58 protein-coding genes, 1 tRNA gene and 1 pseudogene (2 of these 60 only partly in view) are annotated in these 56044 nt (G+C 67.7%); 31 read left to right on the top strand and 29 right to left on the bottom strand.

What is annotated here, in order from left to right; all coding sequences use genetic code 11:
• The 3 genes from NX02_RS06570 to NX02_RS06580 all read right to left on the bottom strand — a co-directional run.
• Positions 1-146 carry the 5' end (the start) of an N-acyl-D-amino-acid deacylase family protein gene (locus NX02_RS06570; protein ID WP_025291397.1) on the bottom strand. 1597 nt of this gene lie to the left of the window's left edge, so 146 of the gene's 1743 nt are visible here — the first part of the coding sequence; it begins with the start codon at positions 144-146; the stop codon falls past the left edge of the window.
• Positions 147-321: 175 nt separating this feature from the next.
• On the bottom strand, positions 322-789 hold the full coding sequence (locus NX02_RS06575; protein WP_025291398.1) for an Rrf2 family transcriptional regulator: 468 nt from the start codon (positions 787-789) through the stop codon (positions 322-324).
• Positions 790-886: 97 nt separating this feature from the next.
• The gene (locus NX02_RS06580) at positions 887-1567 is read right to left on the bottom strand and encodes an alternative oxidase (protein ID WP_025291399.1); all 681 of its coding nucleotides are present in this window, start codon (positions 1565-1567) and stop codon (positions 887-889) included.
• A gap of 165 nt (positions 1568-1732) precedes the next feature.
• Here NX02_RS06580 and NX02_RS06585 point away from each other — a divergent pair, with 165 nt between their 5' ends.
• The 3 genes and pseudogenes from NX02_RS06585 to NX02_RS34015 form a co-directional block, all read left to right on the top strand.
• Positions 1733-2116, top strand: a complete 384-nt coding sequence (locus tag NX02_RS06585; protein WP_025291400.1) for a group III truncated hemoglobin — start codon at positions 1733-1735, stop codon at positions 2114-2116.
• A gap of 24 nt (positions 2117-2140) precedes the next feature.
• Entirely contained in the window at positions 2141-3349 is a 1209-nt protein-coding gene (gene hmpA, locus NX02_RS06590) for an NO-inducible flavohemoprotein (protein WP_025291401.1), read from the top strand.
• Between the two features lie 122 nt (positions 3350-3471).
• Positions 3472-3546, top strand: a pseudogene (locus NX02_RS34015) (hypothetical protein); the annotation flags it as partial.
• Between the two features lie 186 nt (positions 3547-3732).
• Here NX02_RS34015 and NX02_RS06595 read toward each other — a convergent pair.
• A complete protein-coding gene (locus NX02_RS06595; protein WP_025291402.1) occupies positions 3733-5163 on the bottom strand; it encodes an agmatinase family protein in 1431 nt (476 codons plus the stop codon).
• A 157-nt stretch (positions 5164-5320) separates the two neighbouring features.
• On the opposite strand from NX02_RS06595, the gene NX02_RS06600 reads away from it, so the two are divergent.
• Positions 5321-5929, top strand: a complete 609-nt coding sequence (locus NX02_RS06600; RefSeq protein ID WP_025291403.1) for a thioredoxin domain-containing protein — start codon at positions 5321-5323, stop codon at positions 5927-5929.
• Positions 5930-5980: 51 nt separating this feature from the next.
• Here the strand turns inward: NX02_RS06600 and NX02_RS06605 are convergent, their stop codons facing one another.
• The gene (locus NX02_RS06605; protein WP_025291404.1) at positions 5981-6289 is read right to left on the bottom strand and encodes a UrcA family protein; all 309 of its coding nucleotides are present in this window, start codon (positions 6287-6289) and stop codon (positions 5981-5983) included.
• A 308-nt stretch (positions 6290-6597) separates the two neighbouring features.
• Between NX02_RS06605 and NX02_RS06610 the strand changes: the two genes are divergently transcribed.
• The 4 genes from NX02_RS06610 to mprF all read left to right on the top strand — a co-directional run bounded on the left by NX02_RS06610 (position 6598) and on the right by mprF (position 12939).
• Complete coding sequence (locus tag NX02_RS06610; protein ID WP_025291405.1) at positions 6598-9009, top strand: TonB-dependent receptor; 2412 nt, start codon at positions 6598-6600, stop codon at positions 9007-9009.
• 174 nt (positions 9010-9183) lie between these two features.
• Entirely contained in the window at positions 9184-9915 is a 732-nt protein-coding gene (locus NX02_RS06615) for an AcvB/VirJ family lysyl-phosphatidylglycerol hydrolase (protein WP_047099749.1), read from the top strand.
• A gap of 31 nt (positions 9916-9946) precedes the next feature.
• Positions 9947-10354: a DUF2147 domain-containing protein gene (locus NX02_RS06620; RefSeq protein ID WP_025291407.1), complete on the top strand. Its 408-nt coding sequence runs from the start codon at positions 9947-9949 to the stop codon at positions 10352-10354.
• Entirely contained in the window at positions 10351-12939 is a 2589-nt protein-coding gene (mprF, locus tag NX02_RS06625; protein ID WP_425424033.1) for a bifunctional lysylphosphatidylglycerol flippase/synthetase MprF, read from the top strand. Before NX02_RS06620 ends, mprF begins: the two co-directional genes overlap by 4 nt.
• Position 12940: 1 nt before the next feature.
• Here mprF and NX02_RS06630 read toward each other — a convergent pair whose 3' ends face one another.
• From NX02_RS06630 to NX02_RS06640, 3 genes are read right to left on the bottom strand one after another with little or no spacing between them, the layout of a single operon-like run.
• A complete protein-coding gene (locus NX02_RS06630) occupies positions 12941-14527 on the bottom strand; it encodes a tetratricopeptide repeat-containing sulfotransferase family protein (RefSeq protein WP_025291409.1) in 1587 nt (528 codons plus the stop codon).
• 2 nt (positions 14528-14529) lie between these two features.
• Entirely contained in the window at positions 14530-15555 is a 1026-nt protein-coding gene (locus NX02_RS06635) for a HupE/UreJ family protein (RefSeq protein WP_025291410.1), read from the bottom strand.
• Positions 15536-16393 (bottom strand): peptidyl-prolyl cis-trans isomerase, encoded by an 858-nt coding sequence (locus NX02_RS06640; RefSeq protein ID WP_025291411.1) that lies wholly within the window; start codon positions 16391-16393, stop codon positions 15536-15538. Before NX02_RS06640 ends, NX02_RS06635 begins: the two co-directional genes overlap by 20 nt.
• 189 nt (positions 16394-16582) lie before the next feature.
• On the opposite strand from NX02_RS06640, the gene urtA reads away from it, so the two are divergent.
• The 5 genes from urtA (at position 16583) to urtE (ending at position 21343) form a co-directional block, all read left to right on the top strand.
• The gene (gene urtA / locus NX02_RS06645) at positions 16583-17806 is read left to right on the top strand and encodes an urea ABC transporter substrate-binding protein (protein ID WP_025291412.1); all 1224 of its coding nucleotides are present in this window, start codon (positions 16583-16585) and stop codon (positions 17804-17806) included.
• Positions 17807-17960: 154 nt separating this feature from the next.
• Positions 17961-18854: an urea ABC transporter permease subunit UrtB gene (gene urtB / locus NX02_RS06650; RefSeq protein WP_025291413.1), complete on the top strand. Its 894-nt coding sequence runs from the start codon at positions 17961-17963 to the stop codon at positions 18852-18854.
• Entirely contained in the window at positions 18847-19875 is a 1029-nt protein-coding gene (gene urtC / locus NX02_RS06655; RefSeq protein ID WP_025291414.1) for an urea ABC transporter permease subunit UrtC, read from the top strand. Before urtB ends, urtC begins: the two co-directional genes overlap by 8 nt.
• Positions 19872-20630, top strand: coding sequence for an urea ABC transporter ATP-binding protein UrtD (gene urtD / locus NX02_RS06660; RefSeq protein ID WP_025291415.1), 759 nt, complete (start codon positions 19872-19874; stop codon positions 20628-20630). The genes urtC and urtD overlap by 4 nt, the downstream gene beginning before the upstream one ends.
• Positions 20627-21343, top strand: a complete 717-nt coding sequence (gene urtE, locus NX02_RS06665) for an urea ABC transporter ATP-binding subunit UrtE (protein WP_025291416.1) — start codon at positions 20627-20629, stop codon at positions 21341-21343. Before urtD ends, urtE begins: the two co-directional genes overlap by 4 nt.
• A 40-nt stretch (positions 21344-21383) precedes the next feature.
• Here the strand turns inward: urtE and NX02_RS06670 are convergent, their stop codons facing one another.
• From NX02_RS06670 to NX02_RS06685, 4 genes are read right to left on the bottom strand one after another with little or no spacing between them, the layout of a single operon-like run.
• The gene (locus tag NX02_RS06670) at positions 21384-22091 is read right to left on the bottom strand and encodes a FadR/GntR family transcriptional regulator (protein WP_039996450.1); all 708 of its coding nucleotides are present in this window, start codon (positions 22089-22091) and stop codon (positions 21384-21386) included.
• A 14-nt stretch (positions 22092-22105) separates the two neighbouring features.
• A complete protein-coding gene (locus NX02_RS06675) occupies positions 22106-23026 on the bottom strand; it encodes a Gfo/Idh/MocA family protein (RefSeq protein ID WP_025291418.1) in 921 nt (306 codons plus the stop codon).
• Entirely contained in the window at positions 23023-23997 is a 975-nt protein-coding gene (gene araD1 / locus NX02_RS06680; RefSeq protein ID WP_025291419.1) for an AraD1 family protein, read from the bottom strand. The genes NX02_RS06675 and araD1 overlap by 4 nt, the downstream gene beginning before the upstream one ends.
• The gene (locus tag NX02_RS06685) at positions 23994-25574 is read right to left on the bottom strand and encodes an aldehyde dehydrogenase (NADP(+)) (protein WP_025291420.1); all 1581 of its coding nucleotides are present in this window, start codon (positions 25572-25574) and stop codon (positions 23994-23996) included. The genes araD1 and NX02_RS06685 overlap by 4 nt, the downstream gene beginning before the upstream one ends.
• Positions 25575-25834: 260 nt before the next feature.
• Here NX02_RS06685 and NX02_RS06690 point away from each other — a divergent pair, with 260 nt between their 5' ends.
• From NX02_RS06690 to NX02_RS06700, 3 genes are read left to right on the top strand one after another with little or no spacing between them, the layout of a single operon-like run.
• The gene (locus NX02_RS06690; protein ID WP_025291421.1) at positions 25835-26134 is read left to right on the top strand and encodes a hypothetical protein; all 300 of its coding nucleotides are present in this window, start codon (positions 25835-25837) and stop codon (positions 26132-26134) included.
• A complete protein-coding gene (locus tag NX02_RS06695; protein WP_025291422.1) occupies positions 26131-27696 on the top strand; it encodes a PepSY-associated TM helix domain-containing protein in 1566 nt (521 codons plus the stop codon). Before NX02_RS06690 ends, NX02_RS06695 begins: the two co-directional genes overlap by 4 nt.
• Complete coding sequence (locus NX02_RS06700; RefSeq protein ID WP_025291423.1) at positions 27693-27977, top strand: DUF3325 domain-containing protein; 285 nt, start codon at positions 27693-27695, stop codon at positions 27975-27977. Before NX02_RS06695 ends, NX02_RS06700 begins: the two co-directional genes overlap by 4 nt.
• Before the next feature lie 61 nt (positions 27978-28038).
• Here the strand turns inward: NX02_RS06700 and xylA are convergent, their stop codons facing one another.
• The 11 genes from xylA to NX02_RS06755 form a co-directional block, all read right to left on the bottom strand.
• Positions 28039-29349 (bottom strand): xylose isomerase, encoded by a 1311-nt coding sequence (gene xylA / locus NX02_RS06705; RefSeq protein ID WP_084718210.1) that lies wholly within the window; start codon positions 29347-29349, stop codon positions 28039-28041.
• Complete coding sequence (xylB, locus tag NX02_RS06710; protein ID WP_025291425.1) at positions 29346-30794, bottom strand: xylulokinase; 1449 nt, start codon at positions 30792-30794, stop codon at positions 29346-29348. The genes xylA and xylB overlap by 4 nt, the downstream gene beginning before the upstream one ends.
• A gap of 10 nt (positions 30795-30804) precedes the next feature.
• Positions 30805-31848 (bottom strand): glycoside hydrolase family 43 protein, encoded by a 1044-nt coding sequence (locus tag NX02_RS06715; protein WP_425424041.1) that lies wholly within the window; start codon positions 31846-31848, stop codon positions 30805-30807.
• Positions 31849-32030: 182 nt separating this feature from the next.
• Entirely contained in the window at positions 32031-32741 is a 711-nt protein-coding gene (locus NX02_RS06720; protein ID WP_025291427.1) for a hemerythrin domain-containing protein, read from the bottom strand.
• An 82-nt stretch (positions 32742-32823) separates the two neighbouring features.
• On the bottom strand, positions 32824-33492 hold the full coding sequence (locus NX02_RS06725; RefSeq protein ID WP_025291428.1) for a glutathione S-transferase family protein: 669 nt from the start codon (positions 33490-33492) through the stop codon (positions 32824-32826).
• A gap of 48 nt (positions 33493-33540) precedes the next feature.
• Positions 33541-34206 carry a ribosome biogenesis GTP-binding protein YihA/YsxC gene (gene yihA, locus NX02_RS06730; RefSeq protein ID WP_025291429.1) on the bottom strand — a complete coding sequence of 222 codons (666 nt, stop codon included), beginning with the start codon at positions 34204-34206 and terminating at the stop codon, positions 33541-33543.
• Positions 34203-35915 carry a membrane protein insertase YidC gene (gene yidC, locus NX02_RS06735; protein ID WP_025291430.1) on the bottom strand — a complete coding sequence of 571 codons (1713 nt, stop codon included), beginning with the start codon at positions 35913-35915 and terminating at the stop codon, positions 34203-34205. The genes yihA and yidC overlap by 4 nt, the downstream gene beginning before the upstream one ends.
• A gap of 33 nt (positions 35916-35948) precedes the next feature.
• Positions 35949-36161, bottom strand: a complete 213-nt coding sequence (gene yidD / locus NX02_RS06740) for a membrane protein insertion efficiency factor YidD (RefSeq protein WP_025291431.1) — start codon at positions 36159-36161, stop codon at positions 35949-35951.
• Entirely contained in the window at positions 36158-36484 is a 327-nt protein-coding gene (rnpA, locus tag NX02_RS06745) for a ribonuclease P protein component (protein WP_245648861.1), read from the bottom strand. The genes yidD and rnpA overlap by 4 nt, the downstream gene beginning before the upstream one ends.
• Positions 36481-36615: a 50S ribosomal protein L34 gene (rpmH, locus tag NX02_RS06750; RefSeq protein WP_025295591.1), complete on the bottom strand. Its 135-nt coding sequence runs from the start codon at positions 36613-36615 to the stop codon at positions 36481-36483. The genes rnpA and rpmH overlap by 4 nt, the downstream gene beginning before the upstream one ends.
• 102 nt (positions 36616-36717) lie before the next feature.
• Positions 36718-37080: a hypothetical protein gene (locus tag NX02_RS06755; protein WP_245648786.1), complete on the bottom strand. Its 363-nt coding sequence runs from the start codon at positions 37078-37080 to the stop codon at positions 36718-36720.
• Positions 37081-37201: 121 nt separating this feature from the next.
• Between NX02_RS06755 and NX02_RS06760 the strand changes: the two genes are divergently transcribed.
• From NX02_RS06760 to NX02_RS06825, 14 genes are all read left to right on the top strand, one after another.
• A complete protein-coding gene (locus tag NX02_RS06760) occupies positions 37202-38710 on the top strand; it encodes a YifB family Mg chelatase-like AAA ATPase (protein WP_025291434.1) in 1509 nt (502 codons plus the stop codon).
• A 127-nt stretch (positions 38711-38837) separates the two neighbouring features.
• Positions 38838-39374: a DUF805 domain-containing protein gene (locus tag NX02_RS06765; RefSeq protein WP_025291435.1), complete on the top strand. Its 537-nt coding sequence runs from the start codon at positions 38838-38840 to the stop codon at positions 39372-39374.
• A gap of 39 nt (positions 39375-39413) precedes the next feature.
• Positions 39414-39842, top strand: a complete 429-nt coding sequence (locus NX02_RS06770) for a DUF805 domain-containing protein (RefSeq protein ID WP_245648787.1) — start codon at positions 39414-39416, stop codon at positions 39840-39842.
• Positions 39843-39929: 87 nt separating this feature from the next.
• Complete coding sequence (locus NX02_RS30605; RefSeq protein ID WP_025291437.1) at positions 39930-40487, top strand: helix-turn-helix domain-containing protein; 558 nt, start codon at positions 39930-39932, stop codon at positions 40485-40487.
• 66 nt (positions 40488-40553) lie between these two features.
• Positions 40554-40919, top strand: coding sequence for a hypothetical protein (locus NX02_RS06780; protein WP_158013943.1), 366 nt, complete (start codon positions 40554-40556; stop codon positions 40917-40919).
• A 50-nt stretch (positions 40920-40969) separates the two neighbouring features.
• On the top strand, positions 40970-41461 hold the full coding sequence (locus NX02_RS32265; RefSeq protein ID WP_158013944.1) for a hypothetical protein: 492 nt from the start codon (positions 40970-40972) through the stop codon (positions 41459-41461).
• Positions 41461-41985, top strand: coding sequence for a JAB domain-containing protein (locus NX02_RS06790; protein WP_025291440.1), 525 nt, complete (start codon positions 41461-41463; stop codon positions 41983-41985). Before NX02_RS32265 ends, NX02_RS06790 begins: the two co-directional genes overlap by 1 nt.
• Positions 41982-42356: a hypothetical protein gene (locus NX02_RS30610; protein ID WP_025291441.1), complete on the top strand. Its 375-nt coding sequence runs from the start codon at positions 41982-41984 to the stop codon at positions 42354-42356. Before NX02_RS06790 ends, NX02_RS30610 begins: the two co-directional genes overlap by 4 nt.
• A 102-nt stretch (positions 42357-42458) precedes the next feature.
• Positions 42459-42543 (top strand) — tRNA-Leu (locus tag NX02_RS06800).
• A gap of 738 nt (positions 42544-43281) precedes the next feature.
• Entirely contained in the window at positions 43282-44601 is a 1320-nt protein-coding gene (locus NX02_RS06805; protein ID WP_025291442.1) for a metal-dependent hydrolase family protein, read from the top strand.
• Positions 44602-44651: 50 nt separating this feature from the next.
• A complete protein-coding gene (locus tag NX02_RS06810) occupies positions 44652-45977 on the top strand; it encodes a metal-dependent hydrolase family protein (RefSeq protein ID WP_025291443.1) in 1326 nt (441 codons plus the stop codon).
• Between the two features lie 29 nt (positions 45978-46006).
• Entirely contained in the window at positions 46007-47599 is a 1593-nt protein-coding gene (locus NX02_RS06815; RefSeq protein ID WP_025291444.1) for a M20/M25/M40 family metallo-hydrolase, read from the top strand.
• Between the two features lie 56 nt (positions 47600-47655).
• Positions 47656-49002: a metal-dependent hydrolase family protein gene (locus NX02_RS06820; protein WP_025291445.1), complete on the top strand. Its 1347-nt coding sequence runs from the start codon at positions 47656-47658 to the stop codon at positions 49000-49002.
• A 58-nt stretch (positions 49003-49060) separates the two neighbouring features.
• Entirely contained in the window at positions 49061-50374 is a 1314-nt protein-coding gene (locus NX02_RS06825; RefSeq protein ID WP_025291446.1) for a metal-dependent hydrolase family protein, read from the top strand.
• Between the two features lie 106 nt (positions 50375-50480).
• Here the strand turns inward: NX02_RS06825 and NX02_RS06830 are convergent, their stop codons facing one another.
• The 3 genes from NX02_RS06830 to ald form a co-directional block, all read right to left on the bottom strand.
• Positions 50481-50972 carry an Lrp/AsnC family transcriptional regulator gene (locus tag NX02_RS06830; protein WP_245648788.1) on the bottom strand — a complete coding sequence of 164 codons (492 nt, stop codon included), beginning with the start codon at positions 50970-50972 and terminating at the stop codon, positions 50481-50483.
• Positions 50973-50977: 5 nt separating this feature from the next.
• Positions 50978-51460, bottom strand: coding sequence for a hypothetical protein (locus NX02_RS30615; protein ID WP_025291448.1), 483 nt, complete (start codon positions 51458-51460; stop codon positions 50978-50980).
• 190 nt (positions 51461-51650) lie between these two features.
• The gene (gene ald / locus NX02_RS06840; RefSeq protein WP_025291449.1) at positions 51651-52766 is read right to left on the bottom strand and encodes an alanine dehydrogenase; all 1116 of its coding nucleotides are present in this window, start codon (positions 52764-52766) and stop codon (positions 51651-51653) included.
• Between the two features lie 132 nt (positions 52767-52898).
• Between ald and NX02_RS06845 the strand changes: the two genes are divergently transcribed.
• The gene (locus NX02_RS06845; RefSeq protein ID WP_025291450.1) at positions 52899-53360 is read left to right on the top strand and encodes an Lrp/AsnC family transcriptional regulator; all 462 of its coding nucleotides are present in this window, start codon (positions 52899-52901) and stop codon (positions 53358-53360) included.
• A gap of 1 nt (position 53361) precedes the next feature.
• Here NX02_RS06845 and NX02_RS06850 read toward each other — a convergent pair whose 3' ends face one another.
• The 3 genes in view from NX02_RS06850 to NX02_RS06860 are tightly spaced (at most 19 nt apart) and all read right to left on the bottom strand, a layout consistent with a single transcriptional unit that may run on beyond the window.
• Positions 53362-53673 carry a DUF167 family protein gene (locus tag NX02_RS06850; RefSeq protein WP_039996454.1) on the bottom strand — a complete coding sequence of 104 codons (312 nt, stop codon included), beginning with the start codon at positions 53671-53673 and terminating at the stop codon, positions 53362-53364.
• Complete coding sequence (locus NX02_RS06855; RefSeq protein WP_025291452.1) at positions 53673-55139, bottom strand: FGGY family carbohydrate kinase; 1467 nt, start codon at positions 55137-55139, stop codon at positions 53673-53675. Before NX02_RS06855 ends, NX02_RS06850 begins: the two co-directional genes overlap by 1 nt.
• Before the next feature lie 19 nt (positions 55140-55158).
• Positions 55159-56044 carry the 3' portion of an acyltransferase family protein gene (locus NX02_RS06860; protein ID WP_025291453.1) on the bottom strand. 251 nt of this gene lie beyond the right edge of the window, so only the last 886 of its 1137 coding nucleotides appear in the window; the start codon falls outside the window, past its right edge; its stop codon occupies positions 55159-55161.

Consider the following 56044-nt stretch of genomic DNA (forward strand, 5'->3'; position numbering starts at 1 on the left):
GCGTCCACCACCCGCTCGCCGGGCTTCGCTTCGAGATCGCTTCCGATTTCGGCGACGGTGGTGCCCGCCACCCGCACATCGGCCTTCCTGGCCGGCCGAAGCGTGCCATCGACGACGGTGCCGCCGCGGATCAAAATATCTGCCATGACCTCTCCCTTCGCTGGATCCGGCGCTCCGGGAGTCTGTGTCCGCCCCCTTGCCGGAAGACGCGCAGAATATGGGAGTTTGGCGGGAGGCAAATCGTTCCGCGCGCAGAGGGATCGTGGAGGGATCCCCTAGGGGTGTATCGGGCGAGCCGGCGGGCGACGCCGCGGCAGGGGATTATGCGACATCCGGCGTCACATCCTTGATCACCGTCTTCAGCGGCGCGAAATTGCCGAACAGCCCGCGCAGGTCGGCGCGGCGGCTGAGCACGTCGGCCAATGTGTAGCGGTCGAGCACGGCGAGGAAGGCCTGCGTCGCTTCGTTGAGGATGCGGGGCAAGGTGCAGGCGGGCGCGATCAGGCATGAACTGCAATCGACGAGGTCGAAGCCGGTTTCGGTATGGCGGACGATCGCGCCGATCGTGATGTCCCCGGCCGGGCGGCCCAGCTTGAGGCCGCCGTTGCGGCCGCGCACCGCGGTGACGAACCCCGCCTGGTTCAGATCCTGGACGATCTTCTTCAGCGTATCCTTCGAGATGTCATAGACCTGCGCAATCTCGGCGATCGACGACAGATCCCCCTCGTCGCGCGCGCCGACATGGAGGAGCACGCGGACGGCATAGTCGGTGTAGCGGGTCAACTGCACGGACGGGCACCGAGGACAGGCATCGTCCCTTCATGACGTGCAGGACGGCCCGGCTCAAGCCGGACCGTCCCGACGGTGCGATCCATGGCGTAGGGCTTCAAGCCGCGACTCTCACATCGTCGGCATGTTCGGGGTAGGGTGCGATCCGCCCCGGCGCCTGCCCGCCGAGCTCATCGGCGAAGCCATGGTTGACGTCGCGGTGATGCGCCTCGTCCGCGCGCACCTTGAGCACGACGTCGCGCAGCGTCGCATCCGCCGGCAGCTTCCAGTAATGCAGCGCGATCGCGGGGGCAGGGCCGTCGGCGATGGCGCCCGCGTCGATCGCCTGCAGGAAGTGGGTGTAGCTGATTACCGCCTCCTCCTCGAAATAGCCGACGACGCGGTGCGCAACCCGCGGCGCGACCAGATAAAGCGCGAAGAAGGCGGTGTAGAATCCCGCCTGCACCAGCAGGATCAGCAGCCGCTCGAGCATGTTCGGCTGCGCCACCGCGACGAAGGTCATCAGGTGCATCCGCTCATTTTCGGCTTCCTCCATCAAGGTGCGGATCCAGCCATTATCGTCCACCATGCGGCGCAGGCACTTCAGGTGGGTCAGCGTGGCGCCGACCATGCCCGGCACCGCCGCGACGGTTTCGATCACGATCGCGCGATGGCCGTGGCGCTGCCGGAACAGCAGGTCGGCGAAGAACCGCATGGTCTTGGTGAAGCCCCACGCCACGCGGTCACCCAGATCCGCGGGCCGGCGATGCTCGATGCTCACTGCAACATGGTCGATCATTTCAAAATCTCCCTGTCAGCGCGGCGCGTCAGGAGGGCGAGTCGCGAAAGGTGCAGATCATTTATCTCTTTCGGGATCCTCACGCAATGAAAAGGTGCTGTTGACATGCACCTTATCGCGGCCACATAAAGTGCATGTGATTAGCACCTTATAGGATCGACTCCGATGACCCGTCCTCCGTTGATCGACGAAGCGGCGCTGCGCCCGCTGATCGAGCATTTCTACCAACGCGTGCGCGGCGACGCGCTGCTCGGCCCCGTCTTCGCCGCTGCCGTCCATGACTGGGACGACCATCATGCGCGGCTCGCCGATTTCTGGTCGTCGGTGATGCTGACGACGGGGCGCTACAAGGGCAATCCGGTCGCGCTCCACCTGATCCATGCCGACAGCATGACGCCCGAGCGCTTCGCGCGGTGGCTGACGCTGTGGCGCCAGACCACCGACGAGCGGCTCGATCCCGCCGCGGCCGCCGCGATGCAGGCCAAGGCCGCGCGCATCGCCGAGAGCCTGCAACTCGCCGTCCAGTATCGCCGGCCCGCCGCGGCCTGATCATCGACCCACAAGGAGACCGACATGTCATTGACCCCCGCGACGATCGCCATCGTCAAGGCCACCGTTCCCGCGCTTGCCGAACATGGCACGGCGATCACCACCGCCATGTATGCGCGGCTGTTTCAGGACGCGCATATCAAGGCGCTGTTCAACCATGCCAACCAGGGCGAAAGCGGCGCGCAGGTCCATGCGCTGGCCGCTGCGATCCTCGGCTATGCGCAGAACATCGAGAATCTCGGCGCGCTCGCGCCGGTGGTCGAGCGGATCGCCTACAAGCATGTCGGCTATCACATTCTGCCCGAACATTATCCCTATGTCGCCAATGCGCTGCTCGCGGCGATCAAGGAGGTGCTGGGCGATGCCGCGACCGACGAGATATTGGCGGCGTGGGGCGAAGCCTATTGGTTCCTGGCCGACATCTTGAAGGCGCGCGAGGTGGTGCTGCGCGGCGAGATCCTCGCGGCGGAGGGCGGCTGGGAAGGCTGGCGCCGGTTCGTGGTGGCGGAGAAGATCCGCGAAAGCGGCACGATCACCTCGTTCATCCTGAAACCCGAGGATGGCGGGCCGGTGCTGCGCCACAAGCCCGGCCAGTATCTGACCTTCCGGCTGAAGCCGCGGGGACGCCCCGAACTGAAGCGCAACTATTCGATCTCCTGCGGGCCCAATGGCGCCTTCTACCGCATTTCGGTGAAGCGCGAGGCGGACGGGCAGGGCGGGTCGCGTTTCCTGCATGATGATGTCGCGGTCGGCGACGTGCTGGAAACGACGCCGCCCGCCGGCGATTTCTACCTCGGCGATGCGCCGCAGCGCCCGGTCATCCTCCTGTCCGGCGGTGTCGGGCTGACGCCGATGGTGAGCATGGCGGAGGCGATCGCGCGCGATCACCCGCATGTCGAGGCACATTATGTCCACGGCACGCTCAACAGCGAGACGCATGCGATGGACGCGCATGTCCAGGACCTCGCAGCGACCTGCCCGTCGCTCACCGTGACGACCTTCTACAGCGATCCGCTGTCGCACGACCGCCTTGGCGAGACGCATCATGGCGAAGGCTTCATCGCGATCGACTGGCTGAAGCGCCACACGCCGCTGCTGGAGGCGGACGTCTTCCTGTGCGGCCCCAAGCCCTTCCTGCGCGCGTTCGTTTCGGGGCTGGCGCTCGCCGGCGTGCCGGCCGGCCGCATCCATTACGAGTTCTTCGGCCCCGCCGACGAACTGATGGCGGCTTAGGGGCGATGGGCGCCGCCACGTCGCAGCCCTACCGATCGACCCCGGTCTTCACCGAGCGGACGTTGCCGAAGGCGTTGTAGCGCGCGCATCGGACGAAGCCGGGCGTCTGGGGCGTCATCCGCATTCTCGATGGCCGGCTTCGCTACCAGGTCGAGGATGGGCGGCCGGCGGAGACGCTGACCGCCGACCGTCCCGGGCTGGTGCTGCCAGCGGAACCGCACCATGTCGAACTGATCGGCCCGGTGACGATGCGGGTGGATTTCTACGATCATGCGCCGGTGGCGTGGGAAACGGGCTCCGACTAGCGGACGGGCCGACGGACGAGGCGCGACCGACTGTTCCTCCCGGCGCGCGGCGTCGGGGAGGAACATCTCGTGTCCGGTTCAGCCGCGCGTCTTCTTCGCCTTCTTCTCACCCTTGGCCGGCTTGGGTGCCTGCCATTCGGAACTCAGCGGGCTCAGATAATGCTCCTCCCTGATCCCCTTCCTGCGGATCGAGAGGCCGGCCATGCAGGCGTGCATGATGTAGGCGCTGTTCTGCGCGGAGCGGTAGGTGGGGTCCATCGTCGGGTCGAGTTCGACCAGTTCGAAGCCGGCGAGGTCGGTCTCTGCGCAGATGCGGCGGATCAGCGGCACCACCTCGCGCATCGTCAACCCGTCCGGCACGGGCGTGCCGGTGCCGACCATATAGGCGGGATCGAGCACGTCGATGTCGAACGACACGAACACGCGCTTGCCATTCTCCCGGGCTTCCTTGAGCACGCGGGTGACGACGGTGTCCCAGCCCGATTTTTCCACCTCCACCATCGTGTGATAGCGGAAGCCCTGCTCGCGCATCCATTCGAAGGTCTCGATGTCGGGGGACTGCGCGCGCAGGCCGACCTGGATATAGTCGCGGCCGGCGACATGGCCTTCCTTGATCAGGCGATAGACCGGCTGGCCATGGTCGATCAGGTGCGCGCGGTCGCGCCCCGCATCATAATGCGAGTCGAAGTGGATCACGCTGACCTTGCCCTTGCCGAGCACGTCGGTGACGCCGGCGATATCCGAATAGGCGAGGCTGTGGTCGCCGCCGACGATGAAGGGCAGCGCCCCGGTGCTGGAGATCGACGCGACCATCTCGCGGACATGCCCCATCGAGCGCTCGGTGCTCATATTGTCGACCGCGAAGTCGCCATAGTCGACCATGTTGAGCGTCGCGCGCGGTGAGGTCATCGTATACATGTCGTTGCCGGCGCCCATCCGCACCGTGCGCATCGCGGTCGGCCCCAGATGCGCGCCGCGGGTGCCCGACCCCATGTTGAGCGGAATGCCGACCATCGCGACGTCGACCTTGCCCGCCACCAGATCCTCGGGCGTCAGCGCCACCGGCAGGCCGAAGAAGGTCGGGATGCCGCTGCGCCCTTCCATGTAGCGGCCGAGCGAGAAAGGGCCGGGCTCGCGCCTGGGATCGAGCACCGCCGGCCGCAGCACCTTCCACGTGTTGAAATTCTTGGTGTCGGGGTTGAGCGGGATCGTCGGCGCGTCGGTCCTGGCGTTGAACTTCGAGGCTTCGACCACCTCCATCATCGCCGAGACATAGGCCTTGATCTCTTCGGGCGTCTTCTTCGCCAGCCGCCGTTCGAGCTCGCCCTCAACCGGCGCGAACTTGTTGACGTCCTTGGAGCGGAGGAACTTCAGTTCGGCGGCGCTGAGGCTGCCCAGTTTCGCCTCGATCTCGGGCGTGAACCTTTTCTCGTTGCTCTGGGCGACGGCAAAGGAGGCGATGCCCGCCGTGGCCAGTGCCAGAACCGCCAATGTCTTCGCGACCTTCACCCGTTTTCCTCCACCCGATGCGCCCGGCCGTCCGCGCGCGCGACCAAAGGATCCACAGGGCGCCGGCGACCGCCGCGGGCTAGCATCGGCGCGGGTGGCCGCCTCTACGTCAAACGCCCTATGGCTGCCCGCAACCCGCCGATCCAAGCCGCTCGCCATGCTGATCGCATCGACCTTTCTGCTCTGGATCATGGTCGCGCTGCTCGTCGTCGCGGTGATTTCGCTCGCGCGGCAGGTGGGCACGCTCAACGATCGGCTCGCGCAGGCGGCGGGGCTTGTCGCCGAAGGCGGCCCGCGCGTGGGCGATCCCGCGCCGATGATCGCCGCGCCGGGGCTTGGCGGCGGCGTGGTCAATGTCGGCGGGCCGGATGCCGGAGGGCGGGCGGCGCTGCTGCTGTTCGTCACGCCGGATTCGCCGGTCTGCAAGGCGATCATCCCGGTGGCGATGATCCTCGCCCGATCGGAAGGGCTGCGGCTGGTGTTCGTCGGCGACGGCGACGCGCGAAACCTGGCGGCGATGGTCGACCGCTTCCGGATGACGGGGTTCGATTTCGCGCTGAGCGGGCAGGTCGTCGCGGCCTATCAGGCGAGCGTGCTGCCCTGGGGGGTGCTGATCGGCGGGGACGGCCGAGTCCGCGCACGGGGCGCCGTCAGCGCGCGCGAGCATCTCGAAAGCCTGATCGCTGCGGGGGATGCGTGTGGCATCGGCGCGGGATCGGGTAGTGACGATGCCAATGTCGTGCCGATGGCGATCGGCGCCGCATGACGGGGCGACCTCCCCGACGCGTCGCGCCGGGGAAGGGGAAGGGGAAGGCGGTCAGTGCGCCGCGCTGATCACCACCGCTTCGGTGCCGGGGGTAACGCGCGCCCGCGCATCGGCGATGACCTCGGCACGGCACTGATTCGCCTTGCGCTGCATCGACAGATGGATCCGATAGGCGCCGTTGCCGCAGACCGCCTTGGCGGCACGGGTCAAGCGTGCGGTGAAGACGCGCTGACCCGCGGGGGTGGAGAGATCGAGATCTCCGACCCGCGTGGTCACGCTGTCTTCGGCTAGAGGGTTGTGGGCCAGCGCCGGCAACGGCGCGAGTGCCAGCCCGAAGGCCAGCACGAGGTGAAGCCGCATCCTTGATCTCCTGCGAATTTCCCCAGTCATTAAACGCCGGGGTGCGCGCTCCATATCACCGCCGGGCGCCTTCGCCAACAGCGCGTTTCGATGCCGCGAAATAAGCGGATTCCGCGCGCTTTCCCGGTCGCCTACGTCAAACGCCCCATAGGGGTCCCCCGGGGTGCGGGCATAGCCTCCCAGCGCCTGCCCATCCGCATCGGCCGTCCAGGAAGCCGCGGAGCCAGGGCGCCGGGGTCGATCACCCCACGAGAATGCCAGGGCAGGTGGGGAGATACCGATCGGACCAAGACAAGAAGGGGGAATTTATGATGCGCCGATCTCTGACCAGCCGGAGCCTGCTGTCGGCCACCGCTCTCGGCACGCTGCTGATCGCAGCGCCCGTCGCAGCCCAGACCGCCGCTTCCGAAGACGCTGCCGCGCCTGTGCCGCAGGCGCCGGACGACGGGGATGACGTGATCATCGTCACCGGCACCCGCCGCGCGGTGTCGCTGCAGGATGCGCCGATCAACCTCACCGCGCTGTCGGGAGCGGAACTGCAGGACCAGCGGATCGACGACGTCCGCGACATCGCTGCCTTCTCGCCCGGCCTCACCATCCAGGATACCGGCCCGCGCAACACCGGCACCATCGTGATGCGCGGCCTGAGCGCCAGCGATACCGGCGATACCGGCGGCAACGCCGACAATTCGCTCGCCACCTATCTCGGCGAAGTGCCGCTCTATCTCGATTTCAAGCTGCTCGACATCGACCGGGTCGAGGTGCTGCTCGGGCCGCAGGGCACGCTCTATGGCCTCGGCACGCTGGCCGGCGCGATCCGCTACATTCCCAACCGGCCGGATCCGGACAATTGGTCCGGCATGGCGCATGGCCGCATGTACGATGTCGCGCATGCCGATGATCCGGGCTTCAGCGTGGACGGCACGATCAACGTTCCGATCGTTCCGGGCGTGATCGCGCTGCGCTCGACGGTGGGTTACTACAACGATCCCGGCTTCATCGATTACAAATATCTGGTGCGCGATCCGGGCGTCTCGCTGCCGCAGCCGAACAATCCGACCGGTTTCTTCGGCTCGATCGGCACGCCGCAGGAGGTCGCCGACAATCTCTACACCTACAAGGACGCCAATTTCGAGCATACTTTCACGACGCGCAACCAGCTCGGCATCTTCCCGGCGGACTGGCTGAATGTCTATCTGACCTACGCCTATCAGGAAACGCAGACCAACGGCCGCCAGTCCAACGGCGGCGGCGTGTTCGGCACCGGCAAATATGAGGCGCCGTGGCGCTTCCTCGAGCCGTCGGACCGCAAGGCGCATCTGGTGAGCGCGGAGATCGAGGCGGACATCGGCAGCTTCGCGCAGTTCGTGTCGGCGACAGCCTATACCAAGCAGACGATCCAGAGCTCGGTGGACGTTACCGACCTGTTGCTCGACCTCGACTATGATTATGAGCTGTTCCCGGCCTTCGCCGGCTATACCCGCTCGGACATCGACTATGAGCAGTTCAACCAGGAAGTGCGTTTCGTCTCCGCGCATGGCGGGCCGCTGAGCTGGGTGGTCGGCGGCTTCTATAACGAGCTCAAGCAGAACTCGACCTATTTCGAGATCCTGCCGGGCTATCCCGCCTATGCTGGCATCGATCGGCCGGACGAGATCGAATATGCCTCGTTCGTCGACAGCAAGACCACCGAGAAGGCGGTCTATGGCGAACTCAGCCTCGAGCCGTTCGAGGGACTGCAACTCACCGCCGGCGGCCGCTATTTCGATTACAAGGCGGATGTGGTCGGCGGGCAGGCGCTGCCGCTCTTCCAGCCGTTCCCGGAAATCAACTACCGCAGCCGCGCCGGCAACACCAAGGACGATGGCTTCGTCTGGAAGTTCAACGGCTCGTACAAGTTCGGCGAGGAACTGATGGTCTATGCGACCTACAGCAAGGGCTATCGCATCGGCGGCGTCAACCGCGTGGCGCCGTGCGCGCTGCCGCTGCCGCCGGGGCAGAACCTCTGCGCGCTACCCGACGAGCTCGTCTACGCGCCGGACGAGGTGAAGAATGTCGAAGTCGGCATGCGCTGGTCGCTGTTCGAGCGGCGCTTCACCGGCAGCCTCGCCGCCTATCATATCGACTGGACGGGCATCCAGCTCGACGGCCTGACCGAGAATGGCGCGATCGGCATCACCGTCAACGGCGGCAAGGCCGTGTCGAAGGGCGTCGAGCTGACCGTCCAGTTGCGGCCGATCGAAGGGCTGACGATGAGGGGCAACTATGCCTACAACGATGCCCACCTCACCGAGGAGGTGCCGGGCCTGATCAAGTTCCGCGGCGGCGAGGTGGATGCCGAGCCGGGCGATCGCCTGCCGGGTTCCACCAAGAATTCGGGCGCGGTGGGGGCGACCTACACCTTGCCGGTCGGCGACACCTCCGACATCGCGGTCAACTGGACGATGACCTATACCGGCAACATCCTCACCCGCGTCGGCGCCCGTGGCTTCGGCGAAAAGCTGCCCAGCTTCGTCACCCACCGCGCCTCCATCGCCTACAGCAAGGAGGATTGGGAGATCCGGCTGTTCGCCGACAACCTGTTCGACAAATATGCCGTCGCCTCGGTGGGTAATGATCTCAGCCGCCGCTTCGTCAACGACGGCGTCGTTTCCCGCTACTACGCGCGCACGGTGATCCCGCCGCGCCGGGTGGGCGTGGAGATGACGAAGAAGTTCTGAGTTGGGCGTGCAACCTCCTTCCCGGCGCTGCGCGCCGGGAAGGAGGTGTCGAGCGCTGCAGATCCCATCCCCGATGACCAAGATTTCATCATCCGCCAACGCTGAGGAAAGGCGCGCCGCGCCATAACCGAACGTGGATCGGCACAGGCCGGTCTTCCGTACGGGACGCGAGGCATGTCGCGGTTGCGCAGGTTGATGGTCGTTTTGGCGCTGCTGGTTGCGGCGGCTGGAGGGTTTGCCGGCTGGCTGGCGCATATCGGCTATTTCGGCGGGCCGGTGTTCTTCGAGATACCGGCCAAGCCCGGCACGTCAGCGCAGGGCGCGGTCGCGGTGCTGCTGTCCGGCGATCTCGGCTTTCGCATCGGCATGGGGCCGCGCATCGCCGATCGGCTGGCTGCCGACGGCATTCCCGTGATCGGCGTCAGTTCGCTTGCCTATTTCCGCACGCAGCGCACGCCCGCCGATGCGCAGGCGCTGCTCGCCAAGGCCGCACGCCGCGCGCTCGCCTTCGGGCATGGCGACCGGCTGATCCTGATCGGCCAGTCTTTCGGTGCCGACATGCTGCATGTCGGGCTGACCCGGCTGCCCGCGGACCTGCGCGGCAAGGTGCAGATGGTCGCGCTGGTGGTGCCGACCGACACGGTCTTTTTCCGTGCGTCGCCCGGCGAGCTGTTCAATTGGGCGAGGCCCGATGCCGCGGCCTTGCCCACCGCCCGCGCGCTCACCTGGGTGCCGACGGTCTGCATCCGGGGCGTCGACGAGGCGGACAGCCTCTGCCCGGCGTTGACCCAGCCCAACGTCCGCGGTGTCGCGCTGCCCGGCGGGCATGCGCTGCACCATGATATCGATGCGCTCTACGCGGCGCTGCGCCGCGAGATCCTGGCCACCGCGCCGCGGGCGACCTGAACCCATGCGCCAAGGAGGGAAGATGCGAGGCATGATCGCGGTCGCCGCCGCATTGCTCGCCGGACCGGGCGCGGCGACGCCCGCCGGCGCCGAGGTGCCTGCCGTCGCCACCACGCTCGGCACCTGGATCAACCCGCACGGTACCGTGAAGGTGCGGACCGGCATGTGCGGCAGCGTGCTTTGCGGCCATATCGTCTGGGCGAGCGCGGAGGCCAATGCGGATGCCGCCGAAAGCGGCGTGCCGCGGCTGGTCGGCACCGAATTGCTCGGCAATTACCGGCCGGCCGGAGCCGGGCGCTGGCGCGGCGAGGTCTATGTGCCCGATATGGGGCGGCGCTTTGCATCGACGATCGAGCCGCAGGGCGTGGACGCGCTGCGCATCAGCGGCTGCATCCTCGGCGGGCTGATCTGCCGGTCGCAGATCTGGCACCGCGCATGATCGCCTCGGGGATCGTCGCGCTGCGCATGCTGGCGGCGCGGCACCGCCGGCGGATCGAGGCGGTTGGCGTGCTGCTGGCGGCACTGCTCGGCTTCGCGGCGCTGCACGCACTGCTCGCCGAGGTGCATCCCCATGCGATCGCCGCGGCGCTGCGCGCGGTCGATCCGATGCGGGTGGCGGCGGCGCTGATGCTGACCGCCGCGAGCTATGCGATGCTGACGCTGTATGACGTCGTCGCGCTCCGCGCGATCGGCCGGCCGCTCCCCTATCGCACCGCCGCCTTCGCCGCCTTCACCAGCTATACGCTGAGCCACAATCTGGGCTTCGCGTGGCTGACCGGCGGGTCGGCGCGCTATCGCATCTACACCGCTGCCGGGCTCGACGGTGGCGACGTCGTCCGCGTCATCACCATGGCCAGCCTCGCCTTCTGGATGGGGGTGGTCGTGCTCGCGGGCGGTGCGCTCATCCTGCATGCCGCGCCGCTTGCCCTCGGCGGGTTCTCCATTGCGCCGACGCTGCAGCATCTCATCGGCGGCGGCATATCGGTTGCGGCGGTGCTGCTCCTCGCGCTTTTGCCCGGGCGCCATCGACGCCCGCGGCGCCTGCCGTCGCGCGGCAGCGCGCTCGCGCTGCTCGGCATTTCCGCGGTCGATCTCGCGGCCGCCAGCGCGGCGCTGCTGGTGCTCGCCCCCGGCGCTTCGGCATCCTTGTTTCCGGCCTTCTTTCTTGCCTATGCATTGGCGATCGTCATCGCGCTGCTCGCCCACGTGCCGGGCGGGGTGGGGGTGTTCGAGGCGGCGATGCTGGCGCTGCTGCCGCAATTGCCGCCGCCCGCCTTGCTCGCGGCGCTGATCGCCTATCGGCTCATCTATTATCTGCTGCCGCTCGCGCTCGCCGGGCTGCTGCTCGCGCTGCAAGAGCGGCGGCAGTTGCAGCGTCCGATCAACGCCGCGGCGGGCATCGCCCGGTTCGTCATGCGCGGCACCGCGCCGGCCTTGCTGGCGGCCTTGGTGTTCGCGGGCGGCGTCGTGCTGCTGGTGTCGGGATCGCTGCCCGCGGAGCCGGCGCGGCTCAACCTGCTGCGCCATATCGTGCCTTTGCCCTTCGTCGAGACCTCGCACATCGCCGCCAGCCTGGCCGGCACCGGGCTGCTGCTGCTTGCGCCCGCGCTGTTCCGGCGGCTCGATGCCGCCTTCCTGCTCGCGCGGGCACTGCTGATCGCGGGCGCCGCCTTCTCGGTCGCGAAGGGCATCGATTATGAAGAAGCGGCGATCCTGCTGGCGGTCGCCGCGCTGCTGCAGCTTTCGCGGGGCGCATTCTACCGGCGGACGGCGCTGACCGCAGCGCTGGGCACGCCGCGCACGGGGGTTCCGATAGCGGTTGCGATCGGCCTGTCGGTCTGGGTCGGCTTCTTCTCGTACAAGCATGTCGCCTATCAGAATGACCTGTGGTGGGAATTCGCCTGGCATGGCGATGCCTCGCGCTTCCTGCGCGCCAGCTTCGCGATCGCCGTCGCGCTGGTCTGCGTCGCGGTGCTGCGGCTGTTCGCGCATCCGGATACGACGGTGCCGTCGACCGCCGTCGACGAACAGGCGGCGGCCACGGCGCTCGCGCACAGCCCGCGCAGCGACGCGATGCTGGCTTATACCGGCGACAAGCGCTTCCTCCGCTCGCCCTCGGGACCGGCGATGCTGATGTATCAGGTGCAGGGGCGGAGCTGGATCGTGATGGGCGATCCGATCGGCGCGCGTGCGGACTGGCCCGATCTGTTGTGGATGATCCGCGAACGCTCCGATGCCGCGCAGGGGCGGCTGCTGCTCTACCAGATCTCGCTGGATGCGGTGCCGCTGGCGATCGATCTCGGGCTGCAGCTCGTCAAATATGGCGAGGAGGCGCGCGTCGCGCTGGCCGGCTTCACGCTCGACGGCGCGGAGATGAAGTCGCTGCGATACGCCGAACGGCGGGCGATCCGCGAAGGTGCCAGCTTCGAGATCGTACCGCGCGCCGCGGTCGCGCCGCTGATGCCCGAACTCCGGGCGGTCTCCGACGCCTGGCTCGACGCCAAGGGGCATGACGAGAAGGCCTTCTCGATCGGCCGCTTCGACCCCGCTTATCTCACCCGGTTCGATTGCGCGGTGGTGCGCCATGAGGGACGGATCGTCGCCTTCGCAAACGTCTGGGGCACTGAAGAGCGCGAGGAATTGTCGGTCGACCTGATGCGCCACGCCGACGCTGCGCCCTACGGCACGATGGATTTCCTGTTCGTCCAGCTCATGAAATGGGGGCGGGAACAGGGCTATGGCTGGTTCAACCTGGGCCTCGCGCCGCTTTCGGGGATCGAGGCGCGGCGGCTGGCGCCGATCTGGGCGCAGGTCGGCCACCTGCTCTATCGCCATGGCGAGGCGCTGTACGGGTTCGAAGGCTTACGCGCCTATAAGGAGAAGTTCGCGCCGGTCTGGTCGCCGCGCTACATCGCCGCGCCGCATGGCGTCGGGCTGGCGCGGGCGCTGATCGATCTGCAGACGCTCGTCGGCGGCGGTGCCGGCAGCGTCGCGCGCCGCGCCCGGCTGGCGCTGGCGGCCTGAACTATGCGGCGACGATCCCCCGGGCGGTGAAGAAGTCTGCGACCGGCGCCAGTTCCCGCGCGTAATGCCGCCAGCGCCCGATCGAGCAGGCGTTGAGCGGCCGGCGCACCTGCTGCGCGCTGGGCGTCGCCACCGCCTCGTCGGTTTCGTGGAAGCGCAGGCAGTGCTCGTCCCAGGGCAGGCCGACATGGTCGAGCAGCCGGCGCGTTTCGCCCTCCTGGTCGGCGACCAGCGCCTCATAGCCCAGTTCGAGCACGCGGCCGGGAAAGTGCGCCTGCCAGAAGGCGATCAGGCCGTCGAACAGCGCATAATAGCGCGCGGTATCCATCAGGTCGTAGGACCAGGCGTAATAGCTGGAACCGGTGGCGAACAGGGTCTTGAAATTGCTCCACACGCTGTCCATCGGGTTGCGGCGCAGGCAGACGATGCGCGCGTTGGGCAGCGCGCGTGCGATATGGCCGATGTAGAGGAAGTTGAGCGGCAGCTTGTCGACGAAGCGGGGCGCACGCCCACCGGCATGCTGGCGCGCGCGCTCCAGATAGGCGGCGCCGAGCCGCGCCGGATCGAGATCGCGCGCCGCCAGCACCGTCTCGCGATCGAGCACCAGCCGCGAAGGCGTCTGCGCCAGCCGCTTGAGCGCCAGCGGCATCGCCTGCAATTCGCCTGCCGAACTGATCCCGGGATGCGCGGCAAGGATGCGGTCGACCAGGGTCGTGCCGGTGCGCGGCAGGCCGACGACGAACACCGGCGCGTCGGCGATGTCGCTGGGGCCGGCGAAATAGGCGGGATCGGTGAAGCTGGCGCGGATCGCATCGACGATCCCGGCATCGGCCTCGATGTCGAAGGCCAGCCTGGCCTTGTGCGCGGCGTTGCCGGTGGCGAGGTGGCGGAACACGGCCTCATGGTCGCCCAGATCCTCATATTCCTTGGCGGCGGCATAATGGATGCGCAGCCGCTCGACCGGATCGGCAGTGGTGGCCAGCGCCGCCTCGAGGCGCGCGGCATGGTTGCGATCGGGCGTCTGGCGGCGAAGGCCGGCGATGCCGAGATGCGCGCGGCCATGCCCCGGCCGGCGCGCGACGATCGCCTCATAATGGCGCTCCGCATCGTCGACGCGGCCGAAGAAGCCGTAGCTGCTGGCGAGGTTGAAGCGGAAACCGACATCGTCGGCCGCCATGCCGACCGCGCGCTCGAACAGCGGCACCGCCGCTTCGTGATCGCCCAGCCGGGCATAGACGCAACCGATCGTGTCGAGCGTGCGTGCGTCCGCTCCGCGCGCCAGTGCCACCGCGGCATCGGCGGCCGCGCGGGCATCGGCCTCGCGCCGCGCCAGCGCGTTGAGCCGGGCGAGTTGCGCGCGATACTCGGCGTCGGCGGGCGCCAAGGTCACCGCGCGCGCGATCACCGGCAGCGCGGCGGCGATGCGGCCACCCTCGGCCATCGCCATCGCGAGCAGAAAATGGCCCTCGGCATGGTCGGGCCGGGCCTGCGTCGCCGCGGTCGCGATCCGGGCGCAGCGGTCGAGGTCTCCTTCCTCCAGCGCGCGGCGCGCCGCCGGCAGGTCGGGCAGGGGGCGCGCCGGCGCCACGCTCAGGCGATGCCGAACCCGCTGACGCGCTCGACCATCCAGAAGGCACCGATCGCGCCGACCGCGTAGAGCGCGGCGACGCGCACCGGCTGCGAGACATTCACCCGCCGCAGCAACATCATTGCGAGCGTGACGGCCGCGACGAAGGCAAGCTGGCCGGCCTCGACGCCGATGTTGAAGAAGATCAGGCTCGGCACGCGCTCCGCATGCGAGACGCCGAGTTCGCCGAGCGCGCTGGCGAAGCCGAGGCCGTGGAGCAGCCCGAACAGCGAGACGACGATCGTCTGCCGGCGCAGCGCCGGCCGATTCCCGGTCCGGCCCGATGCCATCAACGCTTCGCGCGCCATGAACGCGATCGACAGCGCGATGGCCGCTTCCACCGGCGGGACCGGCACCGCCACCAGCGCGAAGAAGGCGAGCGCGAGCGAGATCGAGTGGCCGAGCGTGAACGCGGTCACCAGCCCGACGAGTTGGCGGCCGCTGGCGAGCAGGCAGAGGCACAGCACGAAGGCGAGGTGATCCCAGCCCATCCAGATGTGGACGACGCCCTGTTCGAGGAATTCGGGCGCAAGCTGGCTGAGCGGGCGGTCGCCGGCGGCGGTCTCGCCCACCGGTACGACGATGCCGTCGCCGTCGCCGGAAAGGCTGCGGTCGACCTGCGCGCCCATCACATTGGTGACGAAGGTGCCGCCATCCGCCTTCCACGGCGTGCGGATCACGTCATCGGCGCGGAACGCGCGATCGCAGGCGAATTCGAACGCGTATTGCGCGCGGCCGGCCATCGTCTGGCGGCTGACCGACGTCTGGCGGCAGCCCTCGGGATAGATGAGCGCCGCCGGTGCGCCGATCGCCTCGGGCACCGCCGCCGTGAACTCGTAGCTGTTGGCATCCTCGCCGCGCGAAAGGCTGAACTCGGCGGACATGAAGATGTCCGCGCGCGCCGGGGCGGTGCCCAGCAGCGCGATCGTCGCTGCCATCGCCACCATGGCCAGCGCCCGCGCGAAGGCCCTAGCGATCGATGCGGACATCATATTCCTCCTTGAGCTTGGCGATCTCGCGATCGATCGTGCCTTCGGTCTCGGCCATCATATAATCCTGCCGCACCTGATCGCGGATGTCGGAATAGGGCATCAGCGCGGGCGCGATCGCTTCGTCCTTGCGCACGAAATGCCAGCCGCGCGGGGTGCGCACCGGGCCGATCCACTGCCCGGTCGGGGCCTTCGCCAATGTCTCGATGAAGGGCTGGCCGAAGATGCCGCGCACCATGCTGTCGCCATAACGCGGATAGTCGCGGCCCAGCCAGAAATCGTCGCCCGCCACCGCATCGCCGCGGTTGAGCGCCGCGAGCGTGCCCGCCGGATCCTTCGGCGCTGCCGAAAAGAAGATCTGCGAGAAGCTGGTCTTGGGCTCGGCGCGATAGCGCTTCAGATTCTCCGAATAATGATTGACGATCTGTTCCTCGGTCGGCTCGGCGGGGGCGCCGGCGATCAGGTAGCGGACCTTGTCGATCAGCCGCTTCCGGGTCGGGCCGTCGGTCAGGTGCATGCCGCGCGCGATCGCTTCGCGGAACAGCAGCTCGTCGGTGATGAAATCCTTTTGCATCTTGGCTTCGTCGGCGGCAGTCGCCTTGCGACCGGCGAGCGTCTGGAACTCGTCGACCAATGCGCGCTTCACCTCGGTGCTGTAATGGACCGGCGGCTTGCGGCTCGCCTCGACCGCGGCATAGGCGGCGAAGAAGCCGCCGCCCACGATCAGGAACGCGAACAGCGGATCGCGCACCCCCGCCTTCAGCGCCGCGCCGATCCGCCTCGCGTCGAAACCCCGGGCGCTCCCGCCACGCACCGCCGCCCCTTGCGCCGTCGCCATGTCCCCAGCCCCTTGCAGCGGGCCGCCGAAGGCCCCCGATGGACATGATCCTAGAGCGCGGGCGCGACGGGCGCCTACGTCAAATGACGCATATCGATGCACCCGGCCGATTACCTAGCCTCGCGGCGATACGGTGGGCGGGGCCGCTCTTGCCGATCTGCATCCCAAGCGTTCGAGGAGTGAGGTGAGATGGTGCTTCGGTCGGCGAAGATCCTGTTTCTGACGGCCGCGGTCTCCGCGCTGGCGCTGGCCGGCTGCTCGAAGGGCGGCGGCGGCGACGGCGGCGCGCCCGCGGGCGATACCGTGTCGGTGGGGGTGCTGCAGTCGCTGACCGGTACGATGGCGATCAGCGAGATCACCGTGAAGAATGCCGAGATGCTGGCGATCGAAGAGATCAACGCGGCGGGCGGCGTGCTCGGCAAGACGATCAACGCGCTGGTCGAGGACGGCGCGTCGGATCCCTCCACCTTCGCGCAGAAGGCGTCGAAGCTGGTGGAGGACGGCAAGGTCTCCACCGTGTTCGGCGGCTGGACCTCCGCCAGCCGCAAGGCGATGCTGCCGGTGTTCGAACGCACGGATAACCTGCTGTGGTATCCGGTGCAGTTCGAGGGCAATGAATGCTCGCCCAACATCATGTATTCGGGCGCGCAGCCCAACCAGCAGATCCTGCCTGCGTTCGAATGGGCAAAGGAAAAGGGTTACAAGAACATCTTCCTGATCGGCTCGGACTATGTGTTTCCGCGCACCGCCAACCTGATCCTCAAGAAGCATATCGAAAAGGGTGGCCTCGGCGTCGCGGGCGAGGCCTATGTGCCATTGGGCGGGACCGATTTCTCCGGCGTGATCGCCAAGATCCGGGCGGCCAAGCCGGACATCGTCTTCAACACGCTGAACGGTGACAGCAATGTCGCCTTCTTCAAGCAGATGCAGGCCGCCGGCCTGACCTCGAAGACGCTGCCGGTGATGTCCTTCTCGATCGGCGAGCAGGAAGCGCAGGCGATGGGCGCCGGGCTGGTGGAGGGCAGCTATGCCGCCTGGAACTATTTCCAGAGCCTCGACCTGCCGGGCAACGCCAGGTTCGTCGCGGCCTACAAGAAGAAATATGGCGCGGACGCCGCGATCACCGATCCGATGGTGCATGGCTATCTGAACGTGTGGGCGTGGAAGGCCGCAGTCGAGAAGGCGGGCAGCTTCGATCCGGCGGCGGTGCGCAAGGCGGCGGCGTCGCTCGGCGGGTTCGAGACGCCGATGGGCAAGGTCTCCTTCGCGGCGAACCAGAGCCTCGTGCAGAAGGCCTATATCGGCCAGCTCAAGCCCGACGGCCAGTTCGCGATCGTCGCGGACTCGGGCGCCGACATCCAGCCGGAGCCCTATGACGCGCTCGCCTTCCCCGGCAAGACGTGCAAGCTGTGAAGGGCACGGAGCAGCCCCTCCCCTTCAGGGGAGGGGACGGGGCGGGGCAGCGTCGGCGGGGGCTCAACGCCGCCGGCGACGCTCTTTCCGCTGCCGCAGAAGCGCGCTTCGCCCCCCACCCCAACCCCTCCCCTGAAGGGGATGGGCGCGTGGCATGACCGACCTCCCGCTCGTCCTCAACCAGCTGTTCAACGGCGTCTCGGTCGCATCGCTCTACCTCCTCGCCGCGCTCGGCCTGGCGCTCAGCTTCGGGCTGATGCGCGTCGTCAACATGGCGCATGGCGAGATGCTGATGCTGGGCGGCTATCTCGCCTGGCTGACGCTGATCGTCGTCCCCGGCCCGGCCGGCATCCTCGTCGCGATCCCGGTGGCGTTCGCGGGCGCCGCGGTTGCGGGCGGGGTGATCCAGACGGCGCTGATCTCGCGCCTCGCCGCGCGGCCGCTCGATACGCTGCTGGCGACCTGGGGCGTCAGCCTGATCCTGCAGCAGGCGGCGCGCGACCTGTTCGGCGCGATCGGCGTCGAGGTGCGCGCGCCGGACTGGCTTTCGGGCGGCATCACCGTCGCCGGCATCGCCATGCCCTCGGCGCGGCTGTTCATCATCGGCGTGACGGTGGCGGTGCTCGCCGCGCTCGCGCTGCTGCTGGCGCGAACGCGGATCGGGCTGTTCGTGCGCGCGGTCAATCAGGACCGGATGATGGCAGGGGCCACCGGCATCGACGTGCGCCGCGTCGATCTTGCCGTCTTCTGCCTCGGATCGGGCATTGCCGGGCTGGCCGGCGTGGTGCTGGCGCTGCTCGGCCCGGTTACGCCCACGGTCGGGCAGAGCTATATCGTGCCGGCGTTCCTCGTCGTCGTGATGGGCGGCCTCGGCAGCCTCGTCGGCACCACCGTCTCGGCGGTTATCCTCGGCCTGTTCTCGGCGCTGGTGCAGATCTTCGTCGATGTCAGCGCGGCGCAGATGCTGCTGCTGCTGTTCGTCATCCTCTTCATCCAGATCCGTCCGCAGGGCGTGGTCGCGGTCAAGAGCCGCGCGCTCGATGTCTGACGCGCCCCGCCTCGCATTGCCGCCGGCGGTGTCGCGCCTGCTGCCCTGGCTGCTGCTCGGTTGCGCCACGATCGCGCCCTTCCTGCTCTCGCCCTACGATCTCAACCTGCTCGCGCGCTTCATGGCGATGGCGATCCTCGCGCTCGGCCTTGTGCTGATCTGGGGGCATGGCGGCATCCTCAGCCTGGGGCAGGGCGTGTTCTTCGGGCTCGGCGGCTATGCCATCGCGATGCACATGAAGCTGGTGGATCTGCCGCAGGGCGAACTGCCGGACTTCATGATGTGGAGCGGCCGCGAAAGCCTGCCGATCTCGTGGGCGCCGTTCCACAGCCCGTTGCTCACCATCCTCGCGATCCTGCTGGTGCCGGCGCTGATCGGGGCGCTGTTCGCGTGGGCGGTGTTTCACCGCCGCGTCGGCGGCACCTATTTCGCACTCATCACCCAGGCGCTGGCGCTCGCCTTCGCCACCTTCCTCACCAGCCGGCAGGATGTGACCGGCGGCTTCAACGGCCTTACCGATTTCTACGGCATCTTCGGCTTCGGCCTCTCTCGGCCCGGGGTGGCGACGAGCCTCTACTGGGTGACGCTGGCCTGCCTGTGCACTGCCTTCGTCGGCCTCCGGCTGCTGCTCGCCTCGCGCTTCGGCATCCTGCTGCGGGCGATGCGCGACGGCGAGAACCGCGCACGCTTCCTCGGTTACGACCCGACGCCGTTCAAGGTTGCCGCGTTCGCGATCGCGGCGCTGCTCGCAGGCGTCGCAGGCGCCCTGTTCACGCTCCATGCCGGGGTGGTCTCTCCCGCGCTGGTCGGCGTGGTACCCTCGATCGAGATGGTGGTGTGGGTGGCGATCGGCGGGCGTTACAGCCTTGCCGGTGCGATCGTCGGCGCGCTGCTGGTCAACATCGCGCGCGACAGCATCTCCAGCGCGATCCCCGAACTGTGGCTCTATCTGGTCGGCGCGATCTTCATCCTGACGGTGACGATGCTGCCCAACGGCCTCGCCGGGCTGGCGAAGCGATGACGGCGGGGGCGGTTGCCGACCTGCTGCTCGCGGTCGACGGCGTCACCGTCGCTTTCGACGGGTTCAAGGCGCTCGACGGGTTCAGCCTCACCCTCCAGCGCGGCGAGACGCGCGTCGTGATCGGCCCCAACGGCGCGGGCAAGTCTACCTTGTGCGACACGATCATCGGCCGCGTCCGCGCCGCATCGGGGCGGATCCTGTTCCGCGGCGAGGATATCGGCGCGCTGCCCGAACAGACGATCGTCGCGCGCGGCATCTGCCGCAAGTTCCAGGCGCCGGGCGTGCTGCCGACCCTGAGCGTCGGCGACAATATGGCGCTCGCCGCGCGGCGCGACCGGCGCTGGTGGAAGAGCTTCGGCTTCGGCATCCCCGCCGCCGAACGGACATCGGTCGACGCGGCGCTGGCGATGATCGGCCTTGCCGACCGCCGCGATGCGCCCGCCGGCGAACTCTCGCATGGCGAGAAGCAATGGCTGGAGATCGGCATGGTCGTGGCGACCGGCGCCGAACTGCTGCTGCTCGACGAACCCACCGCCGGCATGGGGCCCGCCGAGACCGCGCGCACCGCCGAATTGATCCGCAGCCTGGGCGAAGGGCGCACGGTGCTGGTGATCGACCATGACATGAGCTTCGTCGAGCAACTCGCCGCGCCCGTTACGGTGATGCATCAGGGGCGCTTCCTCAAGCAGGGCAGCATCGCCGAGGTGCGCGCGGACCCCGAGGTCGCCGCGGTCTATCTGGGGCATACGGGATGACCGCGCCGCTGCTCGCGCTCTCCGGCCTCGCCAGCGCCTATGGCCAGAGCCAGGTGCTGTGGGATGTCGACCTCATGCTGGCCCCGGGCACCGCCACCGCGCTGATCGGCCGCAACGGCGTCGGCAAATCGACCTTGCTCGGCACGATCATGGGCACGCGCACCGTGACCGCCGGCCGCGTCGCGTTCGATGGTGCAGACATCACCGGCCTGACCCCGCACCGCCGCGCCCGCGCCGGCATCGGCTATGTCCCGCAGGGCCGTCACATCTTCCCGCATCTGACGGTGATGGAGAATCTGGAAACCGGCCTCGCCGCACGCGGCGGCCGCGGCAGCGGCGGTGGTGGCGTGCCCGACCATATCTTCGAGCTGTTCCCCAAGCTGCGCGACATTCGCGACCGCAAGGGCGGCTTCCTCTCGGGCGGCGAGCAACAGCAGCTCGCGATCGGCCGCGCGCTTGCCGGCGAGCCACGGCTCCTCCTGCTCGACGAGCCGACCGAGGGCATCCAGCCCAATGTCGTCCAGCAGATCGAGGCGGCGCTGCGGACGGTGCGGGACCGGCTGGGCGTGACGATCCTCGTGGTCGAGCAATATCTCGATTTCGTCTGGCGCTTCGCCGACGGCTATTGCGCGATGGATGGCGGCCGGATCATCCGGCAGGGCAGCACCGCGACCGAAAGCGCGGCGGATGTCGCGCATCTGGTGCAGATCTGACCCTCACCTTCTCCCCGAAGCGCCTCGGGGAAAAGGGGGCTCACTTGTCCATGTCCGCCAGCGCCAGCCGCAGCAATTCGCTCATCTCGCGCCGCGCCGCCTCGGCATCGCCCGCCGCGATCGCCTGATGCACCAGCAGATGCTCGGGGAGGGGATCGCGCGGCAGGCCGTGCTTGCGTTGCTTGAAGCGCGTCGTCCAGCGCACCGCGGCACCCACCGTGCTGGCCAGCGCCGCCAGCGGCTCGTTGCGCGCGGCGTCGAGGATCGCGCGGTGGAAGCGCTGGTCGGCGTCCTGCCCAGCGGCGTTGCCGAGGCCGTAGCGCGCCATGTCGTCGAGCGCGGCGGCCATTTCCGCGATGTCATGCCGATCGCGGCGCAGCGCCGCGAATGCCGCCGCTGCCGGCTCGATCACCGCGCGCAGTTCGAACAGGCCGCGGATGAATTCCGCCTCGGGCTCGCCCTCGAACGACCAGGCGAGAACCTCGGGATCGAGCAGGTTCCAGCGGCTGCGCGGGGTGACGCGGGTGCCGGCCTTGGGGCGGCTTTCGACCAGCCCCTTGGCCGCGAGGATGCGGATCGCCTCGCGATAGGCGGTTCGCGAGACGCCCAGCGCCTCGCTCGCCTCGATCTCCCCGCCGAACACGTCGCCCGGCTTGCGCCGGCCGCCGACGATCTCGATGCCGATATCGCGCGCGATCTTGCCGTGGATGCGAGGCGAAGCGCTGCGATGCTCGTCGTCCAAGATCATCCTCTCCGGCGGGTTCAGTCCTCGAATGCGTCGGTAACCGACGTTTCCCCGGTCAGGAAAGCATCGGCGACCAGACGGAACGGTGCAACATCCACATCGCTCTTGCCCGCCGCGATCAGTTCCGCGAAGCGCGCATAGAGTTCGGGATATTCGGCCTCGGCCGGCAGCGGCTGCGCCACGCCGTCGATGGTCAGCGTGTTGCCGCCATGCGAAAGCACGAGCAGGCCGGCGTCGGTCTCGACTTCGATGTCCCAGGTCTGCGGGCCGGTCTGGCGCCAGTCGAACACGGCATCGATCGGCGCGCCGCTCGCGCTGCGCATCGCCAGCCTTGCCGCGATCGGCGCCTTGCGATTGGCCGGCACTTCGAGGCTCGCCTGCTCGAGCCGCACCGGATCGGCCAGCAGCTGCGTCAGGATCGACAGCGCGTTGATGCCCGGATCGAACACGCCGAGCCCGCCCGGCTGCCAGATCCACGCCTGGCCGGGATGCCAGTGGCGGACATCTTCCTTCCAGGAAATGTCGATGCGGCGCAATTCCTTGCCCGCGATCCACTGGCGCGCGGTCTCGACGCCGGCGGCATAGCGCGAGTGCCAGCTCGCGAACAGCGTCACGCCGGCCGCGTCGGCGGTGCGGGCGAGGTCGACCACTTCGGAAAGCGTCGCGCCCGGCGGTTTTTCGAGGAACACATGCTTGCCGGCGGCCAGTGCGGCGCGGGCGGCGCCATGGCGCACCTGCGGCGGCTGGCAGAGCGCAACCGCATCGAGCGTCGGCTCCTTCGCCAGCATCGTGTCGATGTCGGGATAAGCGGGAATGCCGTCCGCATGCGCGTTGCGGCTGGCGGTCGCGGCGAGGACGAATTTCTCGCTCCCCGCGATGGCGGGCACGTGCTGGTCGCGTGCGATCTTGCCGAAGCCGACGATGCCGACCCGGATCACAGCGCGATCACCTGCACGTCGGCCGCCTCGGCCACGGCGAGCGGGTTGCGCACCGGCAAGGTGAAGGGCGCCGCCTCCACCTCGAAAACATCGCCCGGCTGCGTCGCGACCCCATCGGAGAAGGAGAGGGTGGCGGTGCCGAAGAAATGGACATGAACGTCACCCGGCCGGCGGAAACCGGCATATTTGAAGTGGTGATGCTCGAGATTGCGCACCGAATGCGACATATTGTCCTCGCCCGACAGGAAGGGCTTTTCCCACAGCGTCTCGCCATTGCGGACGATGCGGCTGGTGCCGCGAATGTCCTGCGGCAGATCGCCGAGCAGCAATTCGGGGCCAAGCGCCGCCGGCCGCAGCTTGCTGTGCGCCAGCCACAGATAATTGCCGCGCTCCGTCACATGGTCGGAGAATTCATTGCCCAGCGCGAAGCCGATGCGCACCGGATCGCCACCGGGGCCGATCAGATAGATGCCGGCGATCTCGGGCTCCTCGCCGCCATCCAGCGCGAAGTCCGGCATGGTCAGCGGCGCGCCCGGCGCGACGAGGATCGCGCCATCGCCCTTGTAGAACCATTCAGGCTGCACGCCGGTGCCGCCGTCGGCGGGCTTGCCGCCGTCGACGCCCATCAGGAACATCTTCATCGAATCGGTCGGCGCGGGGTTCTCCACCGCAGCGCGGTGCATCTTGTCCCGACCCTCGGCCGAGCCGAGATGGGTCAGGCCGGTTCCGCTGACCAGCAGATGCGCGGCATCGGCGTGGTCGATCGGCGCGAGGAGCGTCACCGCAGCAAGGTCGATCGGGTCGCCCAGCCGCACCGCGGCGTGGGCGGCGAGCGTTTCGCCCGCCGCCAGCGCCGCCTCGGCGAGCGCGAGGGTGGAGGCGAAGCCTTCCACCCGATATGCCGCGCCTTCACCGTCGATCGCGGCGACGCCGCGCATGCCATCGTCGAATTGAACGAGCGAACGGATCACCGCGGCGACCCCTCGCGCTTGCCGTCGATGCGACGCGCGACACCCCAGGGATTGGCGTCGCTGATCGCGTCCGGCAGCAGCGAGGCCGGCAGGTTCTGGAAGCAGACCGGGCGCAGGAAGCGATAGATGGCGAGCGTGCCGACCGAGGTGGTGCGGCCGTCGCTGGTGGCGGGGAAGGGGCCGCCATGCACCATCGCCGGGCTGACTTCGACGCCGGTCGGCCAGCCATTGGCAAGGATGCGGCCGACGCGATCGGCAAGCACCGGGATCAACGCCTTCGCGTCCGCCTCGTCGGCCGGGTCGAGCAGCAAGGTCGCGGTGAGCTGGCCCTCGAGCGCCGCGACGACCGCGGTCAGCTCCTGGAGATCCTGGCAGCGCACGACCACCGAGGAGGAGCCGAACACCTCATGCCCCAGCGCGGCGTCGGCGATGAAGCTCCTGCCGTCGGTTTCGAACAGCGCGCCGATCGCCTGGTTCTCGCCGTCGCCCTTCTGCCCGCGCGCCACGGTGCGCACCGCATCGTGGGTGGCGAGCGCATCGACGCCCTTTTCATAGGCGGCGTGGATGCCGGGGGTGAGCATCGTGGTCGAACGGCAGGCGCCCAGCGCCGCGCCGGCACGCGCGACGAAGGCATCGAGCGCGGGCGAATCGATGCCGAGGACGAGGCCCGGATTGGTGCAGAACTGGCCGGCACCCATCGTCAGCGACCCGATATAGGCGTCCGCCAGCGCATCGCCGCGGGCTTCGAGCGCCGCGGGGAACAGGATCACCGGGTTGATGCTCGACATCTCGGCATAGACCGGGATCGGCTCGGCGCGGCTGGCCGCGATGCGCATCAGCGCGAGGCCGCCGCCGCGCGAACCGGTGAAGCCTACCGCCTTGATCCGCGGATCGGAAACCAGCGCGCCGCCCAGCTCGTTGGTCTCGCCGGGCAGGTAGGAAAAGACGCCGGCGGGCAGACCGCTCGCGTCGACCGCCGTGCGGATCGCGCGGGCGACCAGTTCGCCGGTGCCTGGATGCGCCGGGTGGCCCTTGACGATGACCGGGCAGCCGGCGGCGAGCGCCGAGGCGGTGTCGCCGCCCGCCACGGAGAAGGCGAGCGGGAAGTTGGAGGCGCCGAACACGGCGACGGGGCCGACCGCGAGGTTGACGCGGCGCAGGTCGGGGCGGGGCAGCGGCGCGCGATCGGGCAGCGCCGGATCGATCGTCGCATCGAAAAAGTCGCCCTGGCGGACGACGCCGGCGAACATCCGGAGCTGGCCGACGGTGCGGCCGCGCTCACCCTCCAGCCGCGCGCGGGGCAGGCCGCTCTCGGCCATCGCGCGGACGATCAGATCGTCGCCGATCGCAAGGATTCCCTCGGCGATGCGCTCGAGAAAAGCGGCGCGGCTTTCCGGATCCGTGCTCGAATATGCGGGGAAGGCCGCAGCGGCGAGGGAGGCGGCATCCGCCACCGCGTCGGCACCCGCCGACGAGAAATCCGGGGTGAGCGCCGCGCCCGTGGACGGGTCCACGGAACCGAAACGCGCCTCGGCCTGACGCAGTTCTGCGCCGATCAGCATCGCACCGTCGATCATTGGAATACCTCGCAGGAATAACTCAGACATAATAGGAAGAAGGGCGGAAGGGCGCAACCCTGACGGCGGTCGATCTCACGGTTGCGGACAGACGTCGTCGCTTGGTGGGATCGGGCTCGCTTCGACCAGCGTCACGAAGCCGACGCGATCGCGACAGACGTTCGGAATGCGCGGCCTTGATTCGATATTGATAGTTATTCGCAGGATCGTTAGGCGCTGCCAGGAAGGGTGGCGATGATGATTCTGGCGGACGGGCAAGCGTGACGAAGCCGAAAGCGTTCGGACGCGACGGCGTGTCGATGGCGGCGCGGATCGCCGCGATCCCCGGGGGCTATCTGCTCGTCAGCCTTATCTGCGCGTGTCTCGCCCGGCTTCTGCCTGTCGACCGGGTGGAGGCGGTGACGGTTTCGATGCTGATTTCCTTCCTGCTTTATGCGCTGATCCTGCTCTGGGTGTTCGCCGCGCGCAGCGTGGTGAAGCTTTGGCTGTGGATGGCCGCCGCCGCGATGCCGGCCGGCACGGTGCTCCTGATCTCGCTGTGGACCGGCGGTCGGCTGTGAAGGCGGGGTTCCGTCAATCGATGGCGTGGCTGCACACCTGGTCTGGCCTGCTGCTGAGCTGGCTTCTGTTCGTGATGTTCACCTGCGGCACCGCGGCCTATTTCCAGGATGAGATCACGCGCTGGATGCAGCCCGAGGTGACGACCGATGCCGCGCCCGCGGCCGCGGCCGATGCCGCAGCGCGCTGGCTGCAGGTCAATGCACCGGGCGCATCCCGCTGGTACATCACCTTGCCGGGCACGCGATCGGCAACGACGCAATTGTTCTGGACGCCTGCCCCCGACGCTGCGCCCGGCTCGCGAAGGAAGGCGGTGATCGACGGAAAGGGGCAGGAGGTGTCCGCGCGGGCCAGCGCCGGCGGCTACTTCCTCTACCGCTTCCACTTCGATCTGCACTACATTCCGGTGCTCTGGGCGCGCTATATCGTCGGCGTTGCGGCGATGTCCATGCTGATCGCGATCTTTTCCGGCATCGTCACCCACAAGAAGATTTTCGCCGATTTCTTCATGCTGCGGCTGGGCAAGGGCCAGCGCAGCTGGCTCGATGCGCACAACGTCACCGCCGTGCTGGCGCTGCCCTTCTATCTGATGATCACCTATACCGGGCTCGTCTCGCTCGACCGGCAATATGTGCCCGCGCCGATCGCTGCCGCCTATCCCGAGCCCGACGCATTCTATGACGAGAGCTTCCCGCAGGGCGCCGACGCGGAAGCGACCGGCACGCCCGCGCCGCTCGCGTCGCTTGCGTCGATGGTGGTCACGGCCGATCGTCATTGGGGCGGCGCCGGGGTTGGCTATGCCTATGTCGCCAACCCCGGCGATGCTGCGGCGCGCGTCGTGCTGACCCGCGCGCCCAGCGCCTCGATGGACAGCAATGGAGAGACGCTGCAGTTCGATGGCGCCAGCGGCCGGCTGCTCTGGGTGGCGCCCGGGGCGGGCGCGGCGCAGCGCACGCGTGGCGTGATGATCGGCCTCCATGCCGGGCGCTATGCCGGCGTCGCGCTGCGCTGGCTCTATTTCCTCTCGGGGCTGGGCGGCACGATCATGGTCGGTACCGGCCTGATCCTGTGGACGGTCAAGCGTCGCTCGAAACTGCCCGATCCCACGCGGCCGCACCTCGGTTTCCGGATCGTGGAACGGCTGAACATCGCCGTGATCCTCGGTTTCCCGATCGGTATCGCCGGCTATTTCCTGGCCAACCGGCTGCTGCCGCTGGGGATCGCCGGGCGCGCGGACTGGGAGGTGAACAGCCTGTTCCTGACATGGGGCGCGATGCTGCTGGTCGCTCTCATCCGGCCGCCACGCCGCGCCTGGATCGAACTCAGCGCCTTCGCCGCGCTGCTGTTCGCCGCCATTCCGCTGGTCAGCGCGCTCGCCACCGATCGCAGCCTGGTCGCGAGTCTGCTCTCGCGCGACTGGACGTTCGTCGGCTTCGAACTGACGATGATGGCCATCGCCCTGGCCTTCGCCTTGGCGAGCCGGAAGATGGCCGCATCGCAGGCCGTTGCCGGGCAGCGCCCGCATCGGGTGAAGCGCTCGCATCATGGCGAGGCACGGGCATGATCGGGCAGATTCTCGCCCACCTCGTGCTCCTCGGCCTCGCCACGGGCGGGTTCATGCTGTTGTGCGCGGCCAATCCGCGCCACCAGCAGGCGCTGCTGCACCGGCGGCTGACCGCGGGCACGGCTCGACGGCTCTATCTGGGGGGCTGGGCGGCGTTCGGGGCGGCGGTTCCGGTCGCGTGGAGCGCTTATGGTGCCGCCACGGGTACCGTGGTGCTGTTCGGATTCGCCACCGTGGGAGCAGCGATCACCGTGGCGCTGGCGAATCGCCGAAAGGCCTAGGCGCGCAACCAGCGCCTCATCTCCTCCCCGGGGCGCCATGCCCCGGGGAGGAAGGGTACCGTCAGATGAAACGGTTGATCAGGTTCTCGATCCGCTCCTGCCGGCCCGAGCGCGGCTTGGGATCGAGCGCCTTTGTTTCGGCGAGGTCGGCGATGCCGGCGAGGTCGAGGGTGCCGATCTGGCCGCCGAGTTCGCCGTCCCAGCCCGCATAGCGCTCCGCCTTGATCGCATCGAGGCGGCCGTCCTCGATCAGCGCGGCGGCGTTGAGCAGGCCGCGCGCGACCGTGTCGATGCCGCCGATATGGCCGTAGAACAGGTCCACCGCGTCCATCGACTGGCGGCGCACCTTGGCGTCGAAGTTGAAGCCGCCGGTGGTGAACCCGCCAGCGCGGATGATCTCGACCATCGCCAGCGTCAGTTCCTCGACCGAGTTCGGGAACTGGTCGGTATCCCAGCCATTCTGGTGGTCACCGCGATTGGCGTCGATCGACCCGAAGATGCCGAGCGCGCCGGCGGTGGCGATCTCATGCTCGAAGGTGTGCCCTGCCAGCGTCGCGTGGTTGGCTTCGATGTTGACGCAGACTTCGTTCTCGAGGCCGTAGCGCTTGAGGAAGCCGTACACCGTCGCGGTATCGAAATCATACTGATGCTTGGTCGGCTCGTGCGGCTTGGGCTCGATCAGGATCGTGCCCTTGAAGCCGATCTTGTGCTTGTGCTCGACGACCAGCGAGAGGAAGCGGCCGAAATTGTCGAGTTCGCGCTTGAGGTTGGTGTTGAGCAGGGTCTCATAGCCCTCGCGGCCGCCCCACAGCACATAGTTGGAACCGCCGAGGCGATGTGTCGCTTCCAGCGCGTCGCGGACCTGCATCGCACCGAACGCATAGACTTCCGGATCGGGGTTGGTCGCGCCGCCGGCGGCGAAGCGCGGGTGGCTGAACAGGTTGGCGGTACCCCACAGCAGCTTGCGGCCCGACGAGGCCTGCAGCGCTTCGAGATGGTCGACCGCTTCCGCGAAGAAACGGCGATGCTCGGCGACACCTTCGGCGGCGGCCATCACATCGACGTCGTGGAAGCAGTAATAGGGCACGTCGAGACGGGTGAAGAAGTCGAACGCCACCTCGCGCTTGGCCTTGGCGGCGGCGCTGTCATTGGCGCCCTGGTGCCACGGGCGGTTGAAGGTGCCGCCGCCGAACACGTCCGAGCCCGGCCACACGAAGGTGTGCCAGAAGCAGATCGCGAAGCGCAGATGGTCTTCCATCCGCTTGCCCAGGACCACCCGGTCCTTGTCATAGAAGCGGTAGGCGAGCTCGTTGTCGCTGTCGGGGCCTTCGTAACGGATCGTCGGGATATCAGCGAAGAAGTCGGACATCAGTGGTTCCTCGGAGTGATACGGGGATAGGCGTCGCGGAACGCGGCCCGCTTTGGGGCGAGCCGGTCCACCAGTTCGGGATCGGGGGCGATGCTGTGCGAGACCGGGGGGGCGGCGCAGACCTCGGCCGGAGTGCCGCCATCGACGGCAAGCTGGGCAAGCCGCGCGGCGCCGAGCGCCGGGCCGACCTCGCCGCCCTTGAGATAGACCAGCTCGACGCCGAGCGCGGCGGCAAGCGTCTCGCCCCAATAGCGCGAGCGCGCGCCGCCGCCGATCACCGACAGCCGCTCGACCTGCGTGCCGGCCTCGCGCAGCACGTCGAGCCCGTCGCCCAGCGCAAACGCCACGCCTTCGAGCACGCTCTGCGCGAGCTTCTCGGGGGTGGTGTCGTTGTCGAGGCGGAGGAAGGCGCCGCGCACCTCGGCATCGTTGTGCGGCGTGCGCTCGCCCGAGAGATAGGGCAGAAACAGCTCCGGCCCGCTGGCGGGGCCGGCGGCCTCGGCGCGGGCGAACAGGTCGGCGGCGCCTGCGGCACCGGTCAGCCGCGCGACCCAGTCGATACAGGCGGCAGCGGAAAGGTGGACCGACATCTGGTGCCAGAGGCCGGGCAGGCAGTGGCAGAAGGCATGGACCGCGCGCGCCGGATTGGGCCTGAAGCCGTCGGTCGCGACGAAGATCACGCCCGACGTGCCGAGCGACAGCAACGCATCGCCATCCTGCACCACGCCGACGCCCGCTGCGCCCGCCGCATTGTCTCCCGCGCCACCCACGACCGGCACCGCCGGCACGCCCCACAGCTCGGCGACGGCGTCGCGCAGCGTGCCGGTGATGTCGGTGCCCTCGACGACGCGGGGCATATGGTCGAGCGTGAGACCGGTGGCGGCGAGGAGCTCTTCGCTCCATGCGCGCGCGCCGGTATCCAGCCACAAGGTGCCGGCGGCGTCCGACATGTCGGACGCCTTCTCGCCCGTCATCCGAAGCCGCACATAATCCTTTGGCAGCAGCACGGTGCGGGTCGCCGCGAACAGCGCCGGCTCATGATCGCGCACCCACAGCAGCTTGGGCGCTGTGAAGCCGGGCATCGCGATGTTGCCGGAGATGCGGCGCAGCCCGGGGGCCGCCTGCTCCAGCGCCTCGCATTCGGCGAAGGAGCGGCCGTCGTTCCACAGGATCGCCGGACGCAACGGAGCATCGTCCGCGCCGAGCAGGGTGGCGCCATGCATCTGCCCGGCGATGCCGACGCCGCGCACCGCGCGCCGCACCGCGGGCGGGATCGCCTGGACCGCGGCGGTGGTCGCTGACCACCACGCTTCGGGATCCTGTTCCGACCACAAAGGTTGCGGGCGCTGGACGGTGAGCGCTGCGGTGCTCTGCGCGACGACGGTGCCATGCTCGTCCAGCACCACCGCCTTCACGCCGGAGGTGCCGATATCGATGCCGAGGAACATCAGCGGCCGCTCACTTGACGAACGGATCGATGGTGCGGATCGTGCCGTCCGCATTGTAGAACAGCTCGGTCACCTTCACGTTGCGCAGGCGGGTCTGTCCGGAAAGCTGGCTGTCGGCGTAGAACAGCCACCAGCGCCCGTCCTTCTCGACGATCGAATGGTGCGTGGTCCAGCCCTGCACCGGCTCGAGGACGCGGCCCTTGTAGGTGAAGGGGCCGTAGGGCGAATCGCCGATCGCGTAGACGAGATAGTGCGTGTCGCCGGTCGAGTAGCTCAGATAATATTTGCCCTTGTACTTGTGCATCCACGCCGCCTCGAAGAAGCGGCGGTCGGTGTCGCCGCCGAGCAACGGCTTGCCGGCCTCATCGACGATCAGCGCGTCGCGCGGCGTTTCGGCGAACTCCATCATGGTGCCGTCGAGCCGGGCGACCTTGGGCGTCAGTGCCGGCTTTTCAGGCGCCTCGAGATCGGTCTTGGAGCCGTTCGGGTCATAGTTGCCGGTGGTGTTGCGCTGGAGCTGTCCGCCCCAGATCCCGCCGAAATACATATAGCTCTTGCCGTCATCGTCGGTGAACACCGACGGATCGATCGAGAAGCTGCCCTTGATCGGCTGCGGATTGGCCTTGAACGGCCCGACCGGCGACTTGGAGGTGGCGACGCCGATGCGGAAGGCGCCCTGCCGGTCCTTCGCGGGAAAATAGAGATAGTAGGTGCCGTTGCGATGCGCGGCGTCGGGCGCCCACATCTGCTTTTCGGCCCAGGGCACCTGCTTCACGTCAAGCGCGACCGGATGCACCGTCACCTTGCCGCCGATCCGGTCCATGCTCAGGATGCGGTAATCCCGCATCTCGAAATGGCCGCCCAGATCGTCCTCGGCGGCGGGGCCGTCGATGTCGTGGCTGGGATATATGTAGATCTTGCCGTTCCACACATGGGCGGAAGGATCGGCGGTGTAGATCTCGCTGACCAATGGCTGCGAGAGATAGCGGCGGCCATCGGGCGCGCGCGGTTCTTCGGCCTGCGCATATACAATGGCGGGCATCATCCCGATCATGGCTGCCATGGGCAGCGCGATTCGGGCGCGTCGGCTCTTCATCATCCTCTCCTCGTCGGCTCCATCCACCGTGCGATGAACGGTAGCGCTACCATCTGTCTCCTGCAAGGACCATATGGCGCCACGGCAGCGAGGGGAAGAGGGAAGGGCGGGCGTATTCTCGCCACCCGCCCCGGTGCCGGTCAGGCGAGCTTGAGGCCTTCCTTGTTCATCCGGCTCGTCAGTTCGCGCGACGCAGCCTCGTCGAGCCGCGCATCGAGGAGGGGGAACAGATCCTCTTCCTCGGCCCGCATGTGCACCTCCAGGCTGCTGCGCAACGCGCGCAGCCGGGCGATGAAGGCCTCACCCTGGCGCGGCATCCGTTCCAGCTCGAACAGGGCGTGCTTCACCTCGCCATGGTCGCTGACCAGCCGCTCGGCTTCGGTGCCCTCGCCATGGTCGCGCAGGGCGGGGTAGATCACATTCTCTTCCTGGAAGGCATGCTTGCCCAACGCATGCTTGATCTGGGTGAGCAGGACGCTGCGGCGAGCGGTCTGGCTGTCATCGGTGGCTTCGATCAGTTCGAACAGCCGCAGCACCGCCTTGTGCTCGGCGGCCAGGGCGTCGCGCCAGCCGCCGGCAAGCACGGTGGGCGCCTGCACCGCGAGCTTGCGGCCGAAATTGGCGGCAAGGCCGGCAACGACGCCGAGTGCCGCGGCGCCGGCGATCTTGAAGACGTTGGACCGGTCGAAGCTGGCGCTGGGGCTGACGGGATCTTCCGCCGTAGCCGCGGCCGAGGCGCCTGTATCCGCGATCGGTTCGGCGGCCACGGCCTTTCGCCGGGTGCCGGGTTTGGGGGTGGACGTGCGCCTGGCCTGGTGCGCCGCGGCCTTGCTCTTCGTCGTGCTCGCCATGTTGACCTCCGGTTGGAACGCGCTCGCCGAATCAACAATGCGGCGGCGCCGGGGTTCCGGTCGGTCCTTGGAATGCGGTCGATCAGGTCGCCGGCGGTGTCTCGAAACGCTCGATCACCCAGGCTTCCTCCTGCGCCGCCGCCAGCCAGTCCTGCATATAGGGGTGGTTCAGAACCGCATCCATGTAGGGCGCCGCGAAGCGCGGGACGGGCACCGAATAGGTGACGAAGCGGGTGACAACGGGTGCGAACATGATATCCGCGGCGCCGAATGCGCCGAACAGGAAATCGCCGGTTCCGCCGTAGCGCGCACGTGCCTGCGCCCAAAGCGTAAGGACCCGGGTGACGTCGGCGAACACGTCCGGCGCCAGTGGCCGCGGCGGAAATTGCTGGCGGATGTTCATGCTGAGGGTGCGGCGCAGCGCCGCGAAGCTCGAATGCATCTCCGCCGCCATCGACCGCGCCATCGCGCGCGCGCCGTCATCCTCGGGCCAGAACCGGCTGCGTTCGGTCTTTTCCGCCAGCCATTCGATGATCGCCAGCGAATCCCAGACGACGATCTCGCCGTCCCACAGGATCGGCACCTTGCCGGAGGAGGGAGCGAACTCGTCGCCTTCGCGGCGCTTGTCCCAATCGGCGTCGTACAGCGGCACGACGACCTCTTCGAAGGACAGGCCCGATTGCTTGGCCGCGAGCCAGCCGCGGAGCGACCAGGAGGAATAGGCCTTGTTGCCGAGGATCAGCTTGAGCATGTGCCCGCCATAGCCGCTGCAAGGCAGACAAGTCGAGAAGCGCTGGCGCTAACCCGTGATCGATTCGAACACGGCCGCACGCAACTCTGCCATGCCGAGGCCGGTTTCGCTGGACGTGACGATGATCTCCGGATGCGCGGCGGGGCGGGTACGCGCTTCGGTTCCGGTCTGCTCCAGCACCGCCGTCAGTTCGGTCGCCTTGATCTTGTCCGCCTTGGTGAGCACCAGGCGATAGCTGACCGCAGCGTCGTCCAGCATCTTCATGATGTCGCGATCGACATCCTTGATGCCGTGACGCGAATCGATCAGCACCAGCGCGCGCTTCAGCACCTGCCGGCCGCGCAGATAGTCGTTCACCAGATAGCGCCACTTGCGGACCATGTCCTTGGGCGCCTTGGCGAAGCCATAGCCCGGCATGTCGACCAGCCGCATCACCGGCGGCGCGCCGACGTCGAAATAGTTGAGCTCCTGCGTGCGGCCCGGGGTGTTGGACGTGCGGGCGAGGCCGTTGCGGTTGGTGAGGCCGTTCAGCAGCGACGATTTGCCGACGTTGGAGCGGCCTGCGAACGCCACCTCGGGCACGTCCGGATCGGGGAGGAAGCGCAGCTCCGGGGCCGATTTCAGGAACTCGACCGGCCCCGCGAACAGCTTTCGCGCCGCCTCGACCAGTTCGGCCCGTGCGTCCGCCGCGCCCTCATCCGCTTCGTCGCTCACTTCGCTGCCGCCTCCTTCAGCGCGGGGTGGCGGCTGTACAGCCACTTCTGCTGCGCGATGGTGAGCAGGTTGGAGACCGTCCAATAGAGCTGCAGGCCCGCCGCGAACGGTGCCATCACGAACATGAACACCCACGGCATCAGGCTGAACACCTGCTTCTGCATCTCGTCCATCGGCTGCGGGTTCAGCTTGAACTGGAGATACATGGTGATGCCCAGCAGCACCGGCAGCACGCCGATCGCCAGGAAGTGCGGCGGCGTGAAGTTCAGATAGCCGAACAGGTTGAGCAGGGTCGCGGGATCGGGGGCCGACAGGTCCTTGATCCACAGGATGAAGGGCTGGTGGCGCATCTCGATCGTCAGCATCAGCACCTTGTAGAGCGCGTAGAAGATCGGAATCTGCAGCACCAGCGGCAGGCAGCCCGCGATCGGGTTCACCTTTTCCTCGCGGTACAGCTTCATCATCTCTTCCTGAAGCTTGGGCTTGTCGTCCTTGTGCCGCTCCTGCAGCGCCTTCATCTTCGGCTGCACCGCGCGCATGCCCGCCATCGAGGCGAACTGGCGCTGCGCGATCGGGAACATCAGGCCGCGCACCAGCACGGTCAGCAGGATGATCGCGACGCCGAAATTACCGGTGAACTTGAACAGCCAGTCGAGCACCCAGAAGATCGGGCGTTCGATCGGGGCGAACCAGCCCCAGTCGATCGCCTTGTCGAACTGCACGATCTTGAGATCATTCTCATAGGCCTGCAGCACGCCGACTTCCTTGGCGCCGGCGAAGAAGCGCGTTTCGGTGGTGAGCGCACGACCGGGCTGCACCACGGCCTGCGCGGCACGGAAATCGGCTTGATAGGCGCCGCCGCCGCCGATGCGGAACTTGGCGTTCACCGGCTTGCCCTGGTCGGGCACCAGCGCGGTCAGCCAATATTTGTCGTTGAAACCCAGCCAGCCGCCGGTGGTCGCGAAATCGAGGCCGTTGTTGCCGGCCGCATCGACATCGCTGAAATCGACATCATAGTTCGCGGCGCCGTTGAACACGCCGGTCGGGCCGGTGTGGATCGTCCAGCTATCCGGATCCTTGGAGACGCCGCGCTGCGAGACATAGCCATAGGGCTGCACCGCAACGGCGCTGCCGCTGCGGTTGGCCACGGACTGCCGGACGGTGAACATGTAATTCTCGTCGACCGCGATACGCATCGCGAAAACGAGACCGCGGCCGTTATTCCAGCTCAGCGTCACCGGCTTGCCCGGCACCAGTTCCGCGGCATCCGCGGTCCACACGGTGTCGGGGCCGGGTGTCGCGACGCCCTCGCCCGCCCAGCCGAAGCCGGCCAGGCGCGCATCCTTGGTGCCGGCGGGCGCCAGCAGCCGGATCGGCGGCGCGTTCTTCGCGATCGTCTCCCGATAATTGGTCAGCAGCAGGTCGTCGATACGGGCGCCCTTCAGCGCGATCGAACCCTGCAGCTTGGGGGTGCGCACCGGCAGGCGCGGCGAGGCGCCGAGCGCGGCAGCCACCGGGCGGATCGCGTCGGGCGCGTCGGCCGCCGGCGTCGAGGCGGTGGGCGAGGGAACCGGCACGGACTTGCCGTCGACCATCTTGGTCGCGGGCGGATTCGCGGTCGGGAAGAAATAGTCGGTGACGAACTGGCCGCCGAACAGCACCAGCGCCGCGATGAGCGCGAAAATGATCAGATTGCGCTTGTCGTCCACGCTAAACTCCCACCCCGTCCGAATGATCGCCCGTCAGGGCACCGGGTCATAGCCGCTGCCCCCGAACGGGTGACAGCGCGAAATCCGCCGGACAGCCAGCCAACTGCCCTTGAGCGCGCCATAGCGCTTCAATGCCTCGATCGCATAGGCAGAACAGCTTGGCTGGTAACGGCAGCTTGGCGGCAAAATCGCCGAGGGCCCGAGCTGCCATGCACGCGCGACGAGGATCAGCAACCGGGCGATCATCGCCTAGCCCGATCCAGTGCCTTGGCCAGTTCTTCGCCGAGCAGGCCGTAGTCGCGCTCGACGCCACCGGCACGTCCGATCAGCACATGATCCGCCCCGGCCACGCCGCGTTCCGGCAGGAGCGCGCGGGCCAATTCACGGAAACGGCGCTTCATGCGATTCCGCACGACAGCGCCGCCGATCTTCTTGGTGACGGTAATTCCCAGCCGCACGGCCGAATCGCCGTCATCGCGGCGATGGACCAGCAGCACGAAGCCGGGCATGGCGACCCGCTTGCCGCTGTTCGCCGCGAGATAATCCGTGCGGCGCGTGATCCGGTTCAGGCGGACAGCTTGTTGCGGCCGCGGGCGCGACGGGCGCGCAAAACCTTGCGGCCCCCGACAGTCGCGCTGCGCGACCGGAAGCCGTGACGGCGGGCCCGCACGAGCTTGCTGGGCTGAAAGGTGCGCTTCATCGCTCATTCCTCAAAGTGCAGAATAGAAAAGGGCCGCCTTGGCGGGCGGCCGTTGTGAAGGGCGCCGATAGGCAAAAGGCACCGCGAAGTCAATCCGTCTGCTCACCCGCGCCGACGGCGCTCGCGACAGATTTCGATCCGGCGGCGGGCGCTCGCGCGGCGCAGGCCCCAGTCCGCCCAATCGCCCCAACCGGGATGGCGCCGCTTGAATCGCACATAGCGGCGCTTTGCCCAAGCGGAATTGCGCAGGACGAGACCGAGCCCCGCGGCGAAGACGATGATCCCGCCAGGGCCGGGCAGGGGGCCGACGAGCGGTGTGAGTGCGATCAGCAGCCATCCCAACCCGCACAGCAGCACGCGAATCCGCGGGTCGTGCCCCAGCGCGCACCACTTCCTCTGCAATGTCACGCGCCAGGTCATGGAACCGAGGTGGGGTGGCCCCGCCGCGCGGACAAGCGTGCGCATCGTCGTTCGTCGCAAGGCGTCGGGCGCCCGTCGGTTCGTGCGCAGGGTGGCAATCAGATTTCGCTCGACTCTGCGCGGGGCGCCTCCCTACAAGCCGGCAAGGAACAAAGGGGGAATGTTCATGGTCTCGATCGTGTCGACCGTTGCCTATCTCGGGCTCGATGCGCGCGCGGTCGAGGCGCAGGTGCAACTCACGCCGGGGCTTCCCGCCTTCGTGGTCGTCGGGCTGCCGGACAAGGCGGTGGGGGAGAGCCGGGAACGGGTGCGCGGCGCGATCGCCGCGATCGGTCTCTCGCTGCCGCCCAAGCGAATCAGCGTGAACCTGTCACCCGCCGATCTGCCCAAGGAGGGATCGCATTATGATCTGCCGATCGCGCTGGCGCTGCTCGGCGCGATGGGGGTGATCGATGCCGAGACCTTGTCGTCCTACGTCTTCGTCGGCGAGCTGGGGCTCGACGGGCGGCTGGCGCCGTCCCCCGGCGTGCTGCTTGCGGCGCTGCACGCGGCCGAGGTCGGCAAGGGGCTGGTCTGCCCGGTCGCGCAAGGGCCGGAAGCGGCGTGGGCGAGCGGCATCGAGGTGCTCGCCGCGCCCGACCTGATCGCGCTGCTCAACCATTTTCGCGGCCGCGCGCTGCTGGCGCCGCCGGTGCCGGGCGAGGTGGAGGCCCGCGCGGCGGGGCCGGACCTCAAGCAGGTGAAGGGGCAGGAGACCGCACGCCGCGCGCTGGAGATCGCCGCGGCGGGTGGGCACAACCTTCTGATGGTCGGTCCACCGGGCGCCGGCAAGTCACTGCTCGCCGCCTGCCTGCCGGGCATCCTGCCCGATCTCACCCCCGCGGAGGCGCTGGAGGTGTCGATGATCGCCAGCGTCGCGGGCGAACTCAACGAGGGCCGGATGGTGCGCAGCCGGCCGTTCCGCAGCCCGCACCACAGCGCCTCGATGGCGGCGCTGGTCGGTGGCGGTATCCGCGTGCGGCCGGGCGAGGTGAGCCTCGCGCATCTCGGCGTGCTGTTCCTCGACGAACTGGCCGAGTTCCAGCGCGTCGGGCTCGATTCGCTGCGCCAGCCGCTGGAAACCGGCAAGGTCAGCGTCGCGCGCGCCAATGCCCATGTCACCTTTCCGGCGCGCGTCCAACTGATCGCGGCGATGAACCCATGCCGCTGCGGCCATCTCGGCGATCCCGCGCTCGCCTGCTCGCGCGCGCCGCGCTGCGCCGCCGACTATCAGGCGAAGGTGTCGGGGCCGCTGCTCGACCGGATCGATCTGCATGTCGAAATGGCTGCGGTCACCGCCGCCGATCTCGTGCTGCCGCCGCCAGCGGAAGGATCGGCGCAGGTCGCCGTGCGCGTCACCGCGGCGCGCGACGTGCAGACCGAACGCTATGCGGCGGTTCCGGTGAGGACGAATGCCGAAGCCGATGGCGAACTGCTCGACCGTGTGGCCACGCCCGACGATCCCGGCCGCGCGCTGCTGGCGCAAGCGGCGGAAGCGATGCGGCTGTCGGCGCGCGGCTACACCCGCATCCTGCGCGTCGGCCGCACCATCGCCGATCTCGACGGGTCGGACGGCGTCCACCGCGTTCATGTCGCCGAGGCGCTGAGCTACCGCAGGCGCGCCCCGACCGCGTAAGGCGGGACGGGGCAAAATGAAACAATCCTTGATCCTACAGTCATTTTGGGGGAGCGTCCGGCCCGCATTGGCCGGCGACAGACCGGCGTTCGGGCGCGCTTTTTGCTCACTGGAAGGGGAAGCTTCCATGGAATGGATGATTTTGCCGCTCAAGCGATATGCCGATTTTTCGGGCCGTTCGCGGCGGCTGGAGTTTTGGATGTGGTTTCTAGCGATGTTCGTCATCAACATCGTTTTCACAGTCTTGATTTTGATGGCTTTGGGCGGAGCCGCTGCATTTTCAGACCCGGAGAATATCGGTGCGAACATGACGGCAATTTTTGCAGGGGCCGGCGTGATCATGATTATATCGATCGTTGTCAGCCTGGGGCTGCTCATCCCGAGCCTCGCGGTAACTGTCCGGCGCCTGCATGATTCAGACAAGTCTGGCTGGTGGATCATGCTGTTCTGGGGCCCCTATCTGCTATCGGTGGTGTTTGGCTTCGCCGGTGCAGCGATGGGCTCGGGCGGCGTTGCGCTGATGCTCATCGGCGGCGTTTTCAACCTGCTGCTCCTTGTCGCTTGCGTCGTCATGCTCGTGTTTTGTGTTCTTGACGGCACGCGGGGATCGAATCGTTATGGCGAGGATCCGAAGCGACCGACGAACGCCGAAGTGTTTGCCTGAACCCGCGGTGGCCGGCTTGCCGGCCACGCAAGCGGGGAGATGCCGGTGGACTGGATGATACTGCCGCTCAAGCGGTATGCCGATTTCTCCGGGCGTTCGCGCAGGACAGAATTCTGGATGTTCTATCTGTTCCAGATCATCGTCATTGTGGCTGTCTTGTCGGTCGCGGCAATATTCGCTATCATCGCAAGCGCGAGGGGCAGCGATAGCACCCAAAGCATCGGCGTCGGCATCATCATCGGCAGCATTCTTTTTCTCATCGTGTTGGTGGCGTTGATCATCCCACAGTTAGCCGTTCTCGTGAGGCGATTGCACGATCAGGATCTCAGCGGGTGGATAGCGCTCATTGCCTTTGTTCCGCTGGTTGGATTGGTTGTACTCGTCATGATGTTCATCGAAGGCACGCGCGGACCCAACCGTTACGGGGAAGATCCCAAGGCGCCAGCGCACTCGCGCGTTTTCTCATGAGCGCCGGCGCAGGTCGCCGGTATCTCGGGTGACGAGCTTCTTATCTCCGCGTTGCGAGCCGTGTCACTGACGGGGCATAGCATTGCCATGCCCGATCCCGATCCGCTCGATCCCGATCCCGTCGCCCGGTTGACGCCGGGCGAGCGCGATTGCCTGCGGCTGGTGCTCGACCACAAGCCGTCGAAGGAGATCGCGATCCGGCTCGGCATCGGGCCCGATGCGGTCGACAAGCGGATCAAGCAGGCGATGCGCAAGCTGGGCGTCTCGACGCGGGTCGCGGCAGCGCGGCTGCTGGCGGATGCGGATGCGGATGCGGCGGGCGAGGCCCCCGACCGGTACCAGCGGCTGGTATACCAATCGGCAGCACTGGCCGGGGAGCCCGAACCCCGGGCATGGATCGATCCGCAGCCGGCAACGGAAGGGGCGGCAACCGGGTTCCGGGAAGAGCGCATGGCGTTCGATGTCCCGGAGGCGGATCCCGCTCTGCCGGCCGTGGGGATCGATGAAGACGCGATCGACGGGCGACGGATTCTCAGGGTCCTCGCGGCGATCATCGGCATCGCCATCCTTGCGGCGCTGGTTGCGGGCGGATTGCTCAGCGCCATCCTGGCGGGGCAGCAGGCTCTGGAAGCCGCGCTGACCTGACCCGGCGGCACGGGCACCCGCATCGTCAACGTCATGCCCGCCGACCAGGGCGGAAAAGGGGAATGCATGTCCGAAGCGTCAAACTCCGTCGTTCATCCGGATTTCCAGCGGTCGCGCAGCGGCCGCCTCGTCGCCGCCGAGCGGATCGCCGAGCCGCTGATCGGCACCGAAGCCGCATTCGATGCCGCGATCGGCCAGCTCTCGCTGCTCGGCGCCGCCATCGCCACCGCGCGCGTCGATGCCGGAATGGCCGCCGAATTCAGCCAGGGCAGCCTCGAGGATATCGCCGAGACGTTCACCGCCACGGTCGCGGCGCGGCGCGCGTTGATCAACACCCACCGCCGCCTGGGCGCGATGCAGCGCAAGGCGGGGCTGGAGGCGATCAATTTCGGCGCCGGCGACGGCAAGCCGCTGCCTGCCTTCACGGCCTGATCCTTTGGTTGGGATTGACCGGGCGATCGCTTGATGATCCGGTCAATCCCATGGCCCTCATATTGTTGCTCACCGCATACTGGACCTACCTCATTCTATGTTGTGGCTTTGCATTGTGGCGCGGCGGCCCGCCCGAACGGATCGCCGCATGGGGCATGATCGCGGCATCGGTACTGACGATCTTCGCCGCCGATCCCGACGGTTATGTACAGGTCGAATATGCGGTGCTGGCGATCGACGTCGCGCTGCTGGCGCTGCTCGTCGCGCTTGCAATCGTCGCTGACCGGCGCTGGACCCTATGGGCTGCAGGATTTCATCTGGTGGGGGTCTTGACCCCGATAGCGTTCATGCTGTCGCCGACGGCTATCCGCTTCGCCTACGCGTGGATGCAGGGTTTCTGGGCCTATCCGACACTGACGGCGCTGCTGGCGGGCACGATCGCATACCGGCGGCGCGTGAAGCGGGGAACGGCCGGCAGGTCCTGGCGGCCCTTCTCGCGCCGCTCGGCACGCACGCGGCCGGCCGTGCCGCCGGCCGGTTGATGGACGAGTTCGGCAGCGTCGCGGCGGTGATGGGCGCGCCGCCCGACCAATGGACGCGGCTGCTGGGCGCGGGGCATCCGGCGATCGACCAACTCGGCGCGACGCGCACCGCGATGCTGCACTGCCTGCGCGAGGAGGCGATCGCGGCGCCGATCTTCGCGAATTTCGACGCATTGCTCGACTATCTCCAGGCCGATATGGGCCGCCAGCGCGAGGAATGCCTGCGCGCGCTCTATCTCAACGCGCGCAACGAACTGATTCGTGACGACGTGCTGATCCAGGGCACGATCGATCAGGTGCCCGTCTTCCCGCGGGAAGTGGTGCGGCGTGCGATCGAACTCGGCGCCGCCGCGTTCATCCTCGTCCACAATCACCCCTCGGGCAATTCCGAACCCAGCGCGAAGGATGTCGAGGCGACGCTCAGACTGCGCAGCGCCGCCGCGTTGTTCGACATCAGCCTGCACGATCATATCATCGTCGCCCGCGACGGGGCGACCAGTCTGCGCCGAAGAGGATTGTTGTGACCCAATCGACCGATTTCGCCGTCGATCTGCCCGGCATCGCGCGTGCGCTGCTCGACGAGCGTCGCGCGCGGGACACACGGCTCGGCGACGGCATCTTCGCCGATCCCGCATGGGACCTGATGCTCGCTGTCTATCTCGGCGAGCGGGACGGGCGGCCGCTTTCGGCGGCGTCGCTGGAAGCGGCGAGCCCGGTGCCGCAGTCGACGGTAAGGCGCTGGGTGCGGCTGCTCGTGGAGCGGGGCATCCTCATCCCGTCGGGCGAGCGCGACGTCACCGTCACGCTCGGGGCGCCTGCGCTGGCGCGTCTGGAGGATCATCTCACCATGTTCGCGGGCGGCTTGCCGATGCGGACGCGCGCCGACGGCATATGACCGACCACCTGCCTGCCAGGAAGTGTCCGGCAGGTGCTGGAAATGTCCGATCGGCTCGCGTATAGCGCCGCTTCGGTCGGCGCTTCGCCGGCTTCACGTCATGCGGGCGTGGTGAAACTGGTAGACGCGCCGGACTCAAAATCCGGTTCCGCAAGGAGTGTCGGTTCGAGCCCGACCGCCCGCACCACCATAGAAACCGATGGGAAGACCGGGCGTCGCCAAGCCGGCTGAGCCGATTCGGTATGCGCGCGACCACCGTTTCGCGCCGATTCGCCCTGGCAGGCAATCTCGACGCCACCTGTGCGCATCTTTGGTGCGTTTGGATCGGACTTTACAAAATGTTGGGCGCAGATCGCCTATTTTGTTGCATCGATGTGACAAAAATTGGTGAGATTTCACACTCACTCTGGTGTAACGTCGCAGCAACGAATCAAAACGAGCCAATCAGCGGGGGCTGGTCGCAATGAACGTTCCAAAATTTCGATAAAAGTTAGAACAAACTGCGTCGTTTTTCGGCGTTTCGCGACGCATTTGTCTTCTTCGTGAACTATGCGGCTGTGTCCGCGCAATTGCGCCGATGCAGCTGCCAAGGTGGCGCGTCGAATTGACTGGCAGGCCGGAAAGTCGAACCGCCGGGTAGGGGGCGAAGAGCTCAAAGAATCTCGGGGTATCTGTAGTCCAGGGGGAATGGGATGCATTGGCCTGACGGGCGACTATGTGGCCTACACGCCGAAGTTCAGCGCGCAGGCGTCGGCAGGATGTCGCCGTCCGGTCATCGACGTCGGGCGGTCTCGCCCGCATCGATTTCGCGGACGTCGACGAATTCTGGGGCCATTTTCGCCGGACCAACTTCCGGACATGATGAAGGGCGCTTTCGAGCGCCCTCCTTTTTTCTCGCAGGGTCAGGGTTAAACAGGGGGACTGCATGCACAATGAGACCAAGCGCCGTTTGCGTCGCGCGCTGATCGCGGCCACCGCCGCGCTGGCCTTCGCCGCGCCGGCGGTCGCCAAGGATGTGGTGATCCACGCAGGCACGCTGATCGACGGCGCCTCGGCGACGCCGAAGACGCGGGTTTCGATCCTGATCAAGGATGATCGCATCACCGGCGTGCAGAACGGCTTCGTCACCCCCGCCGGTGCCGAGGTGATCGACCTCTCGCAGGCAACGGTGCTGCCCGGCCTGATCGAGACCCACGACCATATTTCCTCGTCCGGCGACCGCCGCCCGCTCAACCGCTTCACCCAGACCGAGGGCGACGCGGTGATCTCCGCCATGCTCAACGCGCGCCGTGAGATCGAACTGGGCTTCACCACCGTGCGCGACGTCGGCTCGGGCCCGCTGACCGCGCCCGCGCTGATCCGCGCGATCAATTCGGGCAAGATCGTCGGCCCGCGGCTGTGGACCGCGCTCGAGGCGCTCGGACCCACCGGCGGCCATTCCGATCGTGCCAACGGCGTCCGCCCCGACATCAGCTTCGCGGGCCGCGACGCCGCGATCATCGACGGGCCGGAGGAAGCCAGGATCAAGGTCCGCGAGCATCGCCGCCGCGGTGCGACCGTCATCAAGATCATGCCCAGCGGCGGCGTCGGTTCGATCGGTGACGATCCGCACCACATGACGATGGCCGACGACGAGATGAAGTCGGTGATCGATACCGCGCACGAACTGGGCCTGAAGGTCGCGGCGCACGCACACGGCAAGAAGGCGATCGACCATGTCATCATGGCCGGCGTCGATTCGATCGAGCACGGCACCTATGCCGATGCCGAGAGCTACAAGCTGATGAAGGAGCATGGCACCTTCCTCGTGCCGACCCTGCTCGTCGCCGACGCGATCTACCAGACCGCGATCAAGACCCCCGAACTGCTGCCGCCGACGGTCGCCGAAAAGGCGATCGCGGTGACGCCGACGATGATCGGCAATGCCGGTCGCGCCTATCGCGCCGGCGTGAAGATCGCCTTCGGCACCGATCAGGGCGCCACCTCCAACCGCAACAAGGGTGAGGAATTCGCGCTGCTGGTGAAGGCCGGGCTGACGCCGATGGACGCGATCTTCGCCGCCACCCGCAACGCCGCCGAACTGATCGGCACGCCCGAGGATATCGGCTCGGTGCAGGCCGGCCGTTATGCGGACATCGTCGCGGTCGAGGGCGATCCGATCGCCGACATCACCGAACTGCAGCGCGTGCGCTTCGTGATGAAGGGCGGCGAGGTGCTCAAGAAGGATGGGGCGATGCAGCGCTGATCGACCGGCGCTGCCCTTTCACCCCCCTTTTCGATCTTGCGGAGTTCCCCATGAACGCCAGGCGCACGCTTCTCTCGACCGCTTTCTCGTTCGTTCTGGCCGCCGCGGCGGCATCGCCCGCCGTCGCCAGGGATGTCGTCATCCATGCCGGCACCCTGATCGATGCCGTGTCCAAGGCACCGCGCAGCAAGGTTTCGATCGTCATCAAGGATGATCGGATCGTTGCGGTCGAACCCGGCTTCGTCACCCCCACCGGCGCGCAGGTGATCGATCTTTCGACCGCCACCGTGCTGCCGGGCTTCATCGACACCCACGACCATATCTCGATGGGCCGCGACTGGGGCGTGCTCGCGCGCTTCACCCAGAGCGATGGCGACGGCACGATCACCGCCGCGCTCAACGCTCGGCGCGAGATCGAAATGGGCTTCACCGCGGTCCGCGACGTCGGGTCGGGCCCGATCGAGGCACCCGCGCTGATCCGCGCGATCAACGCCGGCAAGCTGATCGGCCCGCGCATCTGGACCGCGCTCGAGCCGCTGGCGGCGACCGGCGGCCATTCGGACGCGGCCAACGGCATGCGGCCCGGCATCACGTTCGCCGGTCGCGACGCCGCGATCGTCGACGGCGCGATCGACGGCCGGGTGAAGGTGCGCGAGCATCAGCGCCGCGGCGCCACCGTCATCAAGATCATGCCGAGCGGCGGCGTCGCCTCGATCGGCGACGATCCCAACCACATGACGATGACCGACGAGGAGATGAAGAGCGTCATCGACACCGCGCATGAGCTGGGGATGACGGTTGCCGCGCACGCGCATGGCAAGAAGGCGATCGACCATGTCGTCGCCGCGGGCGTCGATTCGGTCGATCACGGCACCTATTCGGATGCCGAGAGCTACCGGCTGATGAAGGTGCATGGCACCTTCCTCGTGCCGACATTGCTCGTCGCCGACTGGATCTATCAGGTCGCGGTGAAGGCGCCGGACAAGCTGCCGCCGACGGTCGCCGAAAAGGCGATCGCGGTGACGCCGACGATGATCGGCAATGCCGGCCGTGCCTATCGCGCCGGCGTGAAGATCGCCTTCGGCACCGACGTCGCCGGTTCGTTCGATCGCAACAAGGCGGAGGAATTCGCGCTGCTGGTGAAGGCGGGGCTGACGCCGATGGACGCGATCCTCACCGCCACGCGCAACGCCGCCGATCTGCTGCACGCCGCCGACGATATCGGCTCGATCCAGGCCGGCCGCTACGCGGACATCGTCGCGGTGCAGGGCAATCCGCTCAGCGACATCACCGAATTGCAGCGCGTGCAGTTCGTGATGAAGGGCGGCGATGTGGTGAAGCAGGGCGGCGTGCTCGCGCCCTGGACGAGCAAATAGGGGTCGGCTTGAGCAAGAAGGGGTATCGCATGGGTTTCAGGAAATTGCTCGGACTGGGAACGCTTGCGGCGTTCTCCGGCGCGGCGCTGCCGCTTCCCGCACTGGCCCAGGCGGCCCCCGCTTCGGGGCGGCCCGAGATCAAGTTCACCACGACCGACGCCTTCTCGATGGCGGACATCCCGGCCTACAAGGGCGACAACAGGGATATCTACGCCCACATCGAGAAGAACAAGGCGGCGCACATCGCCAATCTGCAGCGCTGGGTTCGGCAACGCTCGATCAGCGCGCAGAATGACGGCGTGCGCGAGATGGCCGAACTGGCCGCCGCCGACTTCCGCAAGATCGGTTTCCAGGAGGTGGAGGTCGTCCCCACCGGCGGCCACCCCGGCGTGTTCGCGTATTACAATGCCGGCGCGAAGAAGACGCTCGTCGTCTACATGATGCTCGACGTCCAGCCGGTCGAGCCCGAGGACTGGAAGGTGCCGCCGTTCGAGGGTGCGATCGTCGAGGATCATCCGCTCGGCCGCGTGCTGATGGCGCGCGGCGCAACCAACACCAAGGGCCCCGAGCGGGCCTTCCTCAACACGATCGAATCGATCATCGCGGTGCGCGGCAAGCTGCCGGTGAACCTGATGATCGTCGCGGAGAGCGAGGAGGAACTCGGCTCCCCGCATTATCCGGAGATCATCGCCAAATATGCCGACCGGCTGAAAGCCGCGGCGGGATCGATCTATCCGGGCGGCGGCCAGTCGCCCGCGGACGGCGCCGTGTCGATGCAGCTCGGCAACAAGGGCATCCTCTATGTCGAGCTGGAAGCGAAGGGCAACCCGACCACCGGCGGCCCGCAGAAGGCGGAGATCCACAGCTCGTGGAAAGCGACCACCGATGCCCCCGCATGGCGGCTGACGCAGGCACTGGCGACGCTGACGTCGCCGGACGGCAACACGATCAATATTCCCGGCTATTACGACAGGATCCGCCAGCCGAGCGAGGAAGAGCAGCGCCTGTTCAACGGCACGCTCGCGGGGTGGGAGAAGCGCCAGCTTACCGTCCGCAAGGGCTTCAGCATCGATCATTGGTATGACGGGATGGAAGCGCGCCAGTCGCTGTCGCGCTATCTGTTCGATACCACGCTGAACATCGACGGCATTGCGACCGGCTATGACGGGCCGGGAATGAAGACCATCCTGCCGCACCGCGCCTATGCCAAGCTCGATTCCCGGCTGGTGCCGGATCAGACGCCGGACGAGATGCTGGCGCTGATGCGCAAGCATCTCGACGCGAAGGGCTTCGCCGACATCGAAATCCGCAAGCTGAGCGGCTATCCCGCCTCGCAGACCTCGGTCAGCGCGCCGCTCGTCCGCGCGGTGCTGGGCACCTACAACAAATATGGGCTGACGGTGGACGTCTCGCCGCGTTCGGGCGGCAGCCGGCCCTCCTACGTCTTCACCCAGACCTTGGGACTGCCGGACGTCACGCTGGCGATCGGCCATGGCGCCGACGCGCACGCGCCCAACGAATATCTCGTCATCGATCCCAAGCCGGGCTCGAAGATCTTCAGCCTGACCCAGATGGAGGGTTTCTACGCCGACGTGCTCTACGCGCTGGCGGCGACCAAGTGAGTGCCTGCCCGCGCCGGGAGCGGGGCGGGCCAGTGTTTCCCCAAGAGGATGACGTCATGACCACCAAGAGTTTGGGCAAAAGTTTCGGCAAGGCGTTCGGACGCCAGGCGATGTTCGCGGTCACCACCGCGATCGCATTCGGCGCTGCTTCGGCCGCGCATGCGAAGGATGTGGTGATCCACGCCGGCACCCTGATCGACGGCACCTCCACCGCCACGCGCAGCAAGGTCTCGATCATCGTCAAGGATGAACGGATCGTCGGCGTGCAGGACGGGTTCGTGACGCCCGCCGGCGCCGAGGTGATCGACCTGTCGGGCGCGACCGTGCTGCCCGGCATGATCGACATGCACAACCACGTCACCGGCGGCGGCTCGCGCGATCGGCTGCGGGGCACGGTCGAGCAGGCGGCCTACCAGTCGAGCTGGAACGTCAATGCCATCCTCAACGCCGGCTTCACCAGCGTGCGCGATGTCGGCGGCGCGACCGAACTGGTCGTGGCGCTGCGCGATTCGATCAATTCGGGCTTGATCCCCGGCCCGCGCCTGACCGTCTCGGGCAACGGCCTCAGCCCCACGGGCGGCCACGGCGATCCCACCAACCATATGGACCCCCGCTGGCAGCGCACCAACGACTGGAAGCTGGGCGTCGTCGATGGCCCGGTCAGCGCGATCCGCGCGGTGCGCGAACTGCACAAGCGCGGCGCCAACCTGATCAAGATCGCGGCCTCCGGCGGTGTCGCCAGCCCCGGCGACGATCCCGCGTTGCAGCTTCTCAACGACGAGGAACTCAAAGCCATCGTCGAAACCGCGCATTCGCTGGGCATGAAGGTCGCCAGCCACGCGCATGGCAAGGCCGGCATCGACGCTGCGGTGAAGGCCGGCGTCGATTCGATCGAGCATGGCACCTATGCCGATGCCGAGAGCTACAGGCTGATGAAGGAACGCGGCACCTATATGGTGCCGACGCTGTTCGCCGGCCAGGAAATCTACGACGTCGCCGTCTCGACGCCGGACAAGCTGCCGCCGACGGTGGCCGACAAGGCGATCTCGGTGACGCCGAAGATGCGCAAGAACGCAATCAACGCCTATCGCGCTGGCGTGAAGATGGCGATGGGCACCGACCAGCTCGGCTGGCGCCCGCATGGCGAGAACGCCAGGGAGCTGGAATATATGGTCGCCGTCGGCATCAAGCCGATCGACGCGATCCTGATGACGACCCGCAACGCCGCCGACCTGCTCGGCAAGTCCGGCGATGTCGGTTCGATCCAGGCCGGCCGCTTCGCGGACATCGTCGCGGTGGATGGCGATCCCACGCAGGACATCAAGCTGCTCCAGAGCGTCAGGTTCGTGATGAAGGGCGGCAAGGTCTACAAGGCGGATGGCAAGCCGCTGCCGCTCGACTGAGGCGCGGACGGCATTCCCGTCCCCTCGTCACCACGCACATCACAAAGGGTTTGAAGCCATGAAGAAGCGTTTCACGACGGCGGCACTCGCGCTCGGCGCGCTGCTGTCCACCACTGCGCCGGCGCTCGCCAAGGACGTCGTCATCCATGCCGGCACCCTGATCGACGGCATCTCCACCACGCCGCGCACGCAGGTGTCGATCGTCATCAAGGACGACAAGATCGTCGGCATCGAGAAGGGTTTCGTCACGCCCGCGGGCGCCGAAGTGGTCGATCTGGCGGGCAGCGTCGTGCTGCCGGGCCTGATCGACATGCACGACCATGTCAGCGGCGGCGGCTCGCGGCGCGACAAGCTGCGCGGCACGCCCGAGCAGCAGGCGTTCCAGGCGACCTGGAACGTCCGCCAGATCCTCAACGGCGGCTTCACCACCGTGCGCGACGTCGGCGGCAATATGGAGGTGATGGCGGGCCTCAAGAACGCGATCAACGCCGGCCTCATCCCGGGGCCGCGGCTGTGGATCTCGGGCCCGGCGATCAGCCCCACCGGCGGCCATTCCGATCCCAGCAATGGTATCGATCCGCGCTGGGAGCGCACCGACGACTGGAAGATGACCGTCGTCGACGGACCGGTCGAGGCGATGAAGGCCGTGCGTGAACTGCACAAGCGCGGCGCCGATCACATCAAGATCCACTCCAGCGGCGGCGTCGCCAGCGTCGGCGACGACCCCAACCTGCAGCTCCTGCGCGACGATGAGCTCAAGGCGATCGTCGATACCGCGCATTCGCTCAACATGAAGGTCGCCAGCCACGCGCACGGCAAGGCCGGGATCGAGGCGGCGGTGCGCGCGGGCGTCGATTCGATCGAGCATGGCACCTATTCGGATGCCGCGACCTACAAGCTGATGAAGGAACGCGGCACCTACATGGTTCCGACTCTGTTCGCCGGCAAGGAGATCTACGACGTCGCGGTGACCACGCCGGACAAGCTGCCGCCGACGGTTGCGGACAAGGCGATCGCGGTCACGCCGACGATGGTCCACAACGCGGTCGGCGCCTGGAAGGCCGGCGTGAAGGTGGCGCTCGGCACCGACCAGCTCGGCTGGCGCCCGCACGGCGAGAACGCCAAGGAGCTCGAATATATGGTCGCCGCCGGCATCCCGCCGATGGACGCCATCCTCGCCGGCACACGCAACGCCGCCGATCTGCTGGGCCGTTCCAACGAGGTCGGTTCGGTCCAGCCCGGCCGCTATGCCGATATCATCGCGGTGACCGGCGATCCCACCAGGGACATCACGATCCTGCAGAAGGTGCAGTTCGTGATGAAGGGCGGCAAGGTCTACAAGCAGGACGGCAAGCCGCTCGCCTTCAACTGATGACGGACTTCCCCTCCCGCTTGCGGGAGGGGAGAGGGGGAGGGCGTGTCACTCTTTGGCGGACCCGGCACGTCCTCCCCAAAATGATTGCCGCACGCGTCCCGCCTCAAACGTGAAACCCCCGCCGCCGCACGATCGATTTCAGCGACACGATCGAATTGACGTGCGCGATGCTGCGGATGGCGGTCAGCCGGCGCAGCACATGCTGATAATGGTCGAGATCGCGCACCACCACGCGCAGCAGGTAATCGGTGCTGCCGGTGGTCATGAAGCAGCTGATGACTTCGGGGAAGTCGTTGATCTCGCGCTCGAACTCACCCAGCATCTCGTCGGACTGGCGCTCCAGCGTCAGCATCACGAAGATGCTGAGCGACCCCGCCATCCGCTTTTCGTCGAGGATCGCGGCATAGCCCTCGATATAGCCGTCGCGCTCCAGCCGGCGCACGCGTCTCAGCGTCGGCGTCAGGGAAAGGCCGATGCCGTCCGCCAGGTCGCGCCAGCTGATCCGGCCGTCCGCCGCCAGCATCTGCAGGATCTTTCCGTCATAGGTATCGAGCTCGGCGCCTTGTTCCATCGTGGCGGGACGGAGCCGTTCCATGCCGGTCAACTCCCGGTGGCGAGGCTGGTGTCGTCCAGGCGGTAGAATATGCCACCGCGGTCTGCCTTCACCAGCCGCAGCGTTCCCTTGAGCACCAGCGGGCCATCGGTCACGCGCACCGGCGCGCTGGTGCGGACGTCGATGAAATGCGTCGGCCCCATCGCCATGTGGAACAGGCAATCGGGCTGATACTGGAACAGGATGAAGCGGCTCTGCTCGGCCTTGCCCTCTTCGGTCGGCATCATGAAGCCGGCGACGGTCACGCTCCTGTTGTCAAACGCGGCGGCTTCTGCCGAGAATTGCGGCTTGAGATACGTCCGCTGGGTGGCCGCGTCATGCCACTCCACGGCGTGGCTGCTTTCCAGTACGTCCCACGAAAGTCCGCCCTCGGGCGTCGGCGCGGTGATGCCATCGTCATGTGCGTGCGCCTGCGGAATGCCGGCCAGCATGGCGGCGGCAAATAGCGCGGTGATCGTGCGACCCTTCATCTTTTCCTGCTGCTCCGTCCTTGAATCGCAAGGTGCCGCGCCGCACCCCCCAATCGGCGACAGGGCGCTCGGCAGACAGGCAGCATGAGCGAGTTTCAGGGCATTGGGAAGATCGATTGCGCCAAAAATCACACATCATTTGGCGCGGCCGACGCAAATATGCGCCGGCCGGAGATGGTTATGCCTGTTTTCAGCGGATCATGTCGGCGGCAGGCACATAGGGCAGGTCGAGATCGCGCGCGACCGCCTCATAGGTGACATGGCCGTTGCAGACGTTGAGGCCCGCCAGCAGGTGCGGGTCGCGCGCCAGCGCAGCCTTCCAGCCGAGATCGGCGATGCGCAGCGCATGCGGCAGGGTCACGTTGTTGAGCGCATAGGTGCTGGTACGCGCGACGGCGCCGGGCATGTTGGCGACGCAATAATGGACGATGCCGTCGATGATGTAGGTCGGCTCGGCATGCGTGGTCGCGCGGCTGGTTTCGAAGCAGCCGCCCTGGTCGATCGCGACGTCGACGAGCACCGCGCCCTTCTTCATCGTCTTGAGCATGTCGGCGGTGACGAGCTTGGGGGCGGCGGCGCCCGGAATCAGCACGCCGCCGATTACCAGATCCGCTTCGGCCACCGCCGCGGCGAGGTTGGCGCGGTTGGAGAAGCGCGTCTTGGCACGCGCCTCGAAATAAATGCCCAGCCGCTCCAGTACCTCGGGCGAACGATCGAGGATGGTCACGTCTGCGCCCATGCCGGCGGCCATCTGTGCGGCGTTGAAGCCGACCACGCCGCCGCCGATGATCGCGACCTTCGCGGGCAGCACGCCCGGCACGCCGCCCAGCAGCACGCCGCGGCCGCCATGGGCCTTCTCCAGCGCGGTCGCGCCGGCCTGGATCGAGAGGCGGCCGGCGACCTGGCTCATCGGCTTGAGGAGCGGGAGGCCGCCCGAGGCGTCGGTCACGGTCTCATAGGCGATGCACACCGCCTTGGAGGCGATCAGGTCGCGGGTCTGCTCGGGGTCGGGCGCGAGGTGGAGATAGGTATAGAGGATCTGGCCCTCGCGCAGCATCGCGCGTTCGGCGGGCTGCGGTTCCTTCACCTTCACGATCATCTCGGCGCGCGCGAAGATCTCGGCGGCGGTCGCGACGATCGTCGCGCCGGCGGCGCGATAGGCGTCGTCACCCGAGCCGATGCCGTCACCCACGCCGGTTTCGGCCAGAACGTCGTGGCCATGTGCGACCAGTTCGGTGACGCTCTCGGGCGTCAGGCCGACGCGATATTCGTGATTCTTGATTTCCCGTACGGTGCCGACGATCATCGAAGCTCTCCCCTGCAAAGGTCGCGACAGTGTATCGCGGTTTGCGCGCAATTTTCTCCCTGATATGGCGCTGCCAAGCTGATCGGGCGGGATTCCATCCCGGTTTCGATCAAATGATGGGATGGAGCAAAAATGGACAAGGCCGATCGGATCCTGCTTGAGGCGTTGCAGGCCGACTCACGGCGACCCATCGTCGAACTGGCCGAATATGCCGGATTGTCGAGTTCGGCGTGCCATCGTCACATCCGGATGCTGGAAAGCGAAGGCTATATCGAGGGGTATGGCGCGCGGCTCGATCCGGAGCGGCTGGGCCTCGGCCTCCACGCGCTGGTCGAAATCTCGCTGACCCGCCAGAGCCGCGAGGCGATGGACGCGTTCGAGGAGGCCGTCGGCCGGTTCGACGATATCCTGTCCTGCGATCTCACCTCGGGCGCGGCCGACTATGTGATCCGCGTCGCCGCACCGGACCTAGCCGCGTTCGACGACATCCACCGCAACTGCCTCGCCCAGCTACCCGGCGTGTCGGCGATGCGGACCAGCTTCGTCATCCGCCAGATCAAGCCATGGCGCGGCTATCCGGTGCCGGAGCGCTGAGTCAGGCGCCGACCAGCGTCGCGAGACGGGCGGAAAGCACGGCAGGGTCGCCCTTCACCAGCAATTGCTTCGATCGCGCGGTCGTGCCCGACAGCAGGCTTGTATCGCGGCGTGGCACGTCGAGCGCCTTGGCGAGCAGGGCGATCACGGCGGTGTTGGCGCTGCCGTCGACCGGGGCGGCGGTGATGCGGACGCGCAGTTCGGGGCGGCCCGCCGCATCCGCTGCCACGCCCTCGATCGCGTCGCGCGATGCGCGCGGCGTCACCCGCACGGCGATGCGCAGGCCCTCCGCGTGCGGCGTCGCGGGCAGCATCACCCGATCGCGGCGGTGACGGCCTTGCGCCAGCCGGCGAGGCGGGTGTCGCGCAGCGTCGCGTTCGCCGCGGGTTGGAATTCGTCGACGGCCCCGCGCATCGTCGCTGCCTCGTCGAGCTTGCCGAACAGCCCGCAGCCGAGCCCGGCGAGCATCGCCGCGCCCACCGCGGTGGTCTCGATGAAGGCGGGCCGCTCGACCGGCACGTCGAGCATGTCGGCCAGATCCTGCGCGATCCAGTCGTTGGCGGCCATGCCGCCGTCGATCCGCAAGGTCGTCCAGTCGAAGCCATCGGCGGCGAAGGCAGCCTTGAGGTCGTAGGTCTGGTGCGCCATCGACTCCAGCGCGGCGCGCACGACATGCGCGCGGCTGGTCGCGAAGCCGAGCCCGGCGATCACGCCCTGCGCGCCCGGTTCCCAATGGGGCGCGCCCAGCCCCGACAGCGCGGGCACGAGGTAACAGCCGCCATTGTCGGTGACGGATCGCGCCAGCCCCTCGGTCTCGGCGGCGCTTTCGATCAGCTTCAGGCTGTCGCGCAGCCATTTGACGAGGCTGCCGGCGACGAACACCGACCCTTCCAGCGCATAGCTGCGCGCGCCGCCAAGCTGCCAGGCGACGGTGCCGAGCAGACGGTGGCGCGAGCGCGGCAACGTCGTGCCGGTGTGGGTCAAAACGAAGGCGCCGGTGCCATAGGTCGCCTTGGTGTCGCCGGGCGTCAGGCAGCGCTGGCCGATCGAGGCGGCCTGCTGGTCGCCCGCAAGCCCGCAGATCGGGATCGCGCGGCCGAACAATTCGGGCAGCGTCTCGCCGAAGCGGCCGGCGGAATCGACGATCTCGGGCAGCAGCCGGCGCGGCACGCGGAAGAGGTCGCACAGTCCGTCGTCCCAGCCGCCGCTGCCGATCGCCATCAGCGCGGTGCGCGAAGCGTTGGTGGCGTCGCTGATGTGGAGCCCGCCGGTCAGCCGGTGGACGAGATAGGACTCGACGGTGCCGATCGCGAGCCGGGTGCCTGCCTCGCGCAGTTGCGGCCAATGCTCCAGCGCCCAGCCGATCTTGCTGCCGGAGAAATAGGGATCCAGCAGCAGCCCGCTCAGCGCCCGCACCCCCGGTTCCTCGCCATCCTCCTTCAGGCGGCGGCAGATATCGGCGGTGCGGCGATCCTGCCAGACGATCGCCGGCGCAAGCGGCTCGCCGGTCTCGCGATCCCAGAACACCACCGTTTCGCGCTGGTTGGTGATGCCGATCGCGGCGATGCCATCCGCGTCGCCCGCTTGGGCGATCACCGCGCGGCAGGTTTCCAGCACCTTGTCCCAGATTTCGGCGGCGTCATGCTCGACGAGGCCGGGGCCGGGATAGCCCTGCGTCAGTTCCGCCTGTGCGCTCGCCAGAACGTTGCCCGATGCGTCGAACAGCATCGCACGGGTCGAGGTGGTGCCTTCGTCGATGACGAGGACGCGGTCGGCCATGGGCATCGTCGGCGCCAGGTCAGCGGCTGACCGCGAGCGCGGGCTGCCGGGTCTCGTCCGCTCCGCGCGGCAGACGGCCGCCGGAGAGGATGTCGCCGATGGAGGCAGGCAGGCGCCGCAGGATGATCGCGAGGAACAGCGTGAAGACCAGCACAAGCGCAGGCTGGAGCGTGAGATACGCCGGGTAGAGCGGCGCACCCAGAGCGCCGGTGAACTGCCCGATCAGCGGGCCGCCCAGCCACAGCACCACGAGGTGCGAGCAGAACAGCAGGAACATATAGGGTTCCAGCCGCCAGAAGATCGGCGAGAAGCGCGAGTCCGCGAGGCGCCATGCCGCCTGCCAGAAGGCGAGCGCGCCGGCGAAGCGCAGCACCAGATCGACGGCTGCCATCGACAGGGGCAGCGTGCCGAGTACGATCGGCCCTTCCAGCACCGTCCACAGCTTCACGCCGCCCAGCAACAGGAAGGCGGGCAGGACCAGCAACGGCGAGATCTGCGCGAGCTTCGGGCCGATCTTGGCGCGGCGCACGCCGATGCCGATCAGGAAGAACAACAGGATCGGCGGCCGCAGGAAGAGGATTGTGCGCCATTCGGTGAGGATCCATGCGAGCACAAGCGCTGCCGCGATCCCGAGCATCCAGCCGCGCGCGCGGACGAGCAGGGGGGCGGCCAGCATGCACAGGAACAGATCGCGCAGGAACGGCATCTGCACATTGATGTCGTTGGCGCGGGTGAGCGCGAACAGTTCGTCCGCGAACCATTGCGCGTCGCGCGGCACCGGCACCTGCATGCCGGCGAGCGTACCGATGGTGGGGATCGTGAGAATCGCGATCGCATTCCATGCGACCATCGGCGCCACGATCGCGCGCGCCTTGCCGCCGACGAAGCGGCCATAGCTGCGCTTC

The organism is Sphingomonas sanxanigenens DSM 19645 = NX02 (assembly GCF_000512205.2).
GTDB classification, from domain to species: domain Bacteria; phylum Pseudomonadota; class Alphaproteobacteria; order Sphingomonadales; family Sphingomonadaceae; genus Sphingomonas_D; species Sphingomonas_D sanxanigenens.

Coding starts and splice junctions, on each gene's coding strand:
- NX02_RS06610 (WP_025291405.1), top strand. CDS start 6,598: ATGATGCGCCGATCTCTGACCAGCCGGAGCCTGCTGTCGGCCACCGCT.
- NX02_RS06755 (WP_245648786.1), bottom strand. CDS start 37,080: ATGCGCACGCTTGTCCGCGCGGCGGGGCCACCCCACCTCGGTTCCATG.
- NX02_RS06720 (WP_025291427.1), bottom strand. CDS start 32,741: ATGGCGAGCACGACGAAGAGCAAGGCCGCGGCGCACCAGGCCAGGCGC.
- NX02_RS06770 (WP_245648787.1), top strand. CDS start 39,414: ATGCCGGTGGACTGGATGATACTGCCGCTCAAGCGGTATGCCGATTTC.
- NX02_RS06635 (WP_025291410.1), bottom strand. CDS start 15,555: ATGTCCGCATCGATCGCTAGGGCCTTCGCGCGGGCGCTGGCCATGGTG.
- NX02_RS06845 (WP_025291450.1), top strand. CDS start 52,899: ATGGACAAGGCCGATCGGATCCTGCTTGAGGCGTTGCAGGCCGACTCA.
- NX02_RS06780 (WP_158013943.1), top strand. CDS start 40,554: ATGTCCGAAGCGTCAAACTCCGTCGTTCATCCGGATTTCCAGCGGTCG.
- NX02_RS06805 (WP_025291442.1), top strand. CDS start 43,282: ATGCACAATGAGACCAAGCGCCGTTTGCGTCGCGCGCTGATCGCGGCC.
- urtE (WP_025291416.1), top strand. CDS start 20,627: ATGACCGCGCCGCTGCTCGCGCTCTCCGGCCTCGCCAGCGCCTATGGC.
- NX02_RS06600 (WP_025291403.1), top strand. CDS start 5,321: ATGCTGATCGCATCGACCTTTCTGCTCTGGATCATGGTCGCGCTGCTC.
- urtC (WP_025291414.1), top strand. CDS start 18,847: ATGTCTGACGCGCCCCGCCTCGCATTGCCGCCGGCGGTGTCGCGCCTG.
- NX02_RS06725 (WP_025291428.1), bottom strand. CDS start 33,492: ATGCTCAAGCTGATCCTCGGCAACAAGGCCTATTCCTCCTGGTCGCTC.
- NX02_RS30605 (WP_025291437.1), top strand. CDS start 39,930: ATGCCCGATCCCGATCCGCTCGATCCCGATCCCGTCGCCCGGTTGACG.
- hmpA (WP_025291401.1), top strand. CDS start 2,141: ATGTCATTGACCCCCGCGACGATCGCCATCGTCAAGGCCACCGTTCCC.
- urtD (WP_025291415.1), top strand. CDS start 19,872: ATGACGGCGGGGGCGGTTGCCGACCTGCTGCTCGCGGTCGACGGCGTC.
- ald (WP_025291449.1), bottom strand. CDS start 52,766: ATGATCGTCGGCACCGTACGGGAAATCAAGAATCACGAATATCGCGTC.
- NX02_RS06615 (WP_047099749.1), top strand. CDS start 9,184: ATGTCGCGGTTGCGCAGGTTGATGGTCGTTTTGGCGCTGCTGGTTGCG.
- NX02_RS06790 (WP_025291440.1), top strand. CDS start 41,461: ATGGACGAGTTCGGCAGCGTCGCGGCGGTGATGGGCGCGCCGCCCGAC.
- NX02_RS06765 (WP_025291435.1), top strand. CDS start 38,838: ATGGAATGGATGATTTTGCCGCTCAAGCGATATGCCGATTTTTCGGGC.
- NX02_RS06700 (WP_025291423.1), top strand. CDS start 27,693: ATGATCGGGCAGATTCTCGCCCACCTCGTGCTCCTCGGCCTCGCCACG.
- NX02_RS06820 (WP_025291445.1), top strand. CDS start 47,656: ATGACCACCAAGAGTTTGGGCAAAAGTTTCGGCAAGGCGTTCGGACGC.
- NX02_RS06715 (WP_425424041.1), bottom strand. CDS start 31,848: ATGATCGGGATGATGCCCGCCATTGTATATGCGCAGGCCGAAGAACCG.
- urtB (WP_025291413.1), top strand. CDS start 17,961: ATGACCGACCTCCCGCTCGTCCTCAACCAGCTGTTCAACGGCGTCTCG.
- NX02_RS06825 (WP_025291446.1), top strand. CDS start 49,061: ATGAAGAAGCGTTTCACGACGGCGGCACTCGCGCTCGGCGCGCTGCTG.
- NX02_RS06670 (WP_039996450.1), bottom strand. CDS start 22,091: ATGATCTTGGACGACGAGCATCGCAGCGCTTCGCCTCGCATCCACGGC.
- urtA (WP_025291412.1), top strand. CDS start 16,583: ATGGTGCTTCGGTCGGCGAAGATCCTGTTTCTGACGGCCGCGGTCTCC.
- NX02_RS06580 (WP_025291399.1), bottom strand. CDS start 1,567: ATGATCGACCATGTTGCAGTGAGCATCGAGCATCGCCGGCCCGCGGAT.
- NX02_RS06810 (WP_025291443.1), top strand. CDS start 44,652: ATGAACGCCAGGCGCACGCTTCTCTCGACCGCTTTCTCGTTCGTTCTG.
- NX02_RS06855 (WP_025291452.1), bottom strand. CDS start 55,139: ATGGCCGACCGCGTCCTCGTCATCGACGAAGGCACCACCTCGACCCGT.
- NX02_RS06640 (WP_025291411.1), bottom strand. CDS start 16,393: ATGGCGACGGCGCAAGGGGCGGCGGTGCGTGGCGGGAGCGCCCGGGGT.
- NX02_RS06685 (WP_025291420.1), bottom strand. CDS start 25,574: ATGATCGACGGTGCGATGCTGATCGGCGCAGAACTGCGTCAGGCCGAG.
- NX02_RS06850 (WP_039996454.1), bottom strand. CDS start 53,673: ATGCTGCCCGCGACGCCGCACGCGGAGGGCCTGCGCATCGCCGTGCGG.
- NX02_RS06605 (WP_025291404.1), bottom strand. CDS start 6,289: ATGCGGCTTCACCTCGTGCTGGCCTTCGGGCTGGCACTCGCGCCGTTG.
- NX02_RS06585 (WP_025291400.1), top strand. CDS start 1,733: ATGACCCGTCCTCCGTTGATCGACGAAGCGGCGCTGCGCCCGCTGATC.
- NX02_RS06760 (WP_025291434.1), top strand. CDS start 37,202: ATGGTCTCGATCGTGTCGACCGTTGCCTATCTCGGGCTCGATGCGCGC.
- NX02_RS06815 (WP_025291444.1), top strand. CDS start 46,007: ATGGGTTTCAGGAAATTGCTCGGACTGGGAACGCTTGCGGCGTTCTCC.
- yidD (WP_025291431.1), bottom strand. CDS start 36,161: ATGATCGCCCGGTTGCTGATCCTCGTCGCGCGTGCATGGCAGCTCGGG.
- rpmH (WP_025295591.1), bottom strand. CDS start 36,615: ATGAAGCGCACCTTTCAGCCCAGCAAGCTCGTGCGGGCCCGCCGTCAC.
- NX02_RS32265 (WP_158013944.1), top strand. CDS start 40,970: ATGGCCCTCATATTGTTGCTCACCGCATACTGGACCTACCTCATTCTA.
- NX02_RS06620 (WP_025291407.1), top strand. CDS start 9,947: ATGATCGCGGTCGCCGCCGCATTGCTCGCCGGACCGGGCGCGGCGACG.
- NX02_RS30615 (WP_025291448.1), bottom strand. CDS start 51,460: ATGAAGGGTCGCACGATCACCGCGCTATTTGCCGCCGCCATGCTGGCC.
- NX02_RS06830 (WP_245648788.1), bottom strand. CDS start 50,972: ATGGAACGGCTCCGTCCCGCCACGATGGAACAAGGCGCCGAGCTCGAT.
- xylB (WP_025291425.1), bottom strand. CDS start 30,794: ATGTTCCTCGGCATCGATATCGGCACCTCCGGCGTGAAGGCGGTGGTG.
- mprF (WP_425424033.1), top strand. CDS start 10,351: ATGATCGCCTCGGGGATCGTCGCGCTGCGCATGCTGGCGGCGCGGCAC.